General features: G+C 36.5%; 39 protein-coding genes, 1 tRNA gene and 1 pseudogene (1 of these 41 only partly in view). 6 read left to right on the top strand and 35 right to left on the bottom strand.

Annotated elements, in window-relative coordinates:
* Window positions 1–13: 13 nt before the first annotated feature.
* The 12 genes from FC57_RS02800 to murB all read right to left on the bottom strand — a co-directional run bounded on the left by FC57_RS02800 (window position 14) and on the right by murB (window position 10,900).
* The gene (locus FC57_RS02800) at window positions 14–478 is read right to left on the bottom strand and encodes an arsenate reductase/protein-tyrosine-phosphatase family protein (protein ID WP_056990010.1); all 465 of its coding nucleotides are present in this window, start codon (window positions 476–478) and stop codon (window positions 14–16) included.
* A complete protein-coding gene (locus tag FC57_RS02795; RefSeq protein ID WP_007125280.1) occupies window positions 478–1,197 on the bottom strand; it encodes a fatty acid desaturase family protein in 720 nt (239 codons plus the stop codon). The genes FC57_RS02800 and FC57_RS02795 overlap by 1 nt, the downstream gene beginning before the upstream one ends.
* Window positions 1,198–2,016 (bottom strand): Cof-type HAD-IIB family hydrolase, encoded by an 819-nt coding sequence (locus tag FC57_RS02790; RefSeq protein WP_007125279.1) that lies wholly within the window; start codon window positions 2,014–2,016, stop codon window positions 1,198–1,200.
* Window positions 2,017–2,025: 9 nt separating this feature from the next.
* Window positions 2,026–2,841, bottom strand: a complete 816-nt coding sequence (locus FC57_RS02785; protein WP_007125278.1) for a Cof-type HAD-IIB family hydrolase — start codon at window positions 2,839–2,841, stop codon at window positions 2,026–2,028.
* A 98-nt stretch (window positions 2,842–2,939) separates the two neighbouring features.
* Window positions 2,940–4,295 (bottom strand): phosphoglucosamine mutase, encoded by a 1,356-nt coding sequence (gene glmM / locus FC57_RS02780; protein WP_007125277.1) that lies wholly within the window; start codon window positions 4,293–4,295, stop codon window positions 2,940–2,942.
* A 29-nt stretch (window positions 4,296–4,324) separates the two neighbouring features.
* On the bottom strand, window positions 4,325–5,284 hold the full coding sequence (locus FC57_RS02775; RefSeq protein ID WP_007125276.1) for a CdaR family protein: 960 nt from the start codon (window positions 5,282–5,284) through the stop codon (window positions 4,325–4,327).
* Window positions 5,281–6,123, bottom strand: a complete 843-nt coding sequence (cdaA, locus tag FC57_RS02770) for a diadenylate cyclase CdaA (RefSeq protein WP_040529355.1) — start codon at window positions 6,121–6,123, stop codon at window positions 5,281–5,283. The genes FC57_RS02775 and cdaA overlap by 4 nt, the downstream gene beginning before the upstream one ends.
* Before the next feature lie 38 nt (window positions 6,124–6,161).
* The gene (locus tag FC57_RS02765; protein WP_007125274.1) at window positions 6,162–7,235 is read right to left on the bottom strand and encodes an ABC transporter substrate-binding protein; all 1,074 of its coding nucleotides are present in this window, start codon (window positions 7,233–7,235) and stop codon (window positions 6,162–6,164) included.
* Entirely contained in the window at window positions 7,232–8,047 is an 816-nt protein-coding gene (locus tag FC57_RS02760; RefSeq protein WP_007125273.1) for an ABC transporter permease, read from the bottom strand. Before FC57_RS02760 ends, FC57_RS02765 begins: the two co-directional genes overlap by 4 nt.
* Complete coding sequence (locus FC57_RS02755) at window positions 8,044–8,856, bottom strand: ABC transporter permease (protein ID WP_040529354.1); 813 nt, start codon at window positions 8,854–8,856, stop codon at window positions 8,044–8,046. Before FC57_RS02755 ends, FC57_RS02760 begins: the two co-directional genes overlap by 4 nt.
* On the bottom strand, window positions 8,846–9,943 hold the full coding sequence (locus tag FC57_RS02750) for an ABC transporter ATP-binding protein (RefSeq protein ID WP_081445803.1): 1,098 nt from the start codon (window positions 9,941–9,943) through the stop codon (window positions 8,846–8,848). The genes FC57_RS02755 and FC57_RS02750 overlap by 11 nt, the downstream gene beginning before the upstream one ends.
* A 60-nt stretch (window positions 9,944–10,003) precedes the next feature.
* Window positions 10,004–10,900, bottom strand: a complete 897-nt coding sequence (gene murB, locus FC57_RS02745; protein ID WP_007125270.1) for a UDP-N-acetylmuramate dehydrogenase — start codon at window positions 10,898–10,900, stop codon at window positions 10,004–10,006.
* 102 nt (window positions 10,901–11,002) lie between these two features.
* Here murB and FC57_RS02740 point away from each other — a divergent pair, with 102 nt between their 5' ends.
* Window positions 11,003–11,536 (top strand): 3'-5' exonuclease, encoded by a 534-nt coding sequence (locus FC57_RS02740; RefSeq protein WP_007125269.1) that lies wholly within the window; start codon window positions 11,003–11,005, stop codon window positions 11,534–11,536.
* Window positions 11,537–11,586: 50 nt separating this feature from the next.
* Here FC57_RS02740 and tsaE read toward each other — a convergent pair whose 3' ends face one another.
* The 3 genes from tsaE to FC57_RS02725 are packed head-to-tail and all read right to left on the bottom strand — an operon-like array spanning window position 11,587 to window position 13,769.
* The gene (gene tsaE, locus FC57_RS02735) at window positions 11,587–12,069 is read right to left on the bottom strand and encodes a tRNA (adenosine(37)-N6)-threonylcarbamoyltransferase complex ATPase subunit type 1 TsaE (RefSeq protein WP_007125268.1); all 483 of its coding nucleotides are present in this window, start codon (window positions 12,067–12,069) and stop codon (window positions 11,587–11,589) included.
* Complete coding sequence (gene pta, locus FC57_RS02730; protein ID WP_007125267.1) at window positions 12,069–13,058, bottom strand: phosphate acetyltransferase; 990 nt, start codon at window positions 13,056–13,058, stop codon at window positions 12,069–12,071. The genes tsaE and pta overlap by 1 nt, the downstream gene beginning before the upstream one ends.
* 12 nt (window positions 13,059–13,070) lie before the next feature.
* Window positions 13,071–13,769 (bottom strand): uracil-DNA glycosylase, encoded by a 699-nt coding sequence (locus FC57_RS02725; RefSeq protein ID WP_007125266.1) that lies wholly within the window; start codon window positions 13,767–13,769, stop codon window positions 13,071–13,073.
* Between the two features lie 67 nt (window positions 13,770–13,836).
* Here FC57_RS02725 and FC57_RS02720 point away from each other — a divergent pair, with 67 nt between their 5' ends.
* Window positions 13,837–14,712 carry a Cof-type HAD-IIB family hydrolase gene (locus tag FC57_RS02720; RefSeq protein ID WP_007125265.1) on the top strand — a complete coding sequence of 292 codons (876 nt, stop codon included), beginning with the start codon at window positions 13,837–13,839 and terminating at the stop codon, window positions 14,710–14,712.
* Window positions 14,713–14,723: 11 nt separating this feature from the next.
* A complete protein-coding gene (locus FC57_RS02715) occupies window positions 14,724–15,245 on the top strand; it encodes a hypothetical protein (RefSeq protein WP_007125264.1) in 522 nt (173 codons plus the stop codon).
* A 340-nt stretch (window positions 15,246–15,585) separates the two neighbouring features.
* Here the strand turns inward: FC57_RS02715 and tpiA are convergent, their stop codons facing one another.
* The 4 genes from tpiA to FC57_RS02695 all read right to left on the bottom strand — a co-directional run bounded on the left by tpiA (window position 15,586) and on the right by FC57_RS02695 (window position 19,798).
* Entirely contained in the window at window positions 15,586–16,344 is a 759-nt protein-coding gene (gene tpiA / locus FC57_RS02710) for a triose-phosphate isomerase (RefSeq protein ID WP_007125263.1), read from the bottom strand.
* Between the two features lie 28 nt (window positions 16,345–16,372).
* Window positions 16,373–17,584 (bottom strand): phosphoglycerate kinase, encoded by a 1,212-nt coding sequence (locus FC57_RS02705; RefSeq protein WP_040529352.1) that lies wholly within the window; start codon window positions 17,582–17,584, stop codon window positions 16,373–16,375.
* 113 nt (window positions 17,585–17,697) lie between these two features.
* Window positions 17,698–18,714 (bottom strand): type I glyceraldehyde-3-phosphate dehydrogenase, encoded by a 1,017-nt coding sequence (gene gap / locus FC57_RS02700; protein WP_007125261.1) that lies wholly within the window; start codon window positions 18,712–18,714, stop codon window positions 17,698–17,700.
* Between the two features lie 52 nt (window positions 18,715–18,766).
* Window positions 18,767–19,798 (bottom strand): sugar-binding transcriptional regulator, encoded by a 1,032-nt coding sequence (locus tag FC57_RS02695; protein WP_007125260.1) that lies wholly within the window; start codon window positions 19,796–19,798, stop codon window positions 18,767–18,769.
* Window positions 19,799–20,043: 245 nt separating this feature from the next.
* Between FC57_RS02695 and FC57_RS02690 the strand changes: the two genes are divergently transcribed.
* Window positions 20,044–20,115, top strand: a tRNA-Arg gene (locus tag FC57_RS02690).
* A gap of 167 nt (window positions 20,116–20,282) precedes the next feature.
* Complete coding sequence (locus FC57_RS02685; protein ID WP_007125259.1) at window positions 20,283–21,716, top strand: APC family permease; 1,434 nt, start codon at window positions 20,283–20,285, stop codon at window positions 21,714–21,716.
* Between the two features lie 63 nt (window positions 21,717–21,779).
* Here the strand turns inward: FC57_RS02685 and FC57_RS02680 are convergent, their stop codons facing one another.
* Window positions 21,780–23,408, bottom strand: a complete 1,629-nt coding sequence (locus FC57_RS02680) for an SH3-like domain-containing protein (protein ID WP_040529351.1) — start codon at window positions 23,406–23,408, stop codon at window positions 21,780–21,782.
* Between the two features lie 189 nt (window positions 23,409–23,597).
* Between FC57_RS02680 and clpP the strand changes: the two genes are divergently transcribed.
* Window positions 23,598–24,182: an ATP-dependent Clp endopeptidase proteolytic subunit ClpP gene (gene clpP, locus FC57_RS02675; protein ID WP_005718663.1), complete on the top strand. Its 585-nt coding sequence runs from the start codon at window positions 23,598–23,600 to the stop codon at window positions 24,180–24,182.
* 49 nt (window positions 24,183–24,231) lie between these two features.
* On the opposite strand, the gene whiA is transcribed toward clpP, so the two are convergent.
* The 15 genes and pseudogenes from whiA to FC57_RS02600 form a co-directional block, all read right to left on the bottom strand.
* Entirely contained in the window at window positions 24,232–25,167 is a 936-nt protein-coding gene (whiA, locus tag FC57_RS02670; RefSeq protein ID WP_007125257.1) for a DNA-binding protein WhiA, read from the bottom strand.
* Window positions 25,160–26,202: pseudogene (locus FC57_RS02665) on the bottom strand (gluconeogenesis factor YvcK family protein). Before FC57_RS02665 ends, whiA begins: the two are co-directional and overlap by 8 nt.
* Window positions 26,203–26,212: 10 nt before the next feature.
* The gene (gene rapZ / locus FC57_RS02660) at window positions 26,213–27,094 is read right to left on the bottom strand and encodes an RNase adapter RapZ (protein WP_007125255.1); all 882 of its coding nucleotides are present in this window, start codon (window positions 27,092–27,094) and stop codon (window positions 26,213–26,215) included.
* A 93-nt stretch (window positions 27,095–27,187) separates the two neighbouring features.
* Window positions 27,188–27,730, bottom strand: coding sequence for an HdeD family acid-resistance protein (locus FC57_RS02655; RefSeq protein WP_007125254.1), 543 nt, complete (start codon window positions 27,728–27,730; stop codon window positions 27,188–27,190).
* A gap of 53 nt (window positions 27,731–27,783) precedes the next feature.
* A complete protein-coding gene (gene uvrA, locus FC57_RS02650) occupies window positions 27,784–30,624 on the bottom strand; it encodes an excinuclease ABC subunit UvrA (RefSeq protein ID WP_040529350.1) in 2,841 nt (946 codons plus the stop codon).
* On the bottom strand, window positions 30,614–32,662 hold the full coding sequence (gene uvrB, locus FC57_RS02645; RefSeq protein WP_007125252.1) for an excinuclease ABC subunit UvrB: 2,049 nt from the start codon (window positions 32,660–32,662) through the stop codon (window positions 30,614–30,616). The genes uvrA and uvrB overlap by 11 nt, the downstream gene beginning before the upstream one ends.
* Window positions 32,663–32,766: 104 nt before the next feature.
* Entirely contained in the window at window positions 32,767–34,491 is a 1,725-nt protein-coding gene (locus FC57_RS02640; RefSeq protein ID WP_007125251.1) for a phospho-sugar mutase, read from the bottom strand.
* A gap of 96 nt (window positions 34,492–34,587) precedes the next feature.
* Entirely contained in the window at window positions 34,588–36,375 is a 1,788-nt protein-coding gene (locus FC57_RS02635) for a glycoside hydrolase family 13 protein (RefSeq protein ID WP_007125250.1), read from the bottom strand.
* The gene (locus FC57_RS02630; RefSeq protein WP_007125249.1) at window positions 36,375–38,786 is read right to left on the bottom strand and encodes a glycogen/starch/alpha-glucan phosphorylase; all 2,412 of its coding nucleotides are present in this window, start codon (window positions 38,784–38,786) and stop codon (window positions 36,375–36,377) included. The genes FC57_RS02635 and FC57_RS02630 overlap by 1 nt, the downstream gene beginning before the upstream one ends.
* A gap of 22 nt (window positions 38,787–38,808) precedes the next feature.
* Window positions 38,809–40,239 (bottom strand): glycogen synthase GlgA, encoded by a 1,431-nt coding sequence (gene glgA / locus FC57_RS02625; RefSeq protein WP_007125248.1) that lies wholly within the window; start codon window positions 40,237–40,239, stop codon window positions 38,809–38,811.
* 9 nt (window positions 40,240–40,248) lie between these two features.
* Window positions 40,249–41,382 (bottom strand): glucose-1-phosphate adenylyltransferase subunit GlgD, encoded by a 1,134-nt coding sequence (glgD, locus tag FC57_RS02620; RefSeq protein WP_056990009.1) that lies wholly within the window; start codon window positions 41,380–41,382, stop codon window positions 40,249–40,251.
* Window positions 41,372–42,517, bottom strand: coding sequence for a glucose-1-phosphate adenylyltransferase (locus tag FC57_RS02615; protein ID WP_056990008.1), 1,146 nt, complete (start codon window positions 42,515–42,517; stop codon window positions 41,372–41,374). Before FC57_RS02615 ends, glgD begins: the two co-directional genes overlap by 11 nt.
* Window positions 42,518–42,530: 13 nt before the next feature.
* A complete protein-coding gene (gene glgB, locus FC57_RS02610; protein ID WP_007125245.1) occupies window positions 42,531–44,429 on the bottom strand; it encodes a 1,4-alpha-glucan branching protein GlgB in 1,899 nt (632 codons plus the stop codon).
* A 180-nt stretch (window positions 44,430–44,609) separates the two neighbouring features.
* The gene (gene trxB, locus FC57_RS02605; RefSeq protein ID WP_007125244.1) at window positions 44,610–45,539 is read right to left on the bottom strand and encodes a thioredoxin-disulfide reductase; all 930 of its coding nucleotides are present in this window, start codon (window positions 45,537–45,539) and stop codon (window positions 44,610–44,612) included.
* A gap of 80 nt (window positions 45,540–45,619) precedes the next feature.
* Window positions 45,620–45,815 carry the 3' portion of an NAD(P)H-dependent glycerol-3-phosphate dehydrogenase gene (locus FC57_RS02600; protein WP_007125243.1) on the bottom strand. It continues 824 nt past the right edge of the window, so the window shows 196 of its 1,020 coding nt (coding positions 825–1,020); the start codon falls outside the window, past its right edge — the gene reads right to left on this strand; the stop codon is at window positions 45,620–45,622.

The raw sequence follows: 45,815 nt of genomic DNA, 5'->3' as shown, positions 1-45,815 counted from the left end.
TTCACTATTTAGCTTAGAATGTTTTTTGCGCTAATTTTTTAACTAATCCTTCGCATCCCTGATAAATTTCTTTATACGCAGTATCAAAATCTTTTGTATACCAAGGATCATCTATATCAGAGTATGAACCTGCAAATTCCAAAAGTTTATATTCTTTTCTTTCAGGATCTCCTCCAGTAATTCGGTTCATATTTACAAAATTTTCTTCATCCATACAAATTAAATACTCATATTGTTGATAATCTTGAGCTGTCAGTTGACTAACGTGATGACCACAATCATATGGTATTTTTTGCTTTTCAAGCTCTCGTTGGGCTTGTAGATCAATTCCTCTACCCAGTGCATATTGAACAGTTACTTTAGATTCAGCAATATATTGATCAGCCAATCCATTTTGCTCCAATAAATATTTCATAATTGCTTTTGCCATTGGTAAACAACTCAAATTTTCCTGACATACAAAAAGAATTTTTTTCATTATTTAACTTCCACTTCTTTTGTTGATTTTAGTAAAATTGGCCAAACAATAGCTGTAATTAAACCAGCTACAAGACCCCACCATACTCCTTGTGATAACGTAACAATAATGCCACTATAAACTTGATTTTGCAATGTAATTGTCGTTTCACTAGCTACCAGCCACAAAGCTACAAATGATCCAATTGTTGCAATAGCTAACGGTAGCCAAGCCCAAGCACGACCAAAGAGAATTAAAATAGCAGCAAGGAAAAAGAGCAATCCAACCGCAAAAATCGAATATTTATAAATCGAAATTGCATGATAAACTTTTGCCGATCTCTCTTTCAAATTATGATTAATTTGCTTCATCAAGTACTCGTTGATAATTTCTTCTAACTTAGTCTTGCTAGACAAATTCAAATCCTTAGGAGTTAATTTACCTTCTTCATTATACTTTTCACATAACTTGTATAGATCCGCATACGACATGTTAACCTGATATTTTTTAGGCAACTGCTCTAGCAAAGTCTGTTCTAATCCAGATGCTTGTAAAAACTTAACACCAATTTTTAAATTAGGATTATCACTATCTTGAACTACACGTTCAATGACTTCTTTTCCCATTGCCTGCGTATCGTTAATCTTTAAGCTAATAACGCTAGTCAAAAGCAAAAAGAAGGAAATTGCAGTACAGATGACTATTATCAAACGTAAAATAATTGTTTTAACGTTTTTCATTTACATGCTCTTTTCTAGCACCAATTTCTTAATCGCATAGGCAATACCTGCTTCATCGTTAGTCTTAGTAACAAAGTCAGCTTTATTCTTAATAGCATCAATCGCATTGCCCATTGCTATTTTATAAAAAGCAGGGTTGTTAAACATCGACATATCATTGCCTTGATCACCAAAAATCATGACTTCTTCATCTTTAATACCCAACTTTTGAGCTAATTGATGAACTCCCTTTTCTTTCGATGCTTCTGCTTTATTAATCTCCCAAATCATCGGATCACTACGAGCAACATTGTAGTTATTCAGCCATACTGGGAAATTTTTACCTAAATGATCCAATTTTTCTTTAGGACCAGTATATTCAGCCTTAATAAATTTAAAATCTGATGGCACCTCATCAAAATCCTTAATTATTAAAGGCGTTCCACTTACTGATGCCATTTTCGCCATCTTTACAAAAATCTTTCGATCCAAAGTCCAGTAATCATGTTCCTTCATAAAATGAAGGTTAACGCCAGGATTTTGCTTCTGCAATTGGATGAACTTCTTAAATTCATCATAATTAAATTGATGACTAATTAAAACATTACCTGAAAACGACTGAACTAATCCTCCGTTATACAAAACCGCATAATTATTATCCCCAGTAATACCCAATTCTTTCATATAAGGAATTACTCCAGGTAAAGGTCGGCCTGAAGCAGGCACAATTTTAATTCCTGCAAGATCAGCCTTTTTTAAAACTGCTTTGGTTTCTTCTCCAATTTGATTGTTGGATTGAAGCAAAGTACCATCCATATCTACTGCAATTAGTTTAATCATTCTTTATCCTTATAAAACAAACTTTTTAAGCGCCTTGGCGATGCCATTATGATCATTATCATCAGTAACGTAATCAGCCTTATCTTTGATATCGCCAATTGCATTCCCCATTGCGACTTTCATAAACTCTGGATTAGAGAACATTGAAATATCATTGCCTTGATCGCCAAAGACCATGACATCCTTTTGAGCAATTTTTAGACGAGAGGCTAAATCCATTAAAGCATTGCCTTTAGAAGCGCCTAACGCATTGATTTCAATAATACTATCCCAGCTACGCACGATATCATAACTATCAAATGCCCATGAAGGCAAACTATTCCATAATTTTTCTATTTGATCGCTCCCTGCAATTGAAGTAAAGCCAACTTTATTAAAAGTAAAATTTTTCGGAATATCTCGGCGTTCTCTTACTTTCATAATATTATTGGTCAAAGCAGCATTAATTTGCATTTGAATAGATAGGTCATGGTCACAAGTTAAGAAATACTTCGTTGTTTCAAAATGAACATTTACATGACTTAAATGTTGAAAGCGCAACATATTATTAAAGTCTTGATAATTAAGTTCTTGACTCATCAACACGCGACCACTAATTGTCTGAACTACTGCACCATTAAAAACAATTGCATATTGTTTATCACCCTCAAGACCTAACTGTTGTGCATAAGATAAAACACCAGACAATGGTCTACCAGTTGCTAGAACGACTTTGATTCTTTTTTCTGAAGCAATTCGCAAAGTCCTTTGTGTTTCAGATAAAATCGTATTATTACTTGATAGCAAGGTACCATCTAAATCCACTGCAATTAACTTGATAGCCATTATATGCATCCCCTCCGATCTAAAAATTACATCTAGTTTTTATTATACAAAAAGCCGTGAGCGAACTCACGACTTTTTTGCTTATGATCAATTCTATTTTAATTAGTACCCATTTCTTTTTCAACGACTTTAACGATACGGTCTACGTATGCGTCAGTTTCTTCTTGAGTTGGACCTTCTGCCATAACTCTAAGAAGTGCTTGAGTACCTGAAGGACGAACAAGTACACGACCATTGCCGTCCATATCTTTTTCAACTTCTGCAATTACATCAAGGATTGGTTGATGTTCTTTCCAAGTCTTCTTATCCTTAACTGGAACGTTAACCAAGCATTGTGGGTAATCCTTGAAGTCTTTCAAAAGTTTGCTAAGTGATTTTCCAGTCTTCTTCATAACCAACATCAAGTGAAGACCAGTAAGCATACCATCACCAGTATTGTGGTAGTCACTCATAATAACGTGACCTGATTGTTCACCACCAAGGTTGTAACCGTGAGCACGCATTTCTTCTGAAACGTAACGGTCACCAACTTGAGTACGAACATTCTTAAGGCCTTCTTTTTCAAGAGCCTTAGTAAAGCCAAGGTTACTCATGACAGTAGTAACGATAGTATCCTTCTTAAGACGTCCATGTTCAGCTAAGTATGAACCAATAACGTACATAATGTGGTCACCATCAACTTCATTACCATTTTCATCAACAGCAATACAACGATCAGCATCACCATCGAAAGCTAAACCAAGTTGAGCACCTTGCTTTACAACTTCCTTTTGTAAGTTTTCAGTATGAGTAGCACCACAGTGATCGTTAATGTTTAAACCATCTGGATGAGTGTAAATAGTAGTAAAGTCAACGCCACAATCAGCAAATAATCTTGAAATAAGAGCACTTGAAGCACCATTAGCACCATCAATAACAACCTTGATGCCACCTAAATCTTCAGGAATAGTATTTTCAATAAATTGTAAGTACTTAGCACTACCTTCGTGGAAGTCAGTTACAGTACCTAAGCCTTTTGCAGATGGACGAGGCAACTTATCTTCTTTAGCATCAATTAACTTTTCAATTTCGCCTTCCATTTCATCAGAAAGCTTCAAACCATTGCTACCAAAGAACTTAATACCGTTATCTTCTACTGGGTTGTGAGAAGCAGAAATTTGTACACCAGCATCTGCACCTTGTGCGCGTACCAAGTATGAAAGACCTGGAGTGGTAATTACACCAACTTCAAGAACTTCAATACCAACTGAAAGAAGACCTGAAATAAGTGCATATTCAAGCATTTGACCTGAGATACGAGTATCACGAGAAACTAAAACCTTAGCTTGTTCGCCATCCTTCTTATTCTTGGTTAAAACATAACCACCATCACGACCTAATTTAAAAGCCATTTCTGGAGTTAAGCCTTGGTTAGCTACGCCACGAACACCATCAGTTCCAAAATATTTTAACATCTAATAAACAACCTTTCTTGTTATCTAAACTAATTGCTTGCACTCTTCACTTTAATTGATATTTGTACTCCTGAAGGGTCAGCTCTCACAACATCCTTAGGCAAAACCAAAGGATAGTTTCTAACTGTTGAACTATCTATTCCTTTCAAGTCAATATCGACATTCAACTGCTTGATCTTGGCTAACGTTTCCTTCTTACCATACAAGGTTATTTGACTATTCTTAGCCGTTACTGAATAGACTTTATCACTTTTTTCGTTTTTTGGTTTTAAATTCAGTTTCACAGTTTTATGAGAAAGGGATACAGGAAGTCTTGCCCTGACTGTTGCCGGATTGATTACCACATTCAGTTGTCGGCCTTTCTTATCCTCGGCTACCAGCATTACTTGTCGTTCATAAGTTCGATTCATGCCATTAGGCAAAGTAAGTTTAGCAACAATTTGATCAATTTGATCAACTTCGCCTCTTGCGCCAGTTACTTCAACTTCTTGTGGATCGACACTGGCTGTACCAATATTATATCCGTTGGCCACAGCATTTTTATTATACTCTATTTGTACTGGTATGGTACGGGATTTTCTTCGTTCAATATCAACATTAACCGTGGCGGGACTAATCGTATATGACAACTGCTTGTTTAGTCCAGTAACTTGTACTTTGACAGTTTGTTTGCCTGTCTTTTTATGAGTCAAATCAATGTATGCTCTGAAGCTTTGAGTATTAACCGTCGAAGTAACCAAAGCATTTGAACCTTCTAGAGTAATCTTTACTTTTTCTGGATAACCAACTACATAATATTTATCTGTATTGACCGACACCTGTAGCGGCACACTAATTGTTTGTGTTTCACTAGCAGTTTGACGAGTTTTCTTAGGTTCTCCTTGAGTAACAAAACCAGTTTGTGTGGAATCAATATAAACCACTAATAAGATTGCACATAACAGTGAAATGATTCGGAGGAACCAATGTTTACTCCATAAGTCTTTCATCGGTCTGCACCCCATTTCCAAACCTTATTCATTACACGGCGAATCCAAGGAATCTTTTTCTCTTCCTTTGGTACTAACTGTGCATTAAGGTATTTCATGTACTCGTTTCGAGATAAATCAAGTAAGAAACGACCGTTCTTGGTGATCGTCACGCCACCAGTTTCCTCGGAAACAACAATGGTTACAGCATCTGTGACTTCAGAAATACCTACAGCTGCTCGGTGCCTCGTCCCTAATCGCTTAGGAATCATAGTATTATCAGATAGTGGTAAATATGCCGCCGCTACGGCAATTCGATTATTATTGATAATTACCGCTCCATCGTGCAATGGCGTGTTAGGGATAAAGATGTTGATTAACAATTCGCCTGTAATATCAGCATCAAGTTTAATCCCAGTTTCAATATAATCGTCCAATCCTGTATCCTGTTGAATAGTAATTAAAGCACCAATACGACGCTTAGACATATATTGGATGGCTTTATCAAGTTCCTTTACCATCTTAACGGACTTATCGTGAGCACTTTCACCTCGTCCATTAAAAATTGGCGTACGACCCAAACGTTCAAGTCCACGCCGAATTTCCGGTTGGAAAATAACAATAATTCCAATTACTGCCCAAGAAACGATTTGATCAACAATATAAGTTACCGCATGCAACTGCAATAGACCTGCAACAATTCTGACAATAAAGATAAAGACAATCCCTTTTGCCAATTGCACAGCCTTGGTACCACGAATCAACATGATCAAACGATAGACCAGATACCAGATAATCAGTACATCTAAAGCGATTGAGAAGTTGTTCCAAGTAAATAAATTAGAATAATCAAAATGCATTTGTGGCTCCTTTCCCTTTTAATTATAACTGACCAGTTCTATCGTGCATACATTTTAAATTCCAAAAACAAATCATTGTATTCCTGCGTCTTCTTAGGACCTAGATCTTTAAAAACTTGCAGGTGACGTAAAGTTTTTTCATCAGGATAAAATTGTTTATCTTCCCTAACTCGTTTTGGCAATAATTTCTTGGCAGCTTCATCCGGTGTAGCATAACCAACGTATTGTGCATTCTGAGCTGCATTTTTGGGTTCCAACATGAAGTTAATAAACTTGAAAGCAGCTTTTTTATTTTTAGCTGTTTTAGGAACGACAAAGTTATCAAACCACAAATTTGAACCTTGCTCAGGCACAAGATAATGCAAATGACTATTATTTTCCATCATTTCATGTGCTTCACCAGACCAAGTTATGCCAATTGCAGCCTCATTTTGGACCATATACATCTTCATTTCATCGGAAATTATGGCTTTAATATTGGGACCGAGGCCATCTAACTTAGTCTGCGCCAGATGCAGTTTCATGCTGCTAGTTGTATTCATTGAATAACCTAAAGAGACTAAAGCCATCCCCATTGCATCCCTTGCCGAATCAACTAAAAGGATTTGATGACGATATTTCTTAGACCAAAGATCATTCCAGGTTTTTAGTGAACCTCTCTTCACGAATTTATCGTTATAAACTATCCCCAATGTTCCCCAAAAATAAGGTATGGAATAGTTATTTTCTACATCAAATGACTTATACAAGAAACTTTTCCCAATATACTTCATATTAGGAATCTGTTTTTTATCTAAACGATCAAGCAAATGAGCCTTCCGCATCTTGGTTACCATATATTCAGATGGAATAGTTAAATCATAAGCAGTTCCACCTTGCTTGATTTTGGTGTACATCGCTTCATTTGAATCAAAGGTTTCATAAACTACATGATAACCAGTTTGTTTTTCAAATTTTTTAATCAATTTGGGATCTAAGTAATCACCCCAGTTATAAATAATCAGACTTTGTTTGTTGCCTTGAGCAGCTGGCTTTTCTAAATGATGCGCTGCTAATCCAAGTCCTGCACAAACTAGGAGAATTGAAACAATTGCAATAAAGATCTTTTTCATTTAACCAATCCCCCTAATACTCGATGATTTTTACGTCTGCTCTTCTTGGAAGTAATAACATAATAAATACCAACTAAAAGCAAAACAAATAAAAACATTACTGTGCTCAAAGCATTGACTTCCAAGTCGATTCCCTGTCGTGCTCTTGAGTAAATTTCAACTGATAAAGTTGAAAAACCATTACCGGTGACGAAAAATGTAACCGCAAAATCATCTAAAGAATAAGTTAAAGCCATGAACATCCCTGAAAAAATTCCGGGCATAATTGTTGGAATCAAGACATTGCTAAACACTTGCCATGAATTTGCTCCAAGGTCGCGAGCTGCATCAATCAGAGACATATCCATTTCATTTAGCCGGGGCAAAACCATCAACACTACAATTGGAATAGAAAATGCAATATGACTAAGCAAAACAGAGCCAAAGTTTAAACCAATTCCTAAAGCAGTGAAAAAGATTAAGAAACTGGCCCCAATGATAACGTCCGGTGAAACCATTAAAACATTATTCAAGGCTAGAGTAGTTTTCTTATGTGACTCTTTTTTCATATTGCTAATGGCAATTGCACCAAAGGTACCAATAATGGTGGCAATTAAACTAGAAAGCAAAGCTAATAAAATCGTTTCTAAAAATATTGCTAACAGTCGATTATCTTGAAAAAGTGTTTGATAATGTGCAAAAGTAAAATGCTCAAATTTATTCATATTTTTCCCACTGGAAAAAGAAAAATAAATCAAATAGAAAATAGGAACATACAGTAAAACTAGAGTTAAGGAAAGATAGATTCGCCCAATTAAATGCTTATTTTTCATAGGTCAACCTTCTTTCTTCTAACTTTCTTACTAGTAATGAGCATTACAATGATCATCAACACAATCAAAACAACTCCAATGGTTGCACCCATATTCCAGTTCATTGTAGTCATAAAATATTCTTCAATTGCGGTTCCCAAAGTAATCACTTTGTTACCACCGATCAATCTCGTTAACATGAACAAAGACAATGAAGGAATAAAAATTGCCTGCACGCCGCTTTCTACACCAGGTCGTGACAAAGGCCACAACACATAACGAAAAGTTTGCCACCTATTGGCTCCTAAATCTTCTGAAGCCTGAATTACGGCAGGATTTATTTCTTTAATTGCATTATAAATTGGCAAAATCATAAAAGGAATCTCGATATAAGTAGCTACAAAAATAAAGGCAAAATCAGTGAACAAAATATTTACTGGTCCGATGCCAAACAAATGCAAAAACTTATTCACTAGACCGTTATTACCTAAAATTCCAATAAAAGCATAGGCTTTCAATAAAAGATTAATCCAGGTCGGCAAAATAATCAGTAGCAACCATAATTGCTGGTTTTTCATCTTGGTTAAGAAATATGCTGCTGGATAAGAAATAGCTAGCGTAATAAAAGTAATTAAGAAAGCATACCAGAAGGAATTGAGCATCATCTTAAGGAAAGTGCCATTTTTAAAAAAGAGCGCGTAATTATTCAATGTAAAACCATTGTTGCTATTAGTGAATGAATACCAAAGGATCAGCAAAATGGGTAAAATGACGAATAAGATGATCCACATCAAGTAAGGTATTAAAAAGAAAGCTTTTTTAGTCTTCATTTTCATCCACCTCATATTTCTCTATGCGGGCATCAAAGTCCTTTTGGCTCTCATTAAGTCGCATTACGTGAATATCTTCTGGATCAAAAAAGAGCCCAATTCGTTGACCCAGCTTAACTCCATTGGTAGCATGGATTAACCATTCATTTTCGTTGGCATCAATTGCCTTAATTTCAAAGTGATCACCCAAGAATAATTGCGTTTGTGCTGTGACCACAATTTTACCTTTCTCTGGATCAACAATATCCAAGTCTTCTGGTCGAATTACTACTTCTACTTTTTCATTGGGTTTAATCCCACCATCTGCACACTTGAATTTATTATTAGCAAATTCTACTTCATAGTCTTTAATCATCCATCCTGACAAAATGTTAGAATCACCAATAAAACGAGCAACAAAATCATTAACCGGTTCATCATAGATAGCAACGGGACTGCCACTTTGCTGAATTTGACCATCATTCAAGACAAAGATTTCATCACTCATTGACAAAGCTTCTTCTTGATCATGCGTAACAAAAATAAAGGTAATGCCTAATTTCTTTTGAATTGCCCTTAATTCAAATTGCATATCTTTACGTAATCTTTTATCTAAAGCTGAAAGAGATTCATCTAAAAGCAGAACTTTAGGCTCATTAACAATTGCCCGGGCAATAGCGACTCGCTGCTGCTGTCCACCACTTAATTCTGAAATCTCTCGATTAGCATAGCCATCAAGACGTACCATGTGTAAAGCTTCTTTTACAGCCGGCTTAATCTCATTTAGCGGCTTTTTCTTAATTTTTAAACCAAAAGCTACGTTTTCAAAAACATTAAGGTGCGGAAAAAGCGCATAATTTTGAAAAACCGTATTAATATGTCGCTTGGAAGCATCTAGATTAGTAATATCTTTACCATCAAAAAAGACCTGTCCCTCACTGGGTTGACTAAAGCCAGCAATAATTCGTAAAATAGTTGACTTGCCAGAACCACTAGGTCCCAATAATGAATAAAATTTTCCAGATTCAATTTTCAGGTTAATATCTTTTAATGCAACAAAGCCATCATCGTATTGCTTTGTAATATGCTTTAACTGAATAATATCCATGTCCATCCCCATAAAAAATAGCTACAAGCTTTGCAGCCTGTAGCTTGTTCTCTCGTCTATTTATTTTTCTTTACCAATAATTCTAACTTCGGTATGTAAGTCTATATCGAATTTTTCTTTAATTACCTTTTGAATAAGATGGATTAGATTTAAATAATCTGTAGCTGTTGCTCCACCTTTATTGACAATGAAGCCAGCATGTTTAGTTGAATCTTGTGCACCACCAATTTGTTTACCTTGCAATCCTGCCTTAATAATCATTGGACCAACAAAATGACCTGTAGGACGTTTGAATACACTACCACATGAAGGATATTCAAGCGGTTGCTTGTAGCGACGCAATGCATTTAAATAGTGCATATGATCCAGAATCTCTAATTTATCACCAGGTTGCAATTTAAAAGTAGCACTCAAAACAATATCACCATTATCTTGAACTAATGAATGACGATATGAGAACTTCATTTCTTTATTGGAATAAGTCTTGCGTTGACCATCTCTAGTTAAAACATTTACGCTAGCAACAACTTCTTGCATTTCGCCACCGTAGGCACCAGCATTCATAAAGACACCGCCACCAATACTGCCAGGAATACCAGCTGCAAATTCCATGCCACTTAAGCCAGCATGTGCTGCCGCAAAAGCAGTATCAATAATTCTAGCTCCTGCATCAGCCGTTACTTCATTGCCACTTACTTTAATATTCTTCAAATCAGTTAGAATAATTACTAAACCATCAATTCCGCCATCGCGAATGATTAAGTTCGAGGCATTGCCAATAATTGTTAATGGAATATTGTTTTCACGAGTAGCTTTTACTAATTTTTCTACTTCTTCAGTATTTTTAGGAAAGGCTAAATATTCAGCTGCCCCACCTGTTTTAGTAAAAGTATATCTACTTAATGGAATTTGCTCTTTAATGTCAATTCCTTGTTTCTTCAGATCAAGTAATTCCAAAATTTTGCCTCCTTATAGTTTCTTGTTTTATTTTACCGCATAAAGGTCTAGGCTTCACTAGTAATCGTGCTGTGATATACTTTATTTTCAAAGGAGAATTATATGAACTTTATTGCAATGGACTTCGAAACCGCCAATCATTATCCTGAAAGTGCATGTTCACTTGCATTGGTAATGGTAAGAAATAATGAGATTGTTGATCGTTTCTATACCGTTATCAATCCACAAATGCTATTTGATGCTAGAAATATCCAGGTACACCAGATTACCGCAGAAGATGTTAAAAATGCACCAACAATGGCTGAAGTATGGCCAAAGATTAAAGGTTTGTACCAGCCAGGAATGTTGGTAGCCGCTCATAATGCTCGATTTGATACCAACGTCATGCGCCAAAGTTTGGCACGTTACAATATTGAAGAACCGCATTACTTAGTTATTGACACATTGGCTACTAGCAAATTATTTGAACCGGAATTGCCTAACCATAAATTAGATACTGTCTCAAGTACATTAGACGTTGAACTCTGGCACCACCATAACGCCTTAAGTGATAGTGAAGCTTGTGCTGGTATTTTAATTAATCAAGAAAAACAATTTGGTGATGAAGCCATTAAGAACTTGGTTTATCAAATTTAACACAAAAAGATCTAGAGAATGTTCATAATACATTCTCTAGATCTTTTACTTTATTCTTTATTGTATTCTGCCAAGGTATCTTTAACCCATTGCTCATTACGTTTACCTTGAGCATTAAATTCAACAACTCGCTTAGTTGAATCCCAACTATCATCAACTCTAGTAATTGTCAATTGCAAGTATTCTTTAGGGAGGTCGCTCATTACTAATTGAGGCCACTCAATAACTACTAATCCTGGCTCATCCAAATAGCCTTCCAAATCAATAGAGGATAAATCATCATCTTCCAAACGATAGAAATCCATATGAAAAAGTGGCAATTTAGCTTCTCGATACTCACGCACAATAGTAAAAGTAGGACTCTTAACTGGACGGCGAACGCCTAATTCACGTCCTAAGCCTTGAGTCATTGTAGTCTTGCCTGCCCCTAAATCACCATTAAGCAAAAGAAGATCATGTGGTTTAGCCGTTTTAGCCAAACATGCTCCTAATTTTTGCATATTTGCGGCAGAATTAATATCAAGTTTGGTCATTATTTATTATCCTTTGCTAAAGATTGAGCAGCAGTAACAATTGCTAAATCATAAATGTCTTGTTCACTGCAGCCACGTGACAAATCATTTACTGGAGCTGCAAGTCCTTGCAAAATCGGACCAACCGCAGTAAAGCCACCAAGACGTTGAACCATCTTATAAGCGATATTGCCTGATTGTAATTCTGGGAAGATAAATACATTGGCATGGCCAGCAACTTTGGAGTCTGGAGCCTTCTTTTTACCAACAGCAGGTACAAATGCGGCATCAAATTGTAATTCACCATCAGCTGGAATTTCTGGATGATTCTTTTGGAACATGGCGGCAGCATCATGAACTTTATCAACCATTGGACCAGTAGCAGAACCGTTAGTTGAAAAGCTTAAAAAGGCAACCTTAGGATCAATTTCAGCCATCTTGGCAGTTTGTGCTGATTGATATCCAATTTCAGCTAAAGTTTCTTCATCAGGATTGATGTTAATAGCGCAGTCGGCAAAGATATATCTCTCATTGCCCTTTTCCATTACAAAGGCACCTGAGACCCTATGCATCCCTTTAGCAGCATGAATCAATTGCAAAGCTGGCAATACCGTGTTAGCAGTCGAATGAGCAGCACCGGAAACCATACCGTCAGCTTTACCCATTTGAACCAACATCGTGCCAAAGTAATTGCCTTGAGCTAATTTTGCCTTAGCCTCAGCAATACTAGTATCCTTTCTTCTAGCCTTAACAAAAGCATCTGCCATTTCATCAAGATCATCATAATTATTTTGATCGTAAATTTTAACGCCATCAATATCTAAATTATGATCTGCAGCTAACTTTTGCACTTCATCTTTGTTACCAATTAATATGGGTTCAATAATACCATCTTTATTTAAATTAGAAACGGCAGTTAAAACTCTTAAATCGTCACTTTCTGGAAAAACGATTCTCTTCTTTTCACTAGCTTCTTCTACTTGTTTTTTAAATAATGAAAATACACTCATGCACAATACCTCTTATGCTAAATCTGATTTGCTTACGGTTTCTGGCAATTGCCAATCTATCGGCGTTTCACCAAAGTTAATTAATGCTGTATTACAACGAGAAAACGGTCTTGATCCAAAGAATCCTCGGTCAGCTGAAAATGGACTTGGATGAGATGATTTTATAATAAAGTTCTTGCTTTGATCAATTAATGGGATTTTATTTTGAGCAAAGCGACCCCAAAGAATGAAAACTACCTTGCCACGTTCACTCAACGCTTTAATTGCCGTATCCGTGACTTCTTCCCATCCTTTTCCTTGGTGACCATTAGCATGACCATATGGCACAGTTAATACCGCATTCAAGAGCAATACACCTTGATCAGCCCATTTTTTCAAATACCCATGGTTGACTGGTCGAGCACCAACATCATCATAAAGTTCTTTGTAAATATTCTTAAGTGATGGTGGAAGCTGTGTACCTGGCATGACGGAAAAACTCATGCCATTTGCTTGTCCTGGGTTGTGATATGGATCTTGACCTAAAATCACTACCTTAGTTTTAGAAAAAGGCGTTAATTTAAAAGCTGTAAAGATATGATACATATCTGGATAGATTCGTTTAGTTGAATACTCTTTTTTCAAAAAGTTATGAAGCTCGTGATATTTTTCACTTGCAAAGACTGGATCTAATACCTCATCCCAGTCATTACCAATTAATTCTTTAGCCAAGTCTTACACCCTCTTTTCTAATCTCCTTTATGGTATCATTAATTTAATAGTAATTGGGAGGAAAATTATGATTAAATTGGTTGCTTGCGATTTAGACGGCACACTTTTTAATTCAAATATGGCTGTTTCAAATGCCAACGCACAAGCTGTGAAAAATGCACAAGAAAACGGCATTGAATTTTTAATTGCAACTGGTCGTGCCCCCCGTGAATCGCGTTCTATTTTAAGGGATGCTAACTTACAAACTGGCTTCATCAATTTAAATGGCGCTTTAGTTTTTGATGAACAAAACAAATTAATGGTTAAACACAGCATCCCTAATGTAAAAGCTCTCGAGATTATCAAATTGCTTCATCGAGAGAATTTTTATTTTGAGATTTTAACAGAAAATCAAGTTTATACAGAAAACTTAGATCAAAGAATTGCCAATGTGGCTCATCTAATGGTCGACTTAAATCCCTTATTGGATTTTCGTCAAGCTGTAGCTATTTCAGTCGGAAATAAGGCAATTTTAAATATGAAACAAGTGCCTAAGTTTGAAGATTTACTGCAAGATCCCAAAATTGAAATTATGAAGTTCATTGCTTTTGATGCGCGCGGACATGAAGCATTCACAGATGTGAAAAAAGCAATTGCACAGATGGGAGATTTAGTCGTCACTTCAAGTTCTTCTTCCAACATCGAAATCAACGATGCACAAGCACAAAAAGGAATTGCCTTGCTTGACTACGCTAAATTAAAAAATATTAAACGCGAAGAAATTGCTGCTATCGGCGATAACTTAAACGATGAGAGCATGATTCGCGAAGCTGGCGTTGGTGTTGCCATGGGCAATGCCATCCCTGCAATTAAGCATCTGGCACAAGTCATTACTAAAAATAATAATGAAGATGGAGTAGCCTACATTCTTAATCAGTTTGTTAAAGAAAATAAACAAGATTAGAGGTGAAAATCATGCAGTTTTGGCTCGAATTAAATCAAGAAAAAGATTATGGTCAAATTCCTGTATTAGGAGAAGATGGAAAAGTTCAATACATCATTCAAGGAAATCTTGATAATCCCAATCATACCTTATATTTAGAAGATACAAATAAAGATGAAATTGGTCGCCTATTCTCCGATGGTGCAGGTATTATCGCCTCTTTCACGATTGACGTTGTAAATCACTCTTTAGTCGGTGTAAAAAAATTAAATACGCCTAGCACTAATATATTTTACCTAACCCAACTCAGATATATTGTCACTGGGAGTATTAAGCATGGTACATATACTTTTAGGTCAGGCTTCAAAAATGTAGCTAATGTTAAAACTATTATGGGAGATCATGGTGTCGTTTTAGTCTGTGATATTAGCAAGCCTGAAGACGTTCCTTTTATCTTGTTAACTTCTGTTTTATTCACTCAATGGCATGTAACGCCATTAAAGCTCCCAACTTTTCCACCACTTAATAGAAAATTCGAGGTTAATCCAAATTAAAACAAAAAAGAAGAAGCAGTTATGAAAATTTCATAACTGCTTCTCTAGAAAGTGATATAGATATAGATGTATCTTCTGCCATAAAGTTTGTATTTATTAAGTAATAAGGAATTATTAGGCAGAGACTGAATATTAGAGACTGAAATCCGTTCAATTTCAACCTCCATTCACTATTATACTTTCTTATCAGAAAAAAACAACCCCTATATGTTATTATTTAAACTAATAATTCTTAATAGTGCGCACCAGTAAACTCTTCTAAATTCATAAAATTATTATTTTTATTTAAGGTGCAAAAAATAGCTTCTGCAAAAGCAGAAGCTATTTTCTATTGATCAAATTAGTCTTGGTAATTTACCAATTCTAAGTATGATTCAGGCTTAAGTGAAGCACCACCAACTAAGCCGCCATCAATGTCAGGCTTAGCCATTAATTCTTTGACGTTAGCTGGCTTTACAGAACCACCGTATTGGATACGAACGTTTTCTGCAGTTTCTTCATTGTACAAGTCCTTAACAGTTTCACGAATAGTCTTGCACATTTCTTCAGCTTGGTCTGATGAAGCAGTCTTACCAGTACCAATAGCCCAAATTGGTTCATAAGCAATTACAAGTGAAGATACTTGTTCAGCAGTAAGACCATCTAAAGCAGCCTTAATTTGAGCAACTACCCAGTTTTCTTGCTTGTTAGCTTCACGAGTTTCAAGTGATTCACCACAGCAAATAATTGGCTTCAAGCCATTAGCAAAGATTGCCTTAGCCTTCTTGTTAATGTCTTCGTCAGTTTCGTGGAAGTAGCCACGACGTTCTGAGTGACCAATAATACAGTAGTCCATGCCCATTTCCTTTAAAACCTTTGGAGAGGTTTCACCAGTGTAGGCACCTTCGTCTTCGAAGTAACAGTTTTCTGCACCAATGTGTAAGTTTGAACCCTTAGCAGCTTTTCTTAAAGCATCAAGGTCAACAGCTGGAGCACAAATAAGTGATTCAACTTTGCTTGGATCTGGTAACTTATCCTTAACAGCGTTAACAAATTCAGTAGTTTGTTCTGGATTCATGTGTAACTTCCAGTTACCAGCAATAATTGGAGTATGACTCATTAGTCTATTATCCTTTCCTTACCTTAAATTACTTGTCTGAAATACATGCAATACCTGGTAATTCTTTACCTTCAAGGTATTGAAGTGAAGCACCACCACCGGTTGAGATGTGGGTAATCTTGTCAGCAACACCAGACTTCTTAACAGCAGAAGTTGAGTCACCACCACCGATAATAGTAGTTGCATCAGTTAAGTCAGCTAAGGCATCAGCAATTGCGTAAGTACCCTTAGCAAAGTTAGGCATTTCAAAGGCACCCATAGGACCGTTCCAAACAACAGTCTTAGCATCCTTCAAGATTTCCTTGAACTTTTCAACAGTCTTAGGACCAATGTCAAGACCCATCATGTTGTCAGGAATATCGTCACCAACAACTTCACGTGAAGCATCGTTTGAGAATTCAGTTGCAGCTACGTTGTCAACTGGAAGAACGATCTTGCCGTCAGCTTCTTTCAAAAGTTCCTTAGCAAGTTCAACTCTGTCCTTTTCAAACAATGATTTACCAATCTTGTGGCCTTGAGCTGCTAAGAAGGTGTAAGCCATACCACCACCGATTAAAATGTGGTCTGACTTAGGAATTAAGTTCTTAATTACAGCGATCTTGTCTGAAACCTTAGCACCACCAAGAATAGTTACGAATGGGTGAACTGGGTTTTCAACAGCGTTACCTAAGAACTTGATTTCCTTTTCCATTAAGAAACCAGCTGCAACAGGCTTGCCATCTTTCTTCATAGCAGTAGCAATACCAACGTTTGAAGCGTGGTTTCTGTGAGCAGTACCAAAGGCATCGTTTACGTACATGTCACCAAGACTTGCCCAGTATTCGCCAAGCTTAGGATCGTTACCTGATTCACGCTTGCCGAAGTCGTTGTCGATGTCTTGGAATCTAGTGTTTTCAAGAACAACAACGTCGCCATCGTTCATCTTGTTGATTGCGTCTTCAACTTCTTTACCCTCATTTGATGGTACAAAAGTTACAGGCTTCTTAAGTAATTCACTTAAACGTTCAGCAACTGGCTTTAATGATAATTCTTTCTTGTCAGCATCTGACTTTACACGGCCCAAGTGACTTAAAAGAATTGCCTTACCACCATGTTCAATGATGTATTTAATAGTTGGAAGTGCGGCAACGATACGGTTGTCATCACCAATAACACCATCTTTAATAGGAACGTTAAAGTCCACACGCATTAAGACCTTTTTGCCTTTAACATCAAGATCGTCAACGATTAATTTAGCCATTATAATCCTCCGATTATTTTGATATTTTTCCTTCAAAAAAAGGCGGAAGGAAGAATCTCCCTCCGCCTTCTCAATTACCACTTAACTAAAATCAGTAATTTTTAAATTAATGATTAAAGAGTAGCAAAGTGTAACAAAGTACGTACCATTTGGCAAGTGAATGAGTATTCGTTGTCGTACCAAGCAACAGTCTTAACTAATTGCTTGTCACCTGCAGTAGTTACCATAGTTTGAGTTGGGTCAAAGATTGAACCAGCAGTCATGTTGATAACATCGCTTGATACCATGTGGTCACCATTGTAAGCAAATGATGGGCTTTCGTACTTCTTCATAGCTTCGTTAACTTCGTCAGCAGTAACCTTCTTCTTCAAGATTGATACCAATTCAGTTTCTGAGCCATCTGGAACTGGAACACGTTGTGCGTGACCGTTCATCTTACCGTTCAAGTCAGGCAATACCAAACCGATAGCCTTAGCTGAACCAGTAGTATGAGGAATAATGTTTTCAGCAGCAGCACGAGCGTCTTGTTCCTTACCACTACGAGCAGGACCATCCAAAGTCATTTGAGTACCAGTGTATGCGTGGATAGTAGTCATAGTAGCAACTTCAATACCAAATTCCTTGTTCAAAGCGTTTGCCATTGGAGCAAGTGAGTTAGTAGTACATGAAGCAGCTGAAACAATCTTGTCGTCAGCAGTCAAAGTGTTTTCGTTTACTGAGTAAACGATAGTCTTCAAGTCGTTACCAGCTGGAGCTGAAATCAATACACGCTTAGCACCTGCGTCAAGGTGAGCTTGTGACTTAGCCTTGCTAGTGTAGAAACCAGTACATTCAAGAACAAAGTCAACACCATCGTTCTTAACCCATGGAATGTTTTGTGCTTGTGGTTCTGCGTAAACACGGTACTTCTTACCGTCAACAACGATTGAGTCATCAGTTGATGAAACTTCGTGGTTGAAAGTACCATGAGTAGTGTCGTACTTAAGCAAGTAAGCAAGCATTGCTGGAGTAGTCAAGTCGTTGATAGCAACAACTTCGATGTCCTTTGACTTTTCGCCAAGGTCCATAATACGACGGAATGCTAAACGACCAATACGGCCGAAACCGTTAATACCAATTTTAACTGTCATAACCTAAAGTCCTCCTTAAGAACTATAAACAACATTTATTTTAAACGGGATTTTAATTCCCCTTTAAAATCATATTTGAGGCACCCTCATCAGTAATTAGCCAGGTTTGATGAGGTGCATTGGGCATATAAGCTTTAATTGCTTGAGCTTTTCTAGCACCACAAGCAAAAGCAAATATGTGGGGTATTTTATATAGGTTCTCAAACTGTAATCCAACCTGGGTGATACGGTCGACAACCTTGCCATTCTCATCGAAGAAACACCCGAAACATTCGGTGACAGCTCTTTTCTCACGAAGCTCAGAGCGTTTCATTGAATTATAGCCCCTCCGCTGTGCCATTTCTTGAGCTAACCCAATTCCATGGATCACAGCATCACTTTGTGAGATATCTTGCAGAACATCCGCAATCGAAGATTCACGTATTAATGATTTATACGCATCAGCAGAAACTTGTTCAGGTAAATATAAAGTTTTATAAGTACCTGAAGTCTTAGCTGCCATTTCTTGGACGATCGTGTTGCTTTGTGTCTCAACATTTTCGCCCAAGGCACCTCGACCCGGAACAAATTCTAATTGGCGGTTATTCCCTAAATCAGGAGATAAATATTTAGCAGATTTTGCTAAAGCCGCTCCACCTAGAATTGTAACTACTGAATGACCTAAAGGCAAGAGTAAATTCAAAGCTGAACTTAATTCTTCACCCATCTCTTCATAAACGCGATCCTGCAAATCGCTATTGCCAGGAACTATCAATGTTCTCTCAATTCCTAGCTTTTTAGCTAATGCAACTTCTGCTTCACCAGCATTAAAGAGACGATCAATCAATGGACCTGCATCTTGTAAAGTTTTCTCGCCCTTCTCAGTTAGAAACATCCCGAAGCTTTTGGTCTCAACTAAGCCTAAATGACTTAAATACTCAGTTTCAGTTCTAACATTTCTTTCTGAAAGCCCTAAATGCTGAGCAACGCTACGCCGTCCAATTGGGGCATGCATTGCAATTTGCTCAAGGACAAGATATCTTTGTCGAAGAATTTTTAAGACGTCGGGAACGAGCGCTTCGAGCAAAGAAAAGTCCGAATCCATCGTTCCCTCCTTTCCCTGGGACAAATAGTGACCAGCACTGTGTCGATTACTGTCCCAGAATACTTAAAAATATAAGAGAAACGTACAATCTCTTCAATTCATACATTTCCCAATCGACACTGTTAGTATAACAATGTATTTTTCGTAATTCAAGAAAAAGATGTCTGAAATTAAAATAATTGTAAGAAGTGCGAAAATGTTTTCATTTAAGCAATTTTTTTGATATACTAGCTGAGGTATCGTCTGGACCCTTAGTGTAATGGATCGCACGTAAGATTCCGGTTCTTAAAATCTGGGTTCGACTCCCAGGGGGTCCATATCAAATAAAGAAATCCTTTTGCTACTAAGCAAAGGGATTTTTTCTTTTCTCAATATATTTAGTTAGATTCTTATGAAAGAAGCATTAATAACCAAGACTTTGAAAACGCTTCTGTTATATAATTGAAAAGTTCACATAAAAATTTTAGTAATAGGGAGAAAATTCATGATTGAATCTCAAAATAATCCCAAAAAGATGATGTGGACTACTTTAGCAATGATGGCCTTCTCCACCGTGTGGGGATTCGGTAACGTTGTTAATGGTTATGTCTACTTTGATGGAACAAAGGTCATCTTTAGTTGGGTTGTTATGTTCCTTCTCTACTTTGTTCCTTATGCATTAATGGTTGGTGAATTGGGAGCCACATTCAAGAATGCTGAAGGTGGAGTTTCATCCTGGGTCAACGCCACTATGGGTGCCAAATGGGCTTATTATGCTGGTTGGACCTACTGGGCTTGCCACGTGGTATATATTTCAAGTAAAGGTACCGGTGGTTTAAGAGCCATGGCTTGGGGAATTTTTGGTAATACTCATTGGTATGATGGTTTGCCAACTGCCTGGACACAATTTGCAACTTTAGTAGTATTCTTATTTTTCTGCTGGGTTGCTAGTCGCGGTATTCCTGTTTTAAAAGGTTTAGCCACTATTGCCGGTTCTTCAATGTTCATCATGTCAATCCTATTCATTATCATGATGTTCGCTGCTCCAGCAATTAATCCACATGCTGGTTTTTACGATATTAACTTCAACTGGAAGAACTTAATGCCAACTTTCAACGTCAAATACTTTACTTCACTTTCAATTTTGGTATTTGCCGTTGGTGGTTGTGAAAAGATTTCTCCATATGTTAATAAGGTAAAAGATCCATCAAAGAACTTTCCAAAAGCAATGATGGCTTTGGCTATTATGGTTATGGTATCTGCCATTTTAGGAACCTTTGCAATGGCATTGATGTTTGATCCTAAAGTGGTTAACGCTAACTTAAATGAATACATTTCAAACGGTGCATACATGGCCTTCCAAAAATTAGGCGAATACTACCACGTTGGTGGTTTGTTCATGTACATCTACTCATGGTGCAACGTGATCGGTCAATTCTCTACTTTAGTAATTAGTATTGATGCTCCGCTTAGAATGTTACTAGGTAGTAAAGAAGCTAAGGCATTTATTCCAAAAGGTCTGCTTAAGATTAACAAGCATGGTGCTTATATCAACGGTATCTGGATGATTGTAGTTTTATTCGGTGGGTTAATTGCAGTGCAAGCTCTTGTTCCTAATGCTCAAGCAGTTATGGCACAATTGGTTAAGTTAAACTCAACCACTATGCCTCTTCGTTACCTTTGGGTATTTGCTGCATATGTTGCTTTAAGAAAGCATCAAGAAAAATTTGAAACTACTTACCAAATGACTAAGCATCAAGGCTTAGCTTATACAGCAGGTATTTGGTGCTTCTTAGTTACAGCTGCATGTTGTATTTTCGGAATTTACTCACCAGATCCATTCACTTTAATGCTAAATATTTTAACTCCAATTATTTTAGTTGCTTTAGGTTTAATCCTTCCAGCTATTAAGAAATATCAAGAAGCTAAGGTAGCTTAAACATTAGAGCACGAAAAAAGGCGATGATTAAAATCATCGCCTTTTTATTATGCTCAATAAATATTACTTAGTTAACTTTTGAGTACTTTCAAGTAATTCAGCACGTTGAGCTAAATTAGTATAAAGTCTATTGTTTTCTACAGCAATACCTTCAATCTCACGACCTGTGTGGAATTGGTAAGTATCCTTAACTTCACCATTCTTAGCAATCTTAGCAATTACATCATTGAATGCAAGGTAGAAATTATCGTTCTTAGGATCATAAGTGAAACCTTGAGTGTAAGTATTAGTTACAATACCAGTCTTAGTAGCACCTAACATAGTTGGGTACCAGTTATCACCTGTACGGTTAAATTCCCAGTATTCAGTTTGATCTTTAGACTTATTATAGGTAGTAGTGTAGATCTTATGATCATTAACAACTACACCATTTTGGAAGTAACGACCTTCTGTATCGCCGCCATTCCAACATTTAATTGTCCAAATCTTGTTGATGCACATGTCGCTCTTACGAATTTGAATCAATTCTTCTGATAAGTTACTCTTGTATGAAACTTTGTTGTCATTGTTTAAAACATAGATGTACTTATCAGTAGAACCCATTGCTTGACCGTGACCAATTGGAATATATGGACTTACCTTAATGTTCTTAACGTAAGAGTTAAACTTCTTTTGTGACATATCAAGCAAGTATTGACCATTAAATGCATTGGTCAAGTGGTTCAAGTTATAACCAACAATGTGGCTATCAGTAATAGTGGTACTGCTGAGTAAGCTAGTGTAAAGCCAACCATCTGACATAGTAATACCTTCTGGAATATGACCTACACGGTTAATGTAATCATCATCTTTGATATCTCTAGCCACACTTAAAAGAACTGGTTGGAAGAAACGAGTCTTAAAGGTTAAATTACCGCTATCACTATCATAAGTATGTCTTGACTTATCTGGAGCAAAGTCAGTCTTAGTTACATAGTTAGCTGAACTACCGTAATAAGTCTTCCATGACTTTAAATTACCACTAAATGGCTTTGCTTGAACGCTATCTGCGTCAGCAACGCCTTCTCTAGTACTCTTTCTTACAGTAACTTTGACAGTTGCCTTAGCATTACCATAAGAGTACTTAACCTTATAAGTACCTGGATTAGAGCAATCAATCATGTCCTTTGAGACATTAACTTCTTCACTATCAATTACAGTACCCATATAGTTAGTTACATAACTGATAGCATCAGTAGGGTCAAAGTTATAATGACTATTTCTTACCAAACTTACAGTCTTAGGAACAGCAATGGTGTTTCTAGTAAAGTAGTTTTGGTTAACGTAACCAACTTTACGACCATTTACATAGATACGCCAATAAGTACCATTTTGTGTCTTAATACGTTGATCAGATTGAATATGTGAGTATTGATAGTCGCTGGCATCTGCAATCTTAGTTACAGGCTTACCATTGCTAATCTTTTTGTAAACGTTGTAGTGCTTACCACTACCAACTTTAACCATTAAATCATAAGAAGTACTGGTTTGAACTGGTGCCTTCTTACTTTTGCTTGAGCTATCTGTAGTCTTTTCTGTCTTATTGTTAGAATTAGAATCAGCAGCAGAAACTGGCTTAGCATAGCCCATCAATAAACCAACACTAAGTGCTACAGCCGATGTAGCAGTTAAAATTTTACTTGTATACTTCAAGCCTATCCTCCATAATCTATATTTTTAAGTTTTACAAATCTATTATAATATATAAACGGTATTCTCAAAAATACATTTTCAATACAAGTAAGTCTCATTATTTGACACTTCTATTACGAAGTGATTTAATTAGCACTATACTTGAATGAGTGCTAATTAATATAACGAAAAAAATTAGGAGGCAAATTTATGCTAGTACCTACAGTTATTGAACAAACTGCTCGTGGTGAACGTGCATATGACATTTATTCACGTTTGCTTAAAGACAGAATTATCATGCTGAGTGGTGAAATTAATGACCAAATGGCCAACTCAATCATTGCTCAATTGCTCTTCCTGGATGCACAAGACAACACTAAGGATATTTCACTTTACATCAATTCACCAGGTGGTGTCATTACTTCAGGATTAGCTATTATGGACACTATGAACTTTATCAAGTCAGACGTTTCAACTATCGCAATCGGTATGGCAGCTTCAATGGCTTCTATCCTTTTGACTAGCGGTACAAAGGGTAAACGTTTTGCACTTCCTAATTCAACTGTCTTAATTCACCAACCTTTAGGCGGTGCTCAAGGTCAACAAACTGATATTCAAATTGCAGCTAACGAGATTTTGAAGAGTCGTAAAAAGATTAACGAAATCTTACACGAAACCACTGGTCAACCTTTGGAAAAGATCCAAAAGGATACTGAACGTGATAATTACTTAACTGCAGAAGAAGCTAAGGAATACGGCTTAATTGACGAAATTATGGTTAATAAAAAGAAGTAATCATTAATAATTACTTCTCAAAAAAGAGTTTGCGTTGCAAACTCTTTTTTTATTCTCTCAATGTTTCTGCTATTTCATGTAGCTTCTTAAATCGGTGGTTAACACCAGATTTCGAAATCGGACCATCAGGCACTTGATCTGCTACTTCTTTTAAGGTAAGTTCCGGATGTTTTAACCTAAAATGAGCTAAAACTTGTAATTTCTCTGGCAGATCATCTAGACCTTTTTCCTTTTGAATAAGCTGAATATCTTCTACTTGTTTAGCTGAAGCAGAAGCTGTTTTTTTCATATTAGCTGTATCACAATTAACTAAACGGTTAACGGAGTTTCGCATATCTCGCATAATTCGTAAATCTTCAAAATTGAGCATGGCATTTAATGCACCAACAATATGCAAAAAGTCACCGATTTTTTCTGCTTCTTTTAAATAAACAATATAACCACGACGTCGCTTCGTTATTTTAGCGTTCAAGTAAAAGTAGTCATTCATCAGCTTGGCCAAATCTTCATTATGATCCTCATAGGTAGAATAAATTTCCAAGTGATAACGACTCGTTTCAGGATTATTAACACTACCTCCTGCTAAAAAAGCTCCACGTAAATAAGACATTGCTCCTTCACGTGACTTCATAATTCTTTCAGGTACTCTTGTAACTAATCCTTTTTCTGGATCCCAAATTTGCAAGTTCTCTAAAATCTCTTGGACTTGTTGATTTAAACGTACTAAATACTGATTGTTTTTCTTCAACTTCATCTTTCGCGAAACAATCAATAAAGGTTCAATGCTATAAGCAACTTTAATTAATTTAAAAATTCGCCGTGCAATCGCAGGATTTTCAGTTGTAATATCTAAACTAAATTGATGATCGTGAAGATTCAAAACTCCATTCATTCGCAAAAAAGCAGCTAACTCTGCTTTGGCATGCTCTGGATGCACCTCAAGCGAAGTTAGCTCCTTTTTGACTTCACTAGCATAACTAGCCATTATTTTCCTTCATTCTCTTACGTGACATTGCTTCAAATGCCAGATTCATTATCTCTTCAGCTACCTTTCACCATCGTGAAAAACAAGACCATGACGTTGGTCAATAAAATCATCAGTAATAACACGACATTCCTGTTTTCTCAAACCAGCAAAATCATTTCTTACTGGTTCAAGATAGGCATCATAATCTTCTGGATGGAACTTACTCATATCAATCTTAGCCCCATTGACTAAAGCAGTATTAATATAATGTCCACCTAAATGCTTATTAATAACTTCAACGTGGTCTGAGTCACTAAAATGATCAGTTTCTCCCCGCTGAGTCATAATATTGCAAATATAGATCACTTCAGCTTCAGTTTCACGTACAGCTTCACCTAAATTTGAAATCATTAAGTTAGGCAAAATTGAAGTAAATAAACTACCAGGTCCCAATACAACTGCATCGGCTTGCATAATTGAAGCTAGCACTGGCAAAACAGCTTTGGGTTCTTCATCTGAATCTGTGTCAGTTACCCAAACTTTTTTTATTCGTTTATCTTTGGAAGTAATCTCAGTTTCACCAGATTCAGTAGTGCCATCTACAAATTCAGCATTTAAGGTCAATGGCTCATTAGACGCTGGGAAAACATGACCATCAATTCTCATCATCTTAGACAACGATTGAACAGCATCAAAGATATTGCCATGCATTTCGTTTAAAGCGGCAATAATTAAATTTCCAATCGCATGCCCTGAGAAAAATGCATCTGAAGAATCAAAACGATATTGGAAAACATCCTTTTCTTCTTGTGGCAAATCACTTAAAGAAACCAGAACATTTCTTATATCACCAGGTGGAACAACGTTAATAAAGTTTCTAATTGAACCAGATGAACCACCGTCATCAGAAACAGTAACAATAGCAGTAATTTCCACATTTTGATCTTTTAAAGCATTCAAAATAACCGGTAAGCCTGTGCCACCACCGATTACAACCACACGTGGGCGTCTGCCTTTAATGACGCGAACAATTCTTGTCTCTCCGTATGGCATCAGCTCACACCTACTTTCTAATATAACGACTCACTTCACGGTGAGTAATATCAACTGGATATTTCTTAGACAAATCGCGAGCCAACTGTTGAGCAATAGAAACGCTACGGTGTTGCCCACCAGTACAACCAATCGCAATTGTTAATTTTTCTTTTCCTTCTTTGATATAGCCAGGAATAGCTGTCTCCAACAGATCTAATAATTTCTTGTAAAAGACCTGTGTTTCTTTTTTATTCATTACATAGTCAAAAACACGTTTATCTAAACCTGTAAATGGTCGCAATTCTGGAATATAGAATGGATTAGGCAAGAAACGTACATCCATTACGATATCTGCATCAATTGGCATCCCATATTTAAAGCCAAAGGACATTACTTCAATTGAAAATGGCTGACGCTTACGATCACTAAACGTGTTAATTAATTTTTGCTTTAATTCTTTAGTAGATAAATTAGAAGTGTCAATGATGTAATTAGAACGATTCCTGATTGGAGTCAAAATATGACGTTCTTCTTGAATACCATCAAGCAGACGGCCTTTCCCATTATTAGCTAACGGTGGCAAACGTCTTGTCTCTTTATATCTAGCTACTAAAACATCATCTGAAGCATCTAGGAAGAGAATAGTTGCTTGCACATTACCATTATCTTCTAGTGAATTTACTTCATCTAACAAATCCGTGTAAAAAGTTTTTACTCTTAAATCAATTACTACGGCTACCTTATGAAAGTCATTAGAATTATTGATTAAATCCCAAAAACTTCCCAACAAGGTTGGTGGAAGGTTATCAACGACAAAATAGCCCATGTCTTCCAATGCATGAGCAACTACAGTTTTACCTGCTCCACTCATTCCAGTAACGATTAACAGTTGTTTATTCTCATCGGCCATGGTAAAGTCCTCCTGCTACAGATTATATCATACTCCCGGGCGTTTCTTTATAGGGACAAAAAAAGAAGCCTTCCGGCTTCTTTAAAATCAAAATTAACGGTGCATGAATGCGACCACAATTTCATTAATTCCGAATACTAATAGCCAGAAAGCAACTAACCATACTAAACTCAAAGCTGCCAAAACTGGATTAAGGATTAAACAAATAGCAATAATTAAACTTAAAATGTTCAAAATTAAGTTAAAAATGAAGTAGCCGTCTGAGAAATCACGTAAGTGCCATGAGAATGCAATTCCGACAATTGAATCTACGAAAAACCAAATTGCAAACAAGTAAGCAATAGTTAAGCCACCCACTTCATACGAACATAAGAACAAAATACCTATGACGATGTCCAAGACACCAGAAATAAGGGCTACCCAACTACGTGTAAAGAATGCACGGAAACGTGAGTATCCAGCAAGCCATACTAAACCTTGTACAATTGAAACAATTGCAAAAATTAAAACGAATGCGTGTAAACCTTTGGCTGGATGTCTAATAAGTAAGAATGAAGCTACTACCATCAATATACCAGCAATAAGTGCACCCCAGTCAAAGCCACGGTTATCTCTAGAACTTGAAAAAATATCCATTTTTGTGTCCTCCTTGGTGCCTATTTTACACTTATTCAATGATAATTTCTCTACTATTTCTTAGCCTCTTTAGTCAATTTAGTATCGCGTTCCAAAACTGGTTTAAGATATTGACCTGTATAACTCTCTTTTACTTGAGCTACTTCTTCAGGCGTTCCCGTAGCAACAACTTGACCGCCACCGTCTCCTCCTTCAGGACCAAGATCAATCAACCAATCAGCATTTTTAATCACGTCAAGATTATGTTCAATAATTAAAACTGTATTTCCTTCATCAACTAGGCGTTGCAATACTTCCAATAACCGCTTGATATCATCAGTATGCAAACCAGTAGTCGGCTCATCCAAAATATAGAAGTTTTTACCGGTAGAAAGTTTTTGCAATTCAGCAGCAAGCTTCATTCGTTGTGCTTCACCACCGGATAAAGTCGTAGCTGATTGCCCTAACTTAACATAGCCTAAACCTACATCAACAATTGTCTTTAACTTGCGTTCAATCTTAGGAATGTTTTCAAAGAACTTGCAAGCTTCATTAATCGTCATATCTAATACTTGAGCAATATTTTTATCACGGTAAGTTACTTCCAATGTTTCTGAATTGTAACGACTACCATGACAAACTTCACATGGAACGTAAACATCCGGCAAGAAATTCATTTCAATCTTGATGATCCCATCACCGTGACAAGCTTCACAACGGCCACCTTTGACATTAAATGAAAATCTAGCCTTCGTATAACCACGCATCTTAGCTTCATTAGTCTGTGCAAAAAGGGTTCTAATATCATCAAATACGCTAGTATAAGTAGCCGGATTACTACGTGGTGTTCGACCAATTGGGCTTTGATCAATATCAATTATTTTTTCAATATTCTTATAACCACGAATTGATTTGTACTTTCCTGGTTTAGTAGAATTATTGTTCAACTTTTGAGCTAAAGCTCGCTTCAAAATCATATTGACTAAAGTAGACTTACCTGAACCAGAAACACCAGTTACTACAATAAACTTGCCTAATGGGAAACTAACATCAATGTTCTTTAAGTTGTTTTCTTGGGCACCAGTAATTGTGATTTCTTTACCATTACCTTTACGTCTTTTTAATGGAACTGGTACAAATTTTTTACCTGATAAGTACTGACCTGTTAATGACTTTGGATTCTTTTCCACTTCTTCTGGGGTACCTTGAGCCATAACCTTGCCACCATAAACACCAGCACCTGGTCCCATATCAACAAGGTAATCTGCCTGACGCATCGTTTCATCGTCATGTTCTACTACGATTAAAGAATTACCCAAGTCACGCATCCGCTTAAGCGAAGCAATCAAACGATCATTATCACGTTGATGCAAACCAATAGAAGGTTCATCTAAAACATACATAACTCCAGATAGATTAGATCCGATTTGAGTAGCTAGACGAATTCTTTGAGCTTCCCCACCAGATAAAGTATTAGCTGAACGAGATAAAGTTAGATAATCCAGACCCACACTATCTAAAAATGAAAGACGATCACGTACTTCTTTTAAGATTGGCTTGGCAATTACAGTTTCTTGTTCACTTAACTTAACATTCTTGAAAAACGCTAAAGCCTTATTAATAGATAGATCTGATGCTTCGGCAATATCTTTACCCATAAACTTAACAGCCAAAGCTTTTTCGTTAAGTCGCTTACCATGACAGGTTGAGCAAGTTAATTCAGTCATGTATTTGCCCATAACATCGCGCATGAATTTGGACATTGGTCTGCGATAACGACGTTCCACATTAGCCATTACACCTTCAAATGGCTGAGTCGTATCATTCACGCCAAAGTCACCAGTTACATGAAACTTAACCGCCTTAGTTGAACCATGCAAAATAATATCTTTTTGTCTCTTAGTCAACTTATTAAATGGCTTGTCCATTGGAATCTTAAGAGCGGAGCAAGCTTGTTCCAACATTTCAGAATAATAATTTGAAGTTTTCCAAGGAGCCAATGCACCCTCTGCTAAAGTTTTGGTCTTATCTGGTACAACTAAATCTTCATCGACAGCCAATTTAACACCTAAGCCATCACAATCAGGGCAAGCACCGAAAGGCGCATTAAATGAAAATAGTCGTGGCTCCATTTCGCCGACAGTAAAACCACACTTAGGACAAGCATAATATTCCGAAAAGTTCAGCATCTTACCGCCGATAACATCAACATTCATATAGCCATCAGACAAACGCAAGGCTGCTTCAACGGAATCGAATAAACGAGATTTAATACTATCTTTAACAATCAAACGGTCAACCACAATATCAATAGAGTGGCGTTTATTTTTCTCAAGATTAAATTCTTCACCAATCTCATGCATCTCGCCATCAACAATTACTCGAACATAACCTGCACGCTGAACACGTTTAAAGACTTCTTTATGTTCACCACGTTTAGCTCTAATTACAGGAGCTAAAATTTGAATCTTAGTTCTTTCAGGCAAAGCCATAATACGATCAACCATCTGATCAACTGATTGACGTTCAATCAATGTACCATCGTTAGGACAAATTGGATGTCCTACTCTCGCCCACAGCAAACGCAAATAATCATTGATCTCTGTAACCGTACCTACCGTTGAACGTGGGTTATGTGACGTAGTCTTTTGATCAATTGAAATAGCTGGATTTAGTCCATCAATAGAATCTACATCTGGTTTATCCATTTGCCCCAAAAATTGTCGAGCATAACTAGATAAAGATTGGACATAGCGTCTTCTACCTTCTGCATACAAAGTATCAAAAGCTAATGAACTTTTGCCTGATCCTGATAAACCGGTAATAACTACTAATTTATCCTTAGGAATTGTTAAGTTAATATCTTTCAAATTATGTTCACGCGCACCGCGAATAACAATTTTATCATTTACCATTGAAAGTCTTTCCTTTTTTCGTCTTAGGTTTTCTTGATGATGATTGCAATTCCATAATTGCATCCCGCAAGTTAGCAGCCTCTTCGAAGTCTAACTTCTTAGCAGCTTCTTTCATCTGCTCTTGCAAGTTCTTAATCATGGTCTTCTTTTGCTTAGCTGTTAACTCATCAAAATTAAGATCTGCAAAACTGTCTGATTTTTCCTTCTTAGAATCATCAGTAGGTTTGGTAATTGAAATAACATCTTGAATCGGCTTAATAATTGTTTTTGGCGTAATCCCATGCTCTTTATTAAATTCTTTTTGAATTTTACGCCGTCTCTTGGTTGCTTTAATAGCTGCCTTCATTGAATCCGTAATCGTATCGGCATACATAATTACTTCACCATTGGCATTACGAGCTGCACGTCCCATAGTCTGAACTAATGGACGATATGCTCTCAAAAAGCCTTCCTTATCTGCATCCAAGATTGCAACTAAAGATACTTCAGGCACATCAATTCCTTCCCGAAGTAAGTTAATCCCAATTAGAACATCAAATTTACCCAAACGTAAATCACGCAAAATACGCATTCGTTCAAGCGTCTTAATATCGGAATGCAAATAACGCACCTTAATACCAAGATCTTTCAAATAATCAGTTAGATCTTCCGCCATCTTTTTGGTTAATGTAGTGACAAAGACGCGTTCATTACGATCGATTCGCTTATTAATTTCACCAACTAAGTCATCAATCTGGCCCTCAATTGGTCTGACTTCAATCTTAGGATCAAGCAAACCAGTTGGCCGGATAATTTGTTCAACTTTATGATTCGTACGTGCTAATTCATAATCTCCTGGCGTTGCTGAAACATAAAGAATTTGATTAACATGTTTTTCAAATTCTGATAACTTCAATGGACGGTTATCCAAAGCAGATGGCAAACGAAAACCATAGTCAATCAAAGTCTTCTTACGATTACGGTCACCATTGTACATTGCTCGTATTTCTGGCATCGTAGCATGAGATTCATCAATTAAAATCAAGAAATCATCTGGGAAGAAGTCAAGCAACGTATATGGTGGCTCACCAGCTTTTCTGCCTTCCATATGACGTGAGTAATTTTCGATACCGTTGGTATAGCCAACTTCTCCCATCATTTCCATATCATAAGTAGTTCTTTGCTTTATTCTTTCTGCTTCCAGTAATTTCCCTTCACCCTCAAATTTCTTGACTTGCAACTTCATTTCTTTGGAAATTGCTTTAAGAGCACGCCGCATTTGCTCATCATTAGTCATAAAGTGGGTAGCTGGGAACAAAGAGATACTCTCTCTTTCGCCAATTACTTCACCAGTTAAAGAATCAACTTCTACAATACGATCAATCTCATCGCCAAAAAATTCAATTCGATAAGCATGATCCGAATTACCAGCTGGAAAAATTTCTACAATATCGCCTCGTACGCGAAAACGACCACGTTGAAAATCAATATCATTACGATCATATTGCAGGTTAACCAAATCACGCAACAAAGTATTGCGTTCATACTCTTCGCCTTCGTGAATCATCAATACGCTACGAGCATATTCTTTAGGATCACCCAAACCATAAATACAAGAAACCGATGCAACAACTACTACATCATTCCGTTCCATTAAAGCAGAAGTAGTAGCGTGACGCAGTTGGTCAATTTCATCATTAATAGCAGAATCCTTTTCAATATAAGTATCAGATTGAGGCACGTAAGCTTCAGGTTGATAGTAGTCATAGTAAGATACAAAATACTCTACTGCATTATGTGGGAAAAAGCTTTTAAACTCACCATAAAGCTGCCCCACCAAGGTTTTGTTATGAGTAATAACTAAAGTGGGCTTATTTAAATTGGCAATGATATTGGCCATGGTAAAAGTCTTACCAGTACCGGTTGCCCCTTCCAAAATTTGCTCTTTATAACCCTTTTTAAAACCAGCAGTTAACTTATCAATAGCTTGTTGCTGATCACCTGCAGGTTTAAATTTGGAAACTAGTTCAAATTTACGATTGGTTTGTCGTTTGATCATAGTAAAACTCCTCAAGAAAAAAGTTGGACTTAATTGCCCAACTTTTTTAATTAGTATTTATATTTTACTACCACGAACGTGCTTTCGCACTAAATATGCTTAATTTATTTAAGAAGATCTGCTAAAGCCTTCTGGTAATCTTCAGCTGACTTTTCAGCAGTTTCAATATCCTTCTTATTAACGCCAACATAGGCCTTAATAACTGGTTCAGTACCTGATGGACGCAATGCAACCCAAGTTTCATCATCTAAGAAGTACTTCAAAACGTTCGATTCTGGGAATCCTTCAAGTGGAGTTGATTCACCATTTTCAATAGTTTCCTTCTTCAAGAAGTCTTGAATCTTCAAAACTCTGTGTCCACCAATTTCAGTAAGATGTTCACCACGAAGCTTGCTCATTAATTCTGCCATCTTCTTTTGACCACCAATACCAGGCATTTCAATAGCACGAGTAATTTCGTAGGCAACGCCATATTTCTTCCAAATTTCTTGTAAACCATCAAAGACAGTCATACCACGTGAAGCATAGTAACTAGCAACCTCAGCGAACATTAATGCCCCTTGCATAGCATCCTTGTCACGTGCAAATGGTTTGAACAAGTAACCGTAACTTTCTTCAAAGCCCATTAAGAACTTAGCATCGCCGGCCTTCTTCATCCGGTCAACTTCTTCACCGATGTATTTGAAACCGGTCAAAACGTGCTTAGTCTTAATACCAAAGTCTTTAGCAATCTTAAATGGTAAAGCACTTGAAACAACTGAAGTAACAATTTCATAGTCACTGGTCAACTTACCGTTTTCTTTAAGGTGAGCAAGTAAGTAGTAAGCCATCAAAGTAGCAATTTGGTTACCAGTTAAGACTTGGAAATCGCCATCGCTCTTTCTAACGGCTGCACCCATACGGTCAGCATCAGGGTCAGTAGCAATAATTACATTAGCATTAACCTTGTTAGCTAACTTAAAGCCTGGTTCAAAAACATCACGATATTCTGGATTTGGCTTAATAGTAGTTGGAAATTCTGGATCAATAATTGATTGACTAGGAACAGGGATAACGTTATCAAAACCACCTTGTCTAAAGGCACGGTCATAAAGCATCTTACCAGTACCATGAAGTGGAGTATAAATAATCTTCAACTTATCCGCATTTGCCTTGACCATTTCTGGGTCAACAGTAACTTGCTTCAATTCATTTAAGTAATCTTCGTCAACATCTTCACCGATTAATTGTAAAGTACCATTAGCACGAAGTTCCTTAACTGGAGCAGCCTTAACGCCAAAAATGTCAGTTACCTTTTGAGCATAGCTGAATAAACGATCAGCATGCTCTGGAGCCATTTGGGCACCATCTTCACCATAAACCTTGTAACCATTGTATTGCTTAGCATTGTGTGAAGCAGTAATGTTAATTCCTGCAAATGTGTGCAAGTGACGTACAGCGTATGAAAGCTCAGGAGTTGGTCTTAAATCATCAAACAAGTAAACGTGAATACCATGTGCACCCAATACACGAGCTGCATGTTCAGCAAATTCTCTTGAGTGATATCTTGAGTCAAAGGAGATTGCTACACCACGTTTTTTAGCTTCTTCACCGTTTTCTTCAATCAAACGAGCTAAACCTTCAGTAACTCTACCGACAGTGAATAAGTTAATTCTATTAGTACCTGGTTCAAGACGACCTCTCATACCAGCAGTACCAAAATTGATATCTTGACCGAAGGCATCTTCGACCCATTTTTCATCTTTGCCCAACGTATCTAATTGATCTCTTAGATAATCAGGTAAGTTAGTAGCATTTTGCCATTCTTTAAAAATTTCCTTAGCGTCCATTTTGTCCTCTATTTCATTAAAACTTACATAATTAATGGATATTAACGCTGTCTTTTTATTTCTATTATCATATCAATTATAAAACTTCTAATTGATTTATTTAACAGCAATTCGTTTTCTTTTAATCAAATCACTTTGCGCTGCCAGCTGAACTTGATCTAAAGCTGAACTGACTACTGACACCAGCGAATCGGGTAGACAATAGAATTTTAAATTATCCTTTGTTAGAACTATATCTTGATCTGTTCGATTGAAACAATAAATCAAGATATTCTTTTCATCATACCTAATAATTGCATTAACACCAACGTTGAAATGCATAAAAGCGATCTTACCAGTAACTAAAATTTTATTCTGCTTGCGAAGCTTTACCCATGCACTTACTTTATTAATCAAGCTTTGACTTTCATGTCCCCACGGGAAGAAACGCCGATTATCTGGATCTTTTTTACCAATCAAACCAGCCTCATCGCCATAATAAATACATGGAACTCCTGGCAACATAAACATTAATCCAAAGGCAATAGCAACTAATTTTTCATTATCATGCAAAACTGTCTTAATTCTCACAGTGTCATGCGTACCAATATTATTTAAACAGTTGCGCAAAAAATTACTTGGATAGTGCTCAATCAACGATGCCAATTTACTCATGATACTGATTTCAGCAGCATCCTCATCTGTCGTCAATAAATTAGTAACAAAGTTTCGTACAGGATAATTCATTACACCAGTCAGGTTATCTCCAGCGACATATGGTCTAAATTTACTGTTAACTAATTTATTCGAAGCATCTTCCCATACTTCACCAATCATCACCTGACAGTTTTCTTTCATTAAGCGAGTGCGAATATTCCGTAAGAAATCCATCGGCAACTCATCAGCAACATCGAGTCGCCAGCCATCAACTTGCATTCCGGTCCACTTTGCCAAAACACCGTTTTCACCATAGATAAAATCTTGATATTCAGGGTTACTCTTGTTAACTTCTGGCAAAGAACTAACACCCCACCATGATTGATACTTTTCAGGATAATCGATAAAGTTAAACCAAGAATAATAATGACTATTTTTATCTTTAATAGCTGCCTTGAAATAAATACTATCTTGACCTACATGATTAAATACGCCATCAAGAATTAAGTGCATATGATTTTGATGCAAAGCATGTATCAAATCACGCAGATCTTTTTCCGTACCAAGCATAGGATCAATCTTCATAAAATCAGCTGTATCATAACGGTGATTACTAATTGCTAAAAAGATCGGATTCAAATAAATAGTAGTTACCCCTAATTTCTTTAGATAGGGAATTTTCTGTCGAATACCAGCTAAATTGCCACCAAAGAAGTCCCAGCGAATAATTTCACCGCGAGTATTTTTAATGTAGTAAGGATCATCTTCTTGAGTAGCATAGATAAAACTATTCTTTTTTCGACCAGTAATTTCGCCGTGAGGATTACCATTAGCAAATCGATCAGGAAAGATTTGATAAACTACCCCTTGTTCATACCAATCAACTCTAGGTACCTTACGATCATAGCAAGTTAATTGAAATTGATTTAAATCATGATTATCTTGAATCAGATTTCCTTGTCCAAATAATCCTTGGTCAACGTATTGCATCTGGTCATTTTGCTTAATTGCAAAATAATAATTATATAATCCCGAACTACCTATTTTGACTTGCGTCTCGTATTTTTTAGTCTGCTCATCATAATTCATTGGATAAGCTACAGGACTTTCATTATGTTTAGTTAACCACAAAATGACTTCCTGAACTGGTTCATCTATTGCAATTGACCACTTAACGGCACTATTAGCTTGAATAGCACCAAATGGATTTTTATATTCCTTTTGCCACGAATTATAAGTTACTTTCATTAACGATCAGCTTTTTCAACTTCAAGTTTCTTTAAATGCCAAATGTCTTCAGCATAACGTTCAATAGTTTTATCAACGTCAAAACGTTCTGAGTGAGCAATGTTTACCAAACTCATTTGTTCCCACAAACGTTTTTGTTTCCAGGTTTGTTCAATCTTAGCTTGTGCCCTCAAATATGCCTCAAAGTCAGCTAATACTAAGAATTGTTCATTATCACCTAAGAAGTTGTTGAATAAAGCTTGACCCTCTGCAGAACAGTTAGGAATAGTACCATCGATTAATGCATCTACAGCTTTCTTCATTACAGCATCATTTTCATACATCTCTCTTGGGTGATATGAGTGTTCTGCATAGTATTTGTAGACTTGATCTTTATTCAAACCAAATGAGAAGATGTTATCTTCACCAACAGCATCCTTAATTTCGATGTTGGCACCATCCATCGTAGCTACAGTCAAAGCACCATTAGCCATCAACTTCATGTTGCTTGTACCACTAGCTTCTTTCGTGGTTGTGGAAATCTGTTCGCTTACATCTGCAGCTGGAATGATTCTCTCAGCTAATGAAACATCGTAGTCTTCCAAGAAGATAACTTTTAGCTTATCGTTAACATCTGGATCATTATTGATCATATTAGCAGTTTCATTAATTACTTTGATAACTTGCTTAGCAAAGACATAGCTAGGTGCAGCTTTAGCACCAAAGATAACTACACGCTTTGGATGATCGATGCCAGCCTTCAAATCTTGATATAATTTCAAAATATGCAAAAGTTTCAGAGTTTGACGCTTGTAAGCATGCAATCTCTTAACTTGAACATCAAAGATAGCAGTTGGATCAACCACAATTCCAGTACGTTCTTTAATAAACTTAGCTAATTTCTTCTTATTATCTAATTTAATATCACTAAGCTTGTGCAAAACTTTGGTATCGTGATAATACTTTTCAAAGTTAAGCATCTCATCACTGTCATTGCGCCAATTTTTACCAATAGTTTCATCAAGTAAATCAGAAAGTTCTGGGTTAGCAATTTGCAACCAGCGACGCAAAGTAATACCGTTGGTCTTATTATTAAAGCGATCTGGATAAAGGTTATAAAAGTCTTTTAACACTTTAGTTTCCAGCAATTGCGTATGCAATGCAGCAACACCGTTGATTGAATGAGAACCAATAATAGCCAAATGGGCCATCTGTACTTGACCGTTTTTAATAATTCTAGTGCGCTCAATTACATCATCAGAAACATGTCCCTTTAATCCAACACAGAAACGACGATCAATTTCAGTAATAATTTGCATAATTCTTGGCAAAAGCTGAGACATCATATTGACATCCCATTTTTCCATTGCTTCAGCCATAATCGTATGGTTAGTATAGCTCATTACTTTTTGAGTAATATTCCAAGCAGTATCCCAATCTACACGATGTTCATCGACTAATAAGCGCATCAATTCAGCTATTGCCATTGCTGGGTGAGTATCATTAATATGAACTGCAACATAGTTAGGAAGCTTTGTTAGATCTTTATTATCTAGATCTTTAGTGTAATAGTTTAAGATGCTTTGCAAACCAGCAGAAACAAAGAAGTATTCTTGCTTTAATCTTAATAAGCGCCCTTCATAATTAGAATCATCAGGGTAAAGAATCGATGTTAAATCTTCTACACGACGACGATCAGTAATTGTTGGATAATTTAATTCTTCCTCAGGTGGAACTTCTGCATCCCACAAACGCAAAGTATTAGTCAAGCCATCTTTATAACCAACTACTGCAACATCGTAAGGGACAGCACGAACAACTCTTTCACCTTCATATTGGGGAGTCATCCAACCATTATCATCTACCATGTTAACTTTGCCGCCAAATCTAACCAAGACGGATTTGCTTTCTCTTCTAACTTCCCAGTGGTCTTCCTTCTTTAACCAATCATTAGGAAGTTCTTTTTGATAGCCGTTAACAAACTTTTGTTTAAATAAACCATACTTATAGCGGATTCCATTACCGTTGCCGGTATAACCAGTAGAAGCTAAAGAATCCATAAAGGCAGCAGCCAAACGACCTAAACCACCATTACCTAAAGCCATATCTGGTTCTGCAGCAGCAATTTTATCCAAGTCAAGATGTAAATCAGCTAAAGCTTCTCTAACAGTTTTCAGCCAGCCTAAATTTAGTAAATTGCTTTTTAATAAAGTACCTGGCAAAAATTCGATTGAAAAGTAATAGACTTGTTTTTGTTTTTGATTCGTTTCCGCAATACGGATACGACGCCATTGTGGTGTATATCCATCTCTGACGATTGCACTTACAGCAGCATAGAGATCACTATTTGAAGCTGATTTCACATCTTCTTCAAAATAGTTATCCAACTTGCGTTCAAGTCTTTTTTTAAATTCTTCTTTTGTTAATTGCATTTAATTTTTCTCTTTTTCTAAATTAACCAATCAATTCTCCATACATCCACTTATATTTATCAGCGGAGTTTCTCCATGAAAAATCAGATTTCATCGCAATTTTTTGCATCTTAACCCAATTGTCTCTTTGCTGGTAAACGGTAAGCATCTTCTTAATTGCTTGAACCATTTGATAACCATTGAATTCTCTGAAGCCAAAGCCAGTACCTTCATTCTTGGTCTTGTCATATACCCAAACAGTATCAGCTAAACCACCAATTTGGTGTACAATCGGCAAAGTACCATAACGCAAAGCAATCAACTGTGATAGACCACAAGGCTCAAAAGCAGATGGCATTAAGAAACTATCTGCGCCAGCATAAATTCTCTGAGCTAATTTAACATCAAATGCCAGAATTACTTTTAGCTTATCTGGATGACGCTTAGCGATTTCTGTCAAATTGTGTTCATAGTAAGGATCACCGTTGCCTAAGATCACCATTTGAACATTGAACTGCAAAATATTATCCAATTCATCAAGCAATAATTGGCAACCTTTTTGTGCAGTTAAACGAGATACCATCCCGATCAAAGGAACCTTTGGTTTAATTGGCAAGCCAACTTCTTTTTGCAAAGCAATCTTATCTTTTACCTTTTGATGAAGGTGGTAGACACTGTAATTTGCCTTAATAATTGGATCAGTCTTAGGATTGTACTTTTCAAAATCAATCCCGTTTAAAATCCCGCTCAACTTGTGTGAACACATCCGCAAAATACCATCTAATCCTTGACCGAATTCAGGAGTTTGAATTTCTCTAGCATAAGATGGACTAACTGTAGTGACACGATCAGCGTACAAAATACCTGTCTTCATCCAGTTGACATCATTGTCCATTCTGACAATTCCACTGTCAAACCAGTCATAGTCTAAACCAAAGAAATTAGGTAAAGTCTTGGCATTGTATTTACCTTGGAATTCCAGATTATGAATAGTCAAAACTGTTTTAATACCTCTATAGGCATCAACGAATCCCCATTTTTCACGGAGTAAAAATGGAATGAAGGCGGTATGGTAATCATTACAATGCAAGATATTAGGAATGAAGTTAAAACGTTCCATCATCATAATGACTGCTTGTTGGAAGAAAGCGTATCGCTCGCCGTCATCATAATATCCATAAATACCTGGACGCTTGAAGTAGTATTCGTTATCAATAAAGAAATAGGTGACACCCTTACGTTTTAAGGTAAACACGCCACAATATTGATTGCGCCAGCCAACTGGAACAATAAAGTTGCCTTGATATTCTAATTTTTCACGATATCTTTCAGGCAAATCCTGATATAAAGGAATAACAACGCCAACATCAACGCCTTCTTTGGCTAATTGATTAGGCAAAGAACCTAAAACATCACCTAAACCACCAGTTTTGAAGAATGGTGCACATTCAGCACCTGTAAATAAAACTCGCACGATTGCTCCTTATCCATTAATTAAGTTCTTAGTCAAAACAGCACCTTTTTTGACAACTACAGGATCTTGAGGTGTTCCTTTAACTACCACATCTTTTTTAACAACAACATTTTTATCTAAGATCGCGTATTCAACCTGGCTTCCTTTTTCTAACTTACAATTTGCCATAACAATTGAATTCTTAACCTTGCTCTTATCAGAAACCTCAACTCTTCTGGAGACAATACTGTTTTCAACTGTCCCCTTTATTCTACATCCTGTAGCTAACATTGAGTTCTTTACTTCTGATGAAGTTGCAAAATAAGTGCCAACTTCATTTCTAATTCTAGTGATAATCTTTTGGTTGCCAAACAAAAGCGAATCACGCTTCTTTTTATCTAGCATTTCCATATTAGCCTTGTAGTAACTATGAATGTCATGAATGTTATGCAAATATCCAGTATATTCATATGCACTTGTACGATACTTAGCTGCTAAGCGTTGACCAATATCAATTGAAGCACCACTACGCTGTGCTTTTTGCAATTCTGAGATTAACCACTTGGTGTCAGCCACATAAATATTTAATCCTAAGTTGTAGTTGTCCTGACTTTGAGCATCAATTACTTGTTGACAAGACATAATAGTATTGTCTTCGTCTAAGATAAACATTTGATCATCAGGCGCAATGTTTTCCTTGCTTACCCGTTTAAAGACGGCAGTAATCTTGTTGTCGTTTTCTTGATGATAATGAAGTACTGATTGTAAATCAAAGTTGCCGACCATTTTGTTTTCAATGTAAACAGTATATGGCGTCTTAGCTGTCTTCAAAAAATTAAGCAGATCATCAAAGTAGTCATCACCACTAGCTTGATTTTGCATTAATTTTTGATAGAAATCTAAGTATTCGTATGAGCCAATGGTGTCTAAGCCCCATTCTTTACCACCACCTAAGTGGTCCAAGTAAGATCTAACTTTTTCCTGATTAATCAGCGTATATACATTATTGATCCCTGCATTAACAATACTGGAAAGAGCGAAGTCCATAATTCGATACTTACCAGCAAAATACAAAGTTGATAACGAACGTTCATCAGTTAATGGACGTAACTCGTTATATTCATGTTGATTACTAAAAATAGCCGCCATTTTATTAGTCTTCATTTGGCAACACTCCAATTCTCTCTGAATTACCTACTACTTCGATTTTATCTTCATTGCCTTCAATTTTTGCACCATCACCAATTTGAGCATTTTCGCCAATAATTGCATGTTTGATGGTTACATTCTTGCCAATCTTTACTCCTGGCATGATAACTGAGTCTGTAATTTTCGAATTTCTTTGCACATCAACATTTGTTGACAGAATAGAATGATTAATAATGCCATCAACATAACAACCATCAACAATCATTGAATTAGTAACTTGCGCATTTTCAGTAATTACTTGTGGTGGAGCAATTGGGTTCTTTGAGTAAATTCTCCATGAGCGATCATACAGATTTAGACCGTCACTACCATCTAAGAATTCCATATTAGCTGCCCAAAGCGAACCAATCGTACCAACATCTTTCCAGTAACCTGAGGATTGGTATGAAAATACGCGTTCATCACTCTTTAAGTAATATGGAATAACATTCTTACCAAAGTCGATCATATCGTCATTAGTAGTAAAAGCAGTGGTCAAGACTTCGCGTAACCGTTTCCAATTAAAGATATAAATCCCCATTGAAGCGTGATTGCTCTTTGGTTCCTTACGCTTTTCTTCGAATTCAGTAATTCTGCCACTGATATCAGTATTCATTATTCCGAAACGAGGAGCTTCTTCCCAAGGGACATCAATTACAGCTACCGTTAATGAAGCATTATTTTTGATGTGATCTTCCAACATTGCTTCATAATCCATCTTATAGATGTGGTCACCTGAAAGAATCAATACATATTCAGGATCTTGGCTATCAATATAGTCAATATTTTGATAAATGGCATGTGCAGTACCTTTAAACCATTTGCTACCAGCATTGTCGGTATATGGTTGCAAAATAGTAGTACTGGCATCGAGACCATCTAACCCCCAACTAGCACCATTACCAATGTGCTTATTCAATAATAATGGTTGGTATTGGGTGATAATACCAATATTTCTAACTCCTGAGTTGGCACAATTACTTAACGTAAAGTCGATAATTCTGTATCGACCACCAAAAGATACAGCTGGCTTAGCTTGGTTACTAGTCAACTTACCTAATCTTGTTCCTTTTCCTCCTGCTAAAATCAAGCCCAACATTTTGGTACTCATTGCATGTTCTCCTCTATTTCTTTTTTCTAGTTCTTCTTTTGATATGAACTTCAGTTGGTTTCAAAATCATTGCACTAAAACCAGGTAAATCTAATTGAATCTGATAATCTAAATTCTTAAATTGTGCCTTCTTAGTTGTCATGCTTTGCGCGTTTCTGTCCCAGTCGCCGCCAAATTCTTTTCTTGCACTATTGAAGACTTCATGATATTTACCGGAATAAGGAACACCAATTGTAAAATTCTTTCTCTCAACTGGTGTAAAGTTCAAAATAACAATTACAAAATCATGTCTAATTTTTCCTTGACGAATAAAGGATAAAACTGATTGATCTTTGTTATCGGCATCAATAATCTGGACAGATTCGGATTTTTGTTCCAATTGCCATAATGATGGTTCATTCAAATATAATTCATTCAGTTTTTGATCAAAATATTGCATCTTAGAGTTCAAATTATCTTTTAACTCTGCCCAATCTAAAGCTTCGTTATAGCGCCACTCTAGATATTGACCATATTCACTGCCCATAAACAACAATTTTTTGCCAGGATACGTCATTTGCAAAGTAAGCAAATTTCGCAACTCATCAAACTGTTTATTTCGTTCACCAAACATCTTATTCATAAGACTCTTTTTACCATGAACGACTTCATCATGTGACAGTGGCAAAATAAAGTTTTCACTCATTCGATACATAAACGAGAAGGTAGCAAGGTTAAAATTAAATTTTCTAAATAATGGATCCATTTGGTAGAAGCGTAGAATATCATTCATCCAACCCATGTTCCATTTAAAGTCAAAGCCTAAGCCACCATCTTCGATTCGACCAGTAATTTTGACTTGTGCTGAACTTTCTTCTGCAATCATTAAACTGTCGGGATGCATTCCTTTAATAGTTCGATTCAAATTCCTCAGAAATGCCATTCCTTCTAAATTACGATTACCACCATATTTATCTGGTTTCCATTCACCTGGTCCACGATCATAATCACGATAGATCATGTTGGAAACTGCATCGACTCTCAAACCGTCAAGATGATAAAATTCTAGCCAAAATAGAGCACTTGAAAGCAAGAATGATTGAACTTCTGGTTTTCCTAAATCGAAATTCAGGGCACCCCAGCCTTTGTTTTCTGCACGCCATTTCTCACTAAATTCATAACATGGAGTACCGTCATAATAAGCTAAAGCGTCATCATTAATACAAAAGTGACCTGGTACCCAATCTGTTAACACACCAATATTTTCCTTATGACATGCTTCCACAAAATCTTGTAATTCACGTGGTGTACCGTATGTACGTTCTAAAGCAAAATAACCAATTGTTTGATATCCCCAAGACGCATCTAATGGGTGAGCCGTCAAAGGTAAAAATTCAATATAGTTAAAACCTTGTTTCTTGACATACGGAATTAATTCTCTTTGTAAGTCCTTCAAAGTATAAAGTGAACCATCTGCATGTCTCTTCCATGAACTGGCATGAACTTCATAAATATTAATTGGACGAGCAAAGTGATTAGAACGCTTATTACGACCAAGCCATGCTCCATCACGCCAGCTTTTATTTGGCAATTGTGTAACAACAGCTGCATCCCCTGGACGTGGTTCAAGTTCCACTGCCATTGGATCCATCTTCATTACTTCACGACCATTAGATTGTTTAATTAAATATTTATACAACTGGCCTTGTTGGGGTAAATTGGTTTTTATCTCCCAGATGCCATCGGATAGAAGATACATTTCCAATGATTTACCCCAATCATTGAAATCGCCAACTAGCCATACTTTTTGTGCATGTGGAGCCCAAACTCTAAAAACATAAGTATTATCTTCAAGATGACAACCTAATATCTCTTGCAGATACAATTCATTTCCCGAAGCAAATCTTTCAATTCGCTGTTTAACATTCACCATCTTTCTCACACTGCTTTCTCCAGAACTAAAAATAATTACTCTCTTAGAAAGCGTTTACTTGAATTGCAAATAAGTACTCTCTTCGATTTTTATTATACACTACTTATCCGTATTTTAGTTAAAAAAATGAGAGTTTACTATATTGTTAGTAAACTCCCCTATTTTCTTTATTAATTTAAGTTAATCTTTTAAGTCTTGATAGTAATTATATGCAGCTTGACCTGCAACACTACCTTCACCTACAGCATTTGCAATTTGACGCAAATCTTTTTCACGAACATCCCCTAATGCAAAAACGCCTGGAACTTTAGTTTCCATATGTTCGTTAGTAGGAATCCAACCTTGTTCATTTAAAATACCTAAATCTTTAAATGGTGCGGTTTGCGGTAAAACACCAACATAAATAAAGACACCAGCAGCTTTAAGTTCTTTTTCAGCTCCTGTTTCTTTATCCCGGTATTTAATACCTGTTACTTTATTCCCATCACCTAAGATTTCTTCGGTTTGTGCATTCCAAACGAATTTCATCTTTTTATTTGCAAAAGCACGTTTTTGCAAAGTAGGTTGAGCACGTAATTGATCACGACGGTGAACTACAGTTACGCTTTTAGCTAATTGAGCCAAGTAAATTCCTTCTTCAATTGCTGAATCGCCACCGCCAATTACAACTACATCTTCATCTTTAAAGAAAGCGGCGTCGCAGACTGCACAGTATGAAACTCCTCGACCTGAATATTCTTCTTCACCTGGCACATTTAAGTGACGATGATCAGAACCAGTCGCAATAATTAAAATTGGAGCACGATATTCTTTATCGTCATCTGTTTTAACAACTTTTTCGTCCCCGTCTAATTCAACAGATTGAACATTGCCATACTCATAATCCGGTTTGAACTTCATCAATGTATCATACATCTTCTGACTTAGTTCAGGCCCCTTAATTTCAGTAAAACCTGGATAATTGTCAATTGCATCTGTATTATTCATTTGACCGCCATATGGACCACGATCAAGTACCAAGACATTTAAATTAGCACGGGCAGCATATAAAGCTGCAGTCATACCACCAGGACCTGCTCCAATTACAATTGCATCATATTTATTGGCCATAAGTTCCACTCCTTTACTTACTTTTCATAAGTAAATAATACTATAGATTTAAATTATTGCCAATTATTTTGCTTAAATAATTAAAGACGAATTTCTGGCTTAGGTGCTCTACCCATCATTTTCTTGATTTCAGTAGCTACATCTGAATTTTCGTAAAGAACACGGTAAATCGCATCACTAATTGGCATATCAATGTTCTTTTCTTCACTAAGTTCATGAACAGCCTTAACAGTAGTAGCACCTTCAACAACTTGGCCCATGTTCTTTAAAACATAA

The sequence above is a fragment of the Lactobacillus ultunensis DSM 16047 genome (assembly GCF_001436305.1).
In the GTDB taxonomy this organism is placed as follows: Bacteria; Bacillota; Bacilli; order Lactobacillales; family Lactobacillaceae; genus Lactobacillus; species Lactobacillus ultunensis.
The sequence above is the reverse complement of the archived record's forward strand: the minus strand, read 5'-3'. Positions and strand labels throughout refer to the sequence as shown.

Bases quoted from the DNA above. Each gene is read 5' to 3' on its own strand.
- FC57_RS02800 (WP_056990010.1), bottom strand. From the start codon at position 478: ATGAAAAAAATTCTTTTTGTATGTCAGGAAAATTTGAGTTGTTTACCA.
- FC57_RS02795 (WP_007125280.1), bottom strand. From the start codon at position 1,197: ATGAAAAACGTTAAAACAATTATTTTACGTTTGATAATAGTCATCTGT.
- FC57_RS02790 (WP_007125279.1), bottom strand. From the start codon at position 2,016: ATGATTAAACTAATTGCAGTAGATATGGATGGTACTTTGCTTCAATCC.
- FC57_RS02785 (WP_007125278.1), bottom strand. From the start codon at position 2,841: ATGGCTATCAAGTTAATTGCAGTGGATTTAGATGGTACCTTGCTATCA.
- glmM (WP_007125277.1), bottom strand. From the start codon at position 4,295: ATGTTAAAATATTTTGGAACTGATGGTGTTCGTGGCGTAGCTAACCAA.
- FC57_RS02775 (WP_007125276.1), bottom strand. From the start codon at position 5,284: ATGAAAGACTTATGGAGTAAACATTGGTTCCTCCGAATCATTTCACTG.
- cdaA (WP_040529355.1), bottom strand. From the start codon at position 6,123: ATGCATTTTGATTATTCTAATTTATTTACTTGGAACAACTTCTCAATC.
- FC57_RS02765 (WP_007125274.1), bottom strand. From the start codon at position 7,235: ATGAAAAAGATCTTTATTGCAATTGTTTCAATTCTCCTAGTTTGTGCA.
- FC57_RS02760 (WP_007125273.1), bottom strand. From the start codon at position 8,047: ATGAAAAATAAGCATTTAATTGGGCGAATCTATCTTTCCTTAACTCTA.
- FC57_RS02755 (WP_040529354.1), bottom strand. From the start codon at position 8,856: ATGAAGACTAAAAAAGCTTTCTTTTTAATACCTTACTTGATGTGGATC.
- FC57_RS02750 (WP_081445803.1), bottom strand. From the start codon at position 9,943: ATGGATATTATTCAGTTAAAGCATATTACAAAGCAATACGATGATGGC.
- FC57_RS02740 (WP_007125269.1), top strand. From the start codon at position 11,003: ATGAACTTTATTGCAATGGACTTCGAAACCGCCAATCATTATCCTGAA.
- tsaE (WP_007125268.1), bottom strand. From the start codon at position 12,069: ATGACCAAACTTGATATTAATTCTGCCGCAAATATGCAAAAATTAGGA.
- pta (WP_007125267.1), bottom strand. From the start codon at position 13,058: ATGAGTGTATTTTCATTATTTAAAAAACAAGTAGAAGAAGCTAGTGAA.
- FC57_RS02720 (WP_007125265.1), top strand. From the start codon at position 13,837: ATGATTAAATTGGTTGCTTGCGATTTAGACGGCACACTTTTTAATTCA.
- FC57_RS02715 (WP_007125264.1), top strand. From the start codon at position 14,724: ATGCAGTTTTGGCTCGAATTAAATCAAGAAAAAGATTATGGTCAAATT.
- tpiA (WP_007125263.1), bottom strand. From the start codon at position 16,344: ATGAGTCATACTCCAATTATTGCTGGTAACTGGAAGTTACACATGAAT.
- FC57_RS02705 (WP_040529352.1), bottom strand. From the start codon at position 17,584: ATGGCTAAATTAATCGTTGACGATCTTGATGTTAAAGGCAAAAAGGTC.
- gap (WP_007125261.1), bottom strand. From the start codon at position 18,714: ATGACAGTTAAAATTGGTATTAACGGTTTCGGCCGTATTGGTCGTTTA.
- FC57_RS02695 (WP_007125260.1), bottom strand. From the start codon at position 19,798: ATGGATTCGGACTTTTCTTTGCTCGAAGCGCTCGTTCCCGACGTCTTA.
- FC57_RS02685 (WP_007125259.1), top strand. From the start codon at position 20,283: ATGATTGAATCTCAAAATAATCCCAAAAAGATGATGTGGACTACTTTA.
- clpP (WP_005718663.1), top strand. From the start codon at position 23,598: ATGCTAGTACCTACAGTTATTGAACAAACTGCTCGTGGTGAACGTGCA.
- whiA (WP_007125257.1), bottom strand. From the start codon at position 25,167: ATGGCTAGTTATGCTAGTGAAGTCAAAAAGGAGCTAACTTCGCTTGAG.
- rapZ (WP_007125255.1), bottom strand. From the start codon at position 27,094: ATGGCCGATGAGAATAAACAACTGTTAATCGTTACTGGAATGAGTGGA.
- FC57_RS02655 (WP_007125254.1), bottom strand. From the start codon at position 27,730: ATGGATATTTTTTCAAGTTCTAGAGATAACCGTGGCTTTGACTGGGGT.
- uvrA (WP_040529350.1), bottom strand. From the start codon at position 30,624: ATGGTAAATGATAAAATTGTTATTCGCGGTGCGCGTGAACATAATTTG.
- uvrB (WP_007125252.1), bottom strand. From the start codon at position 32,662: ATGATCAAACGACAAACCAATCGTAAATTTGAACTAGTTTCCAAATTT.
- FC57_RS02640 (WP_007125251.1), bottom strand. From the start codon at position 34,491: ATGGACGCTAAGGAAATTTTTAAAGAATGGCAAAATGCTACTAACTTA.
- FC57_RS02635 (WP_007125250.1), bottom strand. From the start codon at position 36,375: ATGAAAGTAACTTATAATTCGTGGCAAAAGGAATATAAAAATCCATTT.
- FC57_RS02630 (WP_007125249.1), bottom strand. From the start codon at position 38,786: ATGCAATTAACAAAAGAAGAATTTAAAAAAAGACTTGAACGCAAGTTG.
- glgD (WP_056990009.1), bottom strand. From the start codon at position 41,382: ATGAAGACTAATAAAATGGCGGCTATTTTTAGTAATCAACATGAATAT.
- FC57_RS02615 (WP_056990008.1), bottom strand. From the start codon at position 42,517: ATGAGTACCAAAATGTTGGGCTTGATTTTAGCAGGAGGAAAAGGAACA.
- glgB (WP_007125245.1), bottom strand. From the start codon at position 44,429: ATGGTGAATGTTAAACAGCGAATTGAAAGATTTGCTTCGGGAAATGAA.
- trxB (WP_007125244.1), bottom strand. From the start codon at position 45,539: ATGGCCAATAAATATGATGCAATTGTAATTGGAGCAGGTCCTGGTGGT.